This window comes from uncultured Sphingomonas sp. (genome assembly GCF_913062585.1).
GTDB lineage: Bacteria > Pseudomonadota > Alphaproteobacteria > Sphingomonadales > Sphingomonadaceae > Sphingomonas.
The window spans coordinates 1-57,671 of record NZ_CAJXWX010000007.1; the positions used below are offsets into that span (position 1 = coordinate 1).

44 protein-coding genes (1 of these 44 running past the window's edge) are annotated in these 57,671 nt (G+C 67.7%); 14 read left to right on the forward strand and 30 right to left on the reverse strand.

Annotation, left to right across the window (positions count from 1 at the left end):
* Positions 1-124: 124 nt before the first annotated feature.
* The 3 genes from QZ546_RS06665 to QZ546_RS06675 form a co-directional block, all read right to left on the reverse strand.
* Positions 125-661: a cytochrome b gene (locus QZ546_RS06665; RefSeq protein ID WP_294235806.1), complete on the reverse strand. Its 537-nt coding sequence runs from the start codon at positions 659-661 to the stop codon at positions 125-127.
* Between the two features lie 4 nt (positions 662-665).
* Positions 666-1,439: a SapC family protein gene (locus tag QZ546_RS06670; RefSeq protein ID WP_294235807.1), complete on the reverse strand. Its 774-nt coding sequence runs from the start codon at positions 1,437-1,439 to the stop codon at positions 666-668.
* Positions 1,440-1,514: 75 nt separating this feature from the next.
* On the reverse strand, positions 1,515-2,939 hold the full coding sequence (locus QZ546_RS06675; protein WP_294235808.1) for an FAD-binding oxidoreductase: 1,425 nt from the start codon (positions 2,937-2,939) through the stop codon (positions 1,515-1,517).
* A 67-nt stretch (positions 2,940-3,006) separates the two neighbouring features.
* Here QZ546_RS06675 and QZ546_RS06680 point away from each other — a divergent pair, with 67 nt between their 5' ends.
* From QZ546_RS06680 to QZ546_RS06690, 3 genes are all read left to right on the forward strand, one after another.
* Positions 3,007-3,453 (forward strand): hypothetical protein, encoded by a 447-nt coding sequence (locus tag QZ546_RS06680; protein WP_294235809.1) that lies wholly within the window; start codon positions 3,007-3,009, stop codon positions 3,451-3,453.
* A gap of 178 nt (positions 3,454-3,631) precedes the next feature.
* Positions 3,632-5,074 (forward strand): DEAD/DEAH box helicase, encoded by a 1,443-nt coding sequence (locus QZ546_RS06685; RefSeq protein WP_294235810.1) that lies wholly within the window; start codon positions 3,632-3,634, stop codon positions 5,072-5,074.
* Positions 5,075-5,082: 8 nt separating this feature from the next.
* Positions 5,083-5,304 carry a DUF1289 domain-containing protein gene (locus QZ546_RS06690; protein ID WP_058716795.1) on the forward strand — a complete coding sequence of 74 codons (222 nt, stop codon included), beginning with the start codon at positions 5,083-5,085 and terminating at the stop codon, positions 5,302-5,304.
* Positions 5,305-5,449: 145 nt separating this feature from the next.
* On the opposite strand, the gene QZ546_RS06695 is transcribed toward QZ546_RS06690, so the two are convergent.
* Positions 5,450-6,217: an enoyl-CoA hydratase/isomerase family protein gene (locus QZ546_RS06695; RefSeq protein WP_294235811.1), complete on the reverse strand. Its 768-nt coding sequence runs from the start codon at positions 6,215-6,217 to the stop codon at positions 5,450-5,452.
* Between the two features lie 524 nt (positions 6,218-6,741).
* Between QZ546_RS06695 and QZ546_RS06700 the strand changes: the two genes are divergently transcribed.
* Both QZ546_RS06700 and QZ546_RS06705 read left to right on the forward strand, forming a co-directional pair.
* On the forward strand, positions 6,742-8,166 hold the full coding sequence (locus QZ546_RS06700; RefSeq protein WP_294235812.1) for a glucoamylase family protein: 1,425 nt from the start codon (positions 6,742-6,744) through the stop codon (positions 8,164-8,166).
* A gap of 24 nt (positions 8,167-8,190) precedes the next feature.
* The gene (locus tag QZ546_RS06705; RefSeq protein ID WP_294235813.1) at positions 8,191-8,976 is read left to right on the forward strand and encodes an SDR family oxidoreductase; all 786 of its coding nucleotides are present in this window, start codon (positions 8,191-8,193) and stop codon (positions 8,974-8,976) included.
* Here the strand turns inward: QZ546_RS06705 and rarD are convergent.
* From rarD to QZ546_RS06740, 7 genes are all read right to left on the reverse strand, one after another.
* Positions 8,970-9,854, reverse strand: coding sequence for an EamA family transporter RarD (rarD, locus tag QZ546_RS06710; RefSeq protein ID WP_294235814.1), 885 nt, complete (start codon positions 9,852-9,854; stop codon positions 8,970-8,972). The genes QZ546_RS06705 and rarD overlap by 7 nt on opposite strands.
* 43 nt (positions 9,855-9,897) lie before the next feature.
* Entirely contained in the window at positions 9,898-10,128 is a 231-nt protein-coding gene (locus QZ546_RS06715; RefSeq protein ID WP_294235815.1) for a hypothetical protein, read from the reverse strand.
* Between the two features lie 162 nt (positions 10,129-10,290).
* Entirely contained in the window at positions 10,291-11,598 is a 1,308-nt protein-coding gene (locus tag QZ546_RS06720) for a dihydrolipoamide acetyltransferase family protein (RefSeq protein ID WP_294235816.1), read from the reverse strand.
* A 1-nt stretch (position 11,599) separates the two neighbouring features.
* The gene (locus QZ546_RS06725; protein ID WP_294235924.1) at positions 11,600-12,607 is read right to left on the reverse strand and encodes an alpha-ketoacid dehydrogenase subunit beta; all 1,008 of its coding nucleotides are present in this window, start codon (positions 12,605-12,607) and stop codon (positions 11,600-11,602) included.
* A gap of 211 nt (positions 12,608-12,818) precedes the next feature.
* On the reverse strand, positions 12,819-14,114 hold the full coding sequence (locus QZ546_RS06730; RefSeq protein ID WP_294235817.1) for a 3-methyl-2-oxobutanoate dehydrogenase (2-methylpropanoyl-transferring) subunit alpha: 1,296 nt from the start codon (positions 14,112-14,114) through the stop codon (positions 12,819-12,821).
* A gap of 256 nt (positions 14,115-14,370) precedes the next feature.
* Positions 14,371-16,338, reverse strand: a complete 1,968-nt coding sequence (locus QZ546_RS06735) for a sialate O-acetylesterase (protein ID WP_294235818.1) — start codon at positions 16,336-16,338, stop codon at positions 14,371-14,373.
* Positions 16,339-16,635: 297 nt separating this feature from the next.
* Entirely contained in the window at positions 16,636-17,496 is an 861-nt protein-coding gene (locus QZ546_RS06740; protein WP_294235819.1) for an endonuclease/exonuclease/phosphatase family protein, read from the reverse strand.
* A 187-nt stretch (positions 17,497-17,683) separates the two neighbouring features.
* Here QZ546_RS06740 and QZ546_RS06745 point away from each other — a divergent pair, with 187 nt between their 5' ends.
* The gene (locus QZ546_RS06745; protein WP_294235820.1) at positions 17,684-19,780 is read left to right on the forward strand and encodes a TonB-dependent siderophore receptor; all 2,097 of its coding nucleotides are present in this window, start codon (positions 17,684-17,686) and stop codon (positions 19,778-19,780) included.
* Positions 19,781-19,929: 149 nt separating this feature from the next.
* Here the strand turns inward: QZ546_RS06745 and QZ546_RS06750 are convergent, their stop codons facing one another.
* Genes QZ546_RS06750 through QZ546_RS06775 form a run of 6 tightly spaced genes read right to left on the reverse strand, consistent with a single transcriptional unit; the run spans position 19,930 to position 26,003 of the window.
* Positions 19,930-20,892, reverse strand: coding sequence for an FAD:protein FMN transferase (locus QZ546_RS06750; RefSeq protein WP_294235821.1), 963 nt, complete (start codon positions 20,890-20,892; stop codon positions 19,930-19,932).
* A complete protein-coding gene (locus QZ546_RS06755) occupies positions 20,889-21,734 on the reverse strand; it encodes a DUF4198 domain-containing protein (protein WP_294235822.1) in 846 nt (281 codons plus the stop codon). Before QZ546_RS06755 ends, QZ546_RS06750 begins: the two co-directional genes overlap by 4 nt.
* 17 nt (positions 21,735-21,751) lie before the next feature.
* A complete protein-coding gene (locus QZ546_RS06760; protein ID WP_294235823.1) occupies positions 21,752-22,234 on the reverse strand; it encodes a DUF2271 domain-containing protein in 483 nt (160 codons plus the stop codon).
* Between the two features lie 14 nt (positions 22,235-22,248).
* A complete protein-coding gene (locus QZ546_RS06765; protein ID WP_294235824.1) occupies positions 22,249-22,887 on the reverse strand; it encodes a PepSY-associated TM helix domain-containing protein in 639 nt (212 codons plus the stop codon).
* Positions 22,884-23,567: a Fe2+-dependent dioxygenase gene (locus QZ546_RS06770; RefSeq protein WP_294235825.1), complete on the reverse strand. Its 684-nt coding sequence runs from the start codon at positions 23,565-23,567 to the stop codon at positions 22,884-22,886. The genes QZ546_RS06765 and QZ546_RS06770 overlap by 4 nt, the downstream gene beginning before the upstream one ends.
* 18 nt (positions 23,568-23,585) lie before the next feature.
* Positions 23,586-26,003, reverse strand: a complete 2,418-nt coding sequence (locus tag QZ546_RS06775; protein ID WP_294235826.1) for a TonB-dependent siderophore receptor — start codon at positions 26,001-26,003, stop codon at positions 23,586-23,588.
* Between the two features lie 284 nt (positions 26,004-26,287).
* Here QZ546_RS06775 and QZ546_RS06780 point away from each other — a divergent pair, with 284 nt between their 5' ends.
* The 4 genes from QZ546_RS06780 (at position 26,288) to QZ546_RS06795 (ending at position 30,115) form a co-directional block, all read left to right on the forward strand.
* Positions 26,288-27,553 carry an HD-GYP domain-containing protein gene (locus tag QZ546_RS06780; RefSeq protein WP_294235827.1) on the forward strand — a complete coding sequence of 422 codons (1,266 nt, stop codon included), beginning with the start codon at positions 26,288-26,290 and terminating at the stop codon, positions 27,551-27,553.
* Between the two features lie 71 nt (positions 27,554-27,624).
* Entirely contained in the window at positions 27,625-28,095 is a 471-nt protein-coding gene (locus tag QZ546_RS06785; protein ID WP_294235828.1) for a GNAT family N-acetyltransferase, read from the forward strand.
* A 47-nt stretch (positions 28,096-28,142) separates the two neighbouring features.
* A complete protein-coding gene (locus QZ546_RS06790) occupies positions 28,143-29,759 on the forward strand; it encodes an NAD(P)/FAD-dependent oxidoreductase (RefSeq protein WP_294235829.1) in 1,617 nt (538 codons plus the stop codon).
* The gene (locus QZ546_RS06795) at positions 29,756-30,115 is read left to right on the forward strand and encodes a reverse transcriptase-like protein (RefSeq protein ID WP_294235830.1); all 360 of its coding nucleotides are present in this window, start codon (positions 29,756-29,758) and stop codon (positions 30,113-30,115) included. Before QZ546_RS06790 ends, QZ546_RS06795 begins: the two co-directional genes overlap by 4 nt.
* A 412-nt stretch (positions 30,116-30,527) precedes the next feature.
* Here the strand turns inward: QZ546_RS06795 and QZ546_RS06800 are convergent, their stop codons facing one another.
* Entirely contained in the window at positions 30,528-31,868 is a 1,341-nt protein-coding gene (locus QZ546_RS06800; protein WP_294235831.1) for a chloride channel protein, read from the reverse strand.
* Between the two features lie 180 nt (positions 31,869-32,048).
* Between QZ546_RS06800 and QZ546_RS06805 the strand changes: the two genes are divergently transcribed.
* Positions 32,049-34,538: a hypothetical protein gene (locus QZ546_RS06805; RefSeq protein WP_294235832.1), complete on the forward strand. Its 2,490-nt coding sequence runs from the start codon at positions 32,049-32,051 to the stop codon at positions 34,536-34,538.
* Between the two features lie 3 nt (positions 34,539-34,541).
* Here the strand turns inward: QZ546_RS06805 and QZ546_RS06810 are convergent, their stop codons facing one another.
* Positions 34,542-35,789, reverse strand: a complete 1,248-nt coding sequence (locus tag QZ546_RS06810) for an MFS transporter (protein WP_294235833.1) — start codon at positions 35,787-35,789, stop codon at positions 34,542-34,544.
* Between the two features lie 116 nt (positions 35,790-35,905).
* Between QZ546_RS06810 and QZ546_RS06815 the strand changes: the two genes are divergently transcribed.
* The gene (locus QZ546_RS06815) at positions 35,906-37,006 is read left to right on the forward strand and encodes a DNA alkylation repair protein (RefSeq protein WP_294235834.1); all 1,101 of its coding nucleotides are present in this window, start codon (positions 35,906-35,908) and stop codon (positions 37,004-37,006) included.
* A gap of 314 nt (positions 37,007-37,320) precedes the next feature.
* Here the strand turns inward: QZ546_RS06815 and QZ546_RS06820 are convergent, their stop codons facing one another.
* From QZ546_RS06820 to QZ546_RS06835, 4 genes are all read right to left on the reverse strand, one after another.
* On the reverse strand, positions 37,321-39,765 hold the full coding sequence (locus QZ546_RS06820; RefSeq protein ID WP_294235835.1) for a TonB-dependent receptor: 2,445 nt from the start codon (positions 39,763-39,765) through the stop codon (positions 37,321-37,323).
* A gap of 166 nt (positions 39,766-39,931) precedes the next feature.
* Positions 39,932-40,981, reverse strand: a complete 1,050-nt coding sequence (locus QZ546_RS06825; protein WP_294235836.1) for a sulfite exporter TauE/SafE family protein — start codon at positions 40,979-40,981, stop codon at positions 39,932-39,934.
* A 10-nt stretch (positions 40,982-40,991) separates the two neighbouring features.
* Complete coding sequence (locus QZ546_RS06830; protein WP_294235837.1) at positions 40,992-43,505, reverse strand: TonB-dependent receptor; 2,514 nt, start codon at positions 43,503-43,505, stop codon at positions 40,992-40,994.
* A gap of 27 nt (positions 43,506-43,532) precedes the next feature.
* Positions 43,533-44,231: a phosphatase PAP2 family protein gene (locus tag QZ546_RS06835; RefSeq protein WP_294235838.1), complete on the reverse strand. Its 699-nt coding sequence runs from the start codon at positions 44,229-44,231 to the stop codon at positions 43,533-43,535.
* Positions 44,232-44,442: 211 nt separating this feature from the next.
* Between QZ546_RS06835 and QZ546_RS06840 the strand changes: the two genes are divergently transcribed.
* Entirely contained in the window at positions 44,443-44,772 is a 330-nt protein-coding gene (locus tag QZ546_RS06840) for a hypothetical protein (protein ID WP_294235839.1), read from the forward strand.
* Here QZ546_RS06840 and QZ546_RS06845 read toward each other — a convergent pair.
* From QZ546_RS06845 to QZ546_RS06855, 3 genes are all read right to left on the reverse strand, one after another.
* The gene (locus QZ546_RS06845) at positions 44,732-46,117 is read right to left on the reverse strand and encodes a HAMP domain-containing sensor histidine kinase (protein ID WP_294235840.1); all 1,386 of its coding nucleotides are present in this window, start codon (positions 46,115-46,117) and stop codon (positions 44,732-44,734) included. The genes QZ546_RS06840 and QZ546_RS06845 overlap by 41 nt on opposite strands.
* Positions 46,108-46,788 (reverse strand): response regulator transcription factor, encoded by a 681-nt coding sequence (locus QZ546_RS06850; protein WP_294235841.1) that lies wholly within the window; start codon positions 46,786-46,788, stop codon positions 46,108-46,110. The genes QZ546_RS06845 and QZ546_RS06850 overlap by 10 nt, the downstream gene beginning before the upstream one ends.
* Before the next feature lie 78 nt (positions 46,789-46,866).
* A complete protein-coding gene (locus QZ546_RS06855) occupies positions 46,867-49,971 on the reverse strand; it encodes an autotransporter domain-containing protein (protein WP_294235842.1) in 3,105 nt (1,034 codons plus the stop codon).
* Positions 49,972-50,297: 326 nt separating this feature from the next.
* Between QZ546_RS06855 and QZ546_RS06860 the strand changes: the two genes are divergently transcribed.
* Positions 50,298-52,739 carry a prolyl oligopeptidase family serine peptidase gene (locus QZ546_RS06860; protein ID WP_294235843.1) on the forward strand — a complete coding sequence of 814 codons (2,442 nt, stop codon included), beginning with the start codon at positions 50,298-50,300 and terminating at the stop codon, positions 52,737-52,739.
* A 156-nt stretch (positions 52,740-52,895) separates the two neighbouring features.
* Here the strand turns inward: QZ546_RS06860 and QZ546_RS06865 are convergent, their stop codons facing one another.
* From QZ546_RS06865 to QZ546_RS06880, 4 genes are all read right to left on the reverse strand, one after another.
* Positions 52,896-54,119 (reverse strand): CPBP family intramembrane glutamic endopeptidase, encoded by a 1,224-nt coding sequence (locus QZ546_RS06865; RefSeq protein ID WP_294235844.1) that lies wholly within the window; start codon positions 54,117-54,119, stop codon positions 52,896-52,898.
* On the reverse strand, positions 54,047-55,435 hold the full coding sequence (locus tag QZ546_RS06870) for a hypothetical protein (protein WP_294235845.1): 1,389 nt from the start codon (positions 55,433-55,435) through the stop codon (positions 54,047-54,049). Before QZ546_RS06870 ends, QZ546_RS06865 begins: the two co-directional genes overlap by 73 nt.
* Positions 55,432-56,241 carry an ABC transporter ATP-binding protein gene (locus QZ546_RS06875; protein ID WP_294235846.1) on the reverse strand — a complete coding sequence of 270 codons (810 nt, stop codon included), beginning with the start codon at positions 56,239-56,241 and terminating at the stop codon, positions 55,432-55,434. Before QZ546_RS06875 ends, QZ546_RS06870 begins: the two co-directional genes overlap by 4 nt.
* 91 nt (positions 56,242-56,332) lie before the next feature.
* On the reverse strand, positions 56,333-57,671 hold the 3' portion of the coding sequence (locus QZ546_RS06880; RefSeq protein WP_294235847.1) for an SPFH domain-containing protein. It continues 599 nt past the right edge of the window; 1,339 of the gene's 1,938 nt are visible here — the last part of the coding sequence; its start codon lies off the right edge, out of view — the gene reads right to left on this strand; it ends in the stop codon at positions 56,333-56,335.

Sequence of the window (57,671 nt, forward strand, 5' to 3'; positions counted from 1 at the left end):
AAACAGGTCGCTCATTCCAGTCTCCTCTCGGAGCCTGAATCAGATCGCGCGCCTCATATCAATGGGTCCTGACCCTAGCAGAACATCAGTCGAAGCGCCCCTTCACGAACGCCCGCGAAGCCGCTCAGCCCCGCCGGAAACCCATCCGCGCCAGTACGCCGTCGCGCAGCAGGAAATGGTGGCGCAGCGCCGCCGCGACATGGATCGTAACCAGCACCAGCATCGCCCAGCCGAGAATTTCATGCGCTTCGTGGCCGAAACCGGCGGCCTTGCCGATCGGCAGGGGCGGCACGTCGAACAGGCCGAACCAGCTGACCGGGCGCGGCACGTCGCGGCCCGATCCCATCGCCCAGCCGGTCAGCGGCATGGCGATCATCAGGAAATAGAGCGTGGCGTGGAGCGCATGGGCGCTGCCACGGGCCCAGACCGGGATCTCGGCGGGCAAGGGTGGCGGGCGATGGCCCAGCCGCCATAGGATCCGCCCCGCGGTCAGCGCGAGCACGGTCAGGCCGATCGCCTTATGCAGTGGGATGGTGCCGGGCAGCAGGCTCTCATGGAGCAGCCCGATGGCCAGGTTCACCACCACCAGGGCCGCGATCGTCCAGTGAAAGACGATCGCGACCTGGCTGTAGCGCGGACCGGAGAATGCCTGCCCGCGCATCACATCAGCCCAGCGGCTGGAGCTGGGGCTGCGGCATCTTGCCCTGCTGTGCCTGGCGCGCGAAGATGTCGCGCATCAGCGAAAGCGAGAAGAGATGCGCATAGAGCAGCGGCAACATGCCCGACTGGCTCATCTTGCGCAGCTGGTCGCCGCGCATGTCGACCAGCTTTTCCTCGTTGATCATCTGGAAGCCGCGATAGACGAAGGGCTGCTCGGCGCCGTCCGGCTGGATCGAGACTTCGCCGTCCATCAGCAGGCCCATCTCGGCCAGCTCGGTCATGAAGTTCTGGGTGCGCGCGCCGGCCTGCTCGAACGATTCGTTGAACGACAGGATGTTCTTGGTCAGCTCGCTGGGCTGGTTGCCGTCGAACAGCGCCTCGCCCTCGTCGAACGCGCCGATGGTCGGCGAGGTCGGGTCGAAGCACAGCGACAGCTCTTCCGACTCCGGCCGCAGGCGGGCCAGCATGTACGGATAGCGGCGGATATAGGCGGGGACGTAGAAGTTCGTCTCGGTCAGACGGCCCTCGTCATCGACGAAGACGTTCACGCCCTCGTTCAGGCCCATCAGCGCCAGCGGGATCGGCTGGTCGCCGACCGAGAAGACGATCGGCATGAAACGCTGGACCAGCGGGAATTCGTCGACGGTGACGGGGATGGCGTGCTGGCCGACCAGAAAGGGTGCCGTCTCCTGCGGGCGAACCTTGAAATTCGCATGAGCCTCGCTCGAAAGCGGCTCCAGGCCATTGTAGAAAAGCGGAAGGGACGGCGCGCTGGCCATGATAATCTCCAAAAACTCTATCCACGCGAGCCCCCCGGCCGCGTGTCGTGGCCCCGTGTCTATGGGGCTCGCGCCTCATGCGCAAGCGACGAGCTTTCCCGGATTGAACAGACCGTGTGGATCCAGCGCCGTCTTGATGGCGCGGATCGCCGCGACCCGCTCGGGCGACAGGCGGGCGAGTTCGTCGCGCTTCATCTGGCCGATGCCATGTTCGGCCGAGATGGTGCCGCCCGCCGCCATCACCAGATCATGGACGAAACGGGTGATGGTCTCGGCCTGTTCGGCATAGAATCGGTCGCGGTCGGTGCCGGGGGCGGCACGGACGTGGAAATGGATATTGCCGTCGCCCAGATGCCCGAAGCCCGAGGCATGGGTGCCGGGAAAGCGCGCGTCGCAGGCCGCCGCCGCCTCGACCATGAAGCGCGGCATCCCCTCGACCGGCACCGCGATGTCGTGCTGCACCGCCGGGCCCAGCGCCCGCTCGGCATCGGACAGCGAGTGGCGGAGCAGCCAGAAGGCCTCCGCTTGCGAATCCGACGCCGCGATCACGGCGTCCGCGATCACGCCATCCTCCAGCGCGCGGGCGAGTTCGCGCTCCAGCGTCGCCGCCGGATCGACGCGACGGTCGCCCGTCACCGCCTCGATAAGGACGTGCCAGGGATGCGCGCCCTCCAGCGGCGCGCGCGCGCCAGGCAGATGGGCGACGGCGGCGGCCAGGCTTTCGGCGGGCAGGATCTCGAAACTCTCGATCATGTCGCTCGCCGCCTGCAACCGGCGCAGCAGCGCCAGCCCCGCCTCGGGATCGGACAGCCCGACCCAGGCGGTCGCATGAGCCGCGATCGCCGGGGCCAGGCGCAGCGCGGCGGCGGTGACGATCCCCAGCGTGCCCTCCGCGCCGATCAGCAGCTGCCCCAGGTCATAGCCGCGATTGTCCTTCTTCAACGCGGACAGCCCGTCATAGAGCGTCCCGTCGGGCAGCACCGCTTCCACCCCCAGCGTCAGCCCGCGCATCGTCCCGAAGCGCAGCACCTGCGTGCCCCCCGCATTGGTCGAGACGAGCCCGCCCACCGTCGCATTGCCCTTTGCCCCCAGGGTCAGCGGGAAGCGCGCGCCCTCTCCTTCCGCAGCGGCGTGCAGGTCGGCCAGTATCACCCCCGCCTCGGCCACCGCCATGTGCGCGCCCGGGTCGATCCGGCGGATGCGGTTCATTCGCCGGGTGGACAGGATCAGCGCCGAGCCATCGGCGGGCGGCGTCGCCCCGCCGACCATCGAGCTGTTGCCCCCCTGCGGCACCAGCTTCACCCGGTGCGCGGCCGCCGCGCGCAGCACCGCCTGCACCTGGGCGATATCGGCCGGGGCGAGGATCGCAGGCGCATGGCCCGAAAAGCGGCGGCGCCAGTCGATCTCCCACGGCGCGATCAGCGCGGGATCGGTGACGATGCCCTTCTCTCCCAAAATGGGACGAAGGGTCTGGAGCAGCGCGGTCTGGGCGGGGGTCATGGCGGTGTCGCGTAGGACAGGTTCATAAAGCGTTCAACGATGCCGCTTATGGTGCATTGCGACAGACATGCCGCGCCGCCACCGAAACCTTGCCGCCATCGCCCTGATGACGCTGACGACGCCCGCCCTTTTGGGGGCGACCGATCCGATTCCGACGATTCGCTATGCGCAGTTCACCTATCGCGAGCATATCGTGATCCGTGTGCCCCGCGCGGCACCGACGCCGACGGCACCGATTCGCTGGAAGGAGCGCAAGGGCCCCCGCTGCATCCCCGCCCAGCAGCTCGCGGGTGCGCTGCCGGCCGAGCAGGGCGCGGTCGATATCGTCCTGAACGGCGGCAAGCGGGTTCGCGCGCGGCTGTCACGCGACTGCCGACAGATCGATTATTATTCCAGCTTCTATATCCGCCCCGGCCCGGACGGGCAGATCTGCGCCGACCGCGACCCGATCCGCACGCGGGCGGGCCGGACCTGCGAGATCGAGCGGTTCAGGACATTGGTCCCGGTCCGCTGAACCTGTCCTCCCGCCTGTCGAAGGGGCACTGAAAGGGAGCGTCAGACGGGAACGCCCGACCGCCGCGCCCTTTGCGAAGTGTGGAAAACTTGACATTCATCGCCAAATCCGCAAGCGCCGTAAGCTGCTGGGCGAGTGCGGGGCGATTCCCATCCCGCGCCAAATTCCGGAAAACTGCATGAGCTTTGCCGATCTCGGCCTCTCCGACGAACTTCTGAAGGCGGTCACCGACGCCGGCTATACCGAGCCGACGCCGATTCAGGCCTCCGCCATCCCGTCCGTGCTGATGATGCGCGACATTATCGGCATCGCCCAGACGGGCACCGGCAAGACCGCCGCCTTCGTGCTGCCGATGATCGACATCCTGGCGCATGGCCGCAGCCGCGCGCGGATGCCGCGCAGCCTGATCCTGGAACCGACGCGCGAACTCGCCGCGCAGGTCGCCGAGAATTTCGAAAAATACGGCGCCGGTCAAAAGCTCTCGATGGCGCTGCTGATCGGCGGTGTGTCGATGGGCGACCAGATCAAGGCGCTGGAGAAGGGCGTCGACGTGCTGATCGCGACGCCGGGCCGGTTGATGGACCTGTTCCAGCGCGGCAACATCCTGCTGACCGGCTGTTCGCTGCTCGTCATCGACGAGGCGGACCGGATGCTCGACATGGGGTTCATCCCCGATATCGAGGAAATCTGCACCAAGCTGCCCGCGCAGCGCCAGACCCTGCTCTTCTCCGCGACCATGCCGCCGCCGATCAAGAAGCTGGCCGACAAGTTCCTGGAAAACCCCAAGACGATCGAGGTCGCCCGCCCCGCCTCGACCAACATCAACATCGCCCAGTTCGTCGTGCCGGTCGCGCCCCAGTCGTTCGAGAAGCGCAAGCGCCTGCGCCAGCTGCTGGGTCAGGAAGAGGTGCGCAACGCGATCATCTTCTGCAACCGCAAGACGACGGTGCGCGAGCTGAACAAGTCGCTGAAGCAGCACGGCTTCCGCTCGGGCGAGATCCACGGCGACATGGAACAGCCGCAGCGCCTGGCCGAGCTCGAGCTGTTCAAGCGCGGCGACATCAACATTCTGGTCGCCTCCGACGTCGCGGCACGCGGGCTGGACATCAAGGGCGTCAGCCACGTCTTCAACTTCGACGCGCCCTGGCACCCGGACGATTATGTCCACCGCATCGGCCGCACCGGCCGTGGTGGTGCGACGGGCATCGCCTATACCTTCGTCGCGCCCGATGATGCCGAGAATCTTGAGAATATCGAGAAGCTGACCGGCCAGAAGATCGACCGGCTCGAGCTGCCCGCTCCGACCGAGGAGGAGCGCCCCGCCCGCCGTTCGCGGCGCGATCGCGCTGCCCGCCCGGCGGAGGTCGAGGCGGAGGTCGAAACGACCGCACCCGAGGCCGAAACGATCGTGGAAGCCCCCCGTGCCCGCACCCCCCGTGCGCGTCGCGAGGAACCCCGGCGCGAACAGCCCCGCAACGAGACGCCGCGCGCGCCGCGTGGTGACGAACCGCGCCGGGATCAGGGCCGCGACCGTCGCCGCTCGAATGCCGACGAAGCGCCCGACGACGGTGGCTGGAACGGCCCGATCCCGGACTTCCTGAAAGTCTCGTTCGGGATCTGAGCCACCCCATGTCGCTCGACATCATCAGCTTCGTCGAACCGCAACCGGCGAGCCTGGCCAGCCCGTGCGTCCTGGTCTGCACGATGGACAAGGCGACCGGCTGGTGCCTGGGCTGCGCGCGGACGATCCGCGAAATCTCCAACTGGAGCGCCAAGCCCGCCGAGGAACGCCGCGCGATCCTGGCGGCGCTGCCCGCGCGCCAGGCCGAACTGGCGGCGCGCAAGGGATAAGTTCCCCGCTCCGTTCGGCCTGAGCGAAGTCGAAGGCCAAGGGGAAACTTTGCCTCCGGGCATTTTCGCCTGACCGCAAAGGAACGGCGCGGCCTTCGACTTCGCTCAGGCTGAACGGGCGCGGGGTTGTGGTCGGCAAGCGGAATCACCGCCCCACGAAGCGCCCCGGTCGTCGCTCGGTGACCGCCTTCACCCCTTCGGCGAAATCCTCGGTCCGCATCAGGATCGCCTGTTCGGCCAGTTCATGGTCGGTCGCCGCCTCGACCAGCACGCGCAGGTCGCCGCGCAGGGTGCGACGGGTAGAGGCCACCGCCAGCGGTGCCGCCGCCGCAATCTCCTGCGCCAGGGCCATCGCGGTCGTCTCCAGTGCATCCGCCGGGACCAGCTGATCGACCAGCCCCCAGCGCTCGGCCTCTTCGCCGCGGATGCGTCGTCCGGTCAGCAACATCATCGCCGCGCGCTGGCGACCGATCACCCGCTCCAGCACCGCCGAGATGCCGAAGCCCGGATGCAGCCCCAATTGCACGAAATTGGCGACGAACCGCGCCTCTGGCGTGGCGATGCGGAAGTCGGCGACCAGTGCCAGACCCAGGCCGGCCCCCACCGCCGCGCCCTGTATCGCCGCGACGACTGGCGTCCGCACGCCGAACAGCCGCGCCGCCGCCATATAAAAGGGGCTGCGCTCGCCCGGCGGCAGGGGATCGGCCACCGGATTGGCGTTGACCAGATCCGCCCCCGCGCAGAATACCCGTCCTTCGGACCGCAGCAGGATCGCGCGTACCGCAGGATCGGCGTCGGCCGAATCGAATGCATTCGCCAAGTCCGAAATGGTTCCCAGGCCTAGATGATTATTCGGCGGATTCCGTAGCGTCAGGATCGCCACCGGGCCGTCTTGTCGGATTTCCACAGTCATGCCGCTCTCTTAGCCTTGCCGGGAACAGCATGGCCAGCGCCATACCCGTTGCTCGAAAGACACAAGGGATGAGGAAGCGTCGATGCGCATGACGGAAGGCTTGAGTGGTTCGGACATGTCGCGCTAGGCGCTTTTCTCGTCATGGCGACCGGTCGATCACGGACTGGCGCCGGGCAACGGAGCGGAAGCTTTCCGATTCGGAGAGGATGCCGGGCGGCCCCGATGTGGGCCGCCCCTTCCCGGCCTTTCGCTGATAGACGCATTGCCTTCGCATAGGACGGGCCGCGACACCTGGCCGGAACGCGCAGCCATGGCGATGAAATATTCTTCACGCCAAGCGCCGCCGCCGACCCAAGCGACCGAAATAAAGGCATATTCCATGCCCTGCCGCGCGGATCGCCCCCTCGCCGCCCAAGCGGCTCTTCCCCGACACGGTCCGCTGTGCCTAGTCTGTCCGGAATGAAGGATCGGGCGAGCACGAATACGCCGCCGTCCGGTCCGGCGAGACAATATCAGGAGAGAGCATGTACGATCGCCGCCATGTCCTGCATCTGGGCGGATTCGGCCTGGCCGCATGGTTGACGGGCTGTGCGGGCCCCGGCGCCCATGTGGCGCCACCGCGCATCATCCAGGCCCAGCCCGACCTGATCCGCGACCTGCAGGAACGCAGCTTCCGCTATTTCTGGGAAACGACCGACGCCGATACCGGCCTTGCACCCGATCGCTGGCCGACGCCGTCCTTCTCCTCGATCGCGGCGGTGGGCTTTGCGCTGACCGCCTATCCGGTGGGCGTCGTCAATGGCTGGATCACGCGCGAAGAGGCGCGGGCGCGGACGCTGACCACGCTGAAATTCTTCGCCGATGCGCCGCAAGGGCCGGACGCGACCGGGTTCAGCGGCTATAAGGGGTTCTTCTACCATTTCCTGGGCGTCACCAAGGGCCTGCGCTTCGCCAAGTGCGAGCTGTCGACGATCGACACCGCACTGCTCCTGGGCGGGATGCTCTTCGCCCAGAGCTGGTTCGATGGCGATCATCCGGACGAGGTGCGCATCCGTGCTTTGGCGGACCAAATCTACGGCGCGGTCGACTGGACCTGGATCCGGCCGCGTATGCCCTTCGTCGCGATGGGCTGGCTGCCCGAGACCGGCTTCATCAACGCCGACTGGAACGCCTATAACGAATCGATGCTGCTCTATCTGCTGGCGCTGGGTTCCCCCACCCATCCGCTGCCCGACGGTACGTGGCAGGCCTGGACCCAGCGGTTCGAGCCAAGCTGGGGCAATCGCTGGGGCGAGCCCCATCTGCAATTCTCGCCGTTGTTCGGGCACCAGTACAGCCATGTCTGGGTCGATTTCAAAGGCATCCGCGACGGCTATATGGCCGCCAAGGGCATCGACTATTTCGAGAATAGCCGCCGCGCGACCCATGCCCAGCGCCTTTACGCCATCGACAATCCGGGGCGTTGGACGGGGTACGGCCCGGACGTCTGGGGCCTGACCGCCTGTGACGGGCCGGGTGATTTCACCCAGACCATCGACGGGGTGAAACGCGAATTCTTCAGCTATTCGGCGCGGGGGCCCGGGGAGCGCGACGACGGCACGCTCGCCCCAACTGCGGCGGCCTCCTCCATCGCGTTCGCACCCGACATCGCGATCCCGGCCGTCAAGGCGATGCACGATCGCTATGGTGCCGGCATCTACGGCAAATACGGCTTTCTCGACGCCTTCAACCCGACGCTGACCAAGCCCGCCGAGCCGCTGAAGCATGGCGAGATCGTCCCCGGCGTCGGCTGGGTGGACAAGGATTATCTGGGTATCGACCAGGGACCGATCGTCGCGATGATCGAGAATCACCGCACCGGGCTGATCTGGAATACGATGAAGCGGAACCCGCATCTGCGACGCGGATTGCTAAGGGCAGGATTCACCGGCGGCTGGCTGAACGGATAACAACCGCCCGCGAAGGAGACGGCGATGCCCGACACCATCCTGATTACCGGCGCCTCGGCCGGGCTGGGCGCCGATTTCGCGCGTGCACTGGCGAAGAAGCCGGTGACCCTGGTGCTGACCGCCCGGCGTACCGAGCGGCTGGCCGCGCTGGCCCGCGAACTAGGGCAGCGGCCGGGGGTGGAGGTGCACGTCGTCTCCGCCGATCTGGGCAGGGCGGAGGGCGTGAAGGCGCTGCTCGACGGGATCGCCGATCGCGGGCTGTCGATCGACACGCTTATCAACAATGCCGGCTATGGCACGCTGGGCGATTTCGCCGAGAGCGATCTGGCGACGCAGACCGGCATGATCGACCTGAACATCCGCGCGCTGGTGACGCTGACCCATGCCCTGTTGCCGCCGATGCTGGCGCGCGGGCGTGGGCATGTGCTGAACGTCGCGTCCACCGCCGCCTTTCAGCCGGGGCCCTATATGGCGGTCTATTATGCCAGCAAGGCGTTCGTGCTGCACTTTTCCGAGGCGCTGCACGAGGAGGTGCGCGCACGCGGCGTGACGGTCACGGCGCTGTGTCCTGGGCCGACGAAAACCGAGTTCGCCGATGTCGCGGGGATGGCCGAGACGCCGCTGTTTGAGCGTTTCGCCGGGACCTCCGAACAGGTGGTGCGCGACGGTTTGGCGGCGCTGGAGCGGGGCCAGGCGGTGATGGTGTCGGGGCTGCTCAACCGCCTGACTGCCGCCAGCACGCGGATCGCGCCGCGCGGGGTGCTGCGCCGCGCGGTGGCGAAGTTACAGAGCGGGCGGAAGACCTATTGAGCGCGGCGACTCGCCCGCACACTGTCAAAGGCATAGAGCCCGCACCCCATCCAGATCAGCACGAACGTCACGATGTGGAGGGGTTTCAGCGGCTCGCCGAACAGCAGCACGGCCTGGGCGAATTGCAGGGTCGGCGCGATATATTGCAGGAGCCCCAGCGTCGCGTACCGCATCCGCCGGGCGGCCGCCGCGAACATCAGCAGCGGCGCCGCCGTCACCGCGCCCGCCAGGATCAGCAGCATGTCGAGATGCCGGTCCACGCCGAACGCCGCCGTGCCGTTCGCCTGCGCCTGGAACAGCACCGCCAGCGCGGGCCCGGCGAGCAGCAGCGTCTCGACGGTCAGGCCGCCCAGCGCGTCGATCGCCGCGATCTTGCGGACAAAACCATAAAAGCCGAACGACAGCGCCAGCGCGAGCGAGATCCAGATGGCCCCGCCCCCGCTGATCGCCAATATCACCACGCCGATGGCGGCGATCCCCACCGCCACGGCCTGCCCGCGCCGGATCCGTTCGCCGAGCAGCGCGACGCCGAGCCCGACATTGACCAGCGGATTGATGAAATAGCCGAGGCTCGCCTCCAGCACATGGTCGTTCTGCACCGACCAGATATAGATCAGCCAGTTCAGCGCGATCAGCACGGCGCTGGTACACAGCAGCAGCAAGGTCCGCCCCCGCGCCGCCGCCCGGATCGCCCGGCCCCGCCGGGCGACCAGCACCACGACCGCGAGCAGCAACAGCGACCAGAGGATGCGATGCGCCAGCACCTGGAGCGCGGGCACGCCCTTCAACAGCTTGAGATACAGGGGCAACAGGCCCCAGCTGATATAGGCGCCGATGCCGAGCAACAGGCCGGAGCGTGCGGGTTGGGCGGTCGTCATGCCGCCCCTGTCGACGCTAGACGGGCGGATGGCAAGCCGGGGCTTACCCCGCGACCATGCCCCGCACCTCGACCGCGCCGCCCAGATTGACGACCCGGCCTGACACCATGCCGGTGATCCGCACCGACGCACCGCGCTCGACGACGACGTCGCCCCCCACCATGGCCTTTATGGTTGCGTGGACGCCGGGTGCGACGATCACGTCGCCGCCGATCATGCCGCGAAGCGTTCCGTCCGATATCATCTCGACCGACCCTGCCGTCATTCCGCGCATGGCATCCTCCTGTCCCGGGAGCAGGACGCGGGGGAAGGGATTTGGTTCATGGCCGGGTCCCGGCGTGGCCTTCGACTTCGCTCAGGCTGAACGGAGGTCGGGGATGAATACCAACAGCCGTTCACGCTGAGCGAAGTCGAAGCGCACGTCCCGACCTCACCATCAATCCGCGAACAGCATCACCGGCGTTTCCAGCAACCGCTTCAACGCCTGCACATAGCTCGCCGCGTCATAGCCATCGACGACCCGGTGGTCGCAGCTGATCGACAGGTTCATCAGCTTGGCCCGCGCGATGGTCTCGCCACCGCGCCCGTCCGAACGGAAGACCGGCCGCTCGACGATACGGTTGGGGCCGATGATCGCCACCTCCGGCCGATTGATGACCGGCGTCGTGGCGATCCCGCCCAGCGGCCCCAGCGAGGTGAGCGTGATCGTGCCGCCACCCATATCGCCGCTGGCGATGCTCCCGGCGCGCGCGGCCTCGGCGAGGCGGGCGATCTCGGTCGCCAGCTGCCAGACATTGCGGCTCTCGGCATGGCGGATGACGGGGACCATCAGCCCGGCCGGGGTCTGCGTCGCCATACCCATATGCACCGCGCCCGAACGGTGCACCACGCCCGCCTCGTCATCATAGCGCGCGTTGAGCATCGGGAAGTCGGGCAGTGTCTTGCAGATCGCGACGATCAGGAGGGGAAGCATCGTCAGCTTGGGCCGGTTACCGCGCCCGGCGTTCAACTGCGCGCGCGTCTCCTCCAGCGCGGTGACGTCGATTTCCTCGACATAGGTGAAATGCGGGATGGCGCGCTTGGAGGCGGCCATGTTCTCGGCGATGCGGCGGCGCATGCCGATGATGCGCACGGTTTCATCGGCACGGGGCGCACGAGCGGGGGTGTAGCCCTGGCCCGAACCATAACGCAGGAAGGCATCGAGGTCCGAATGACGCACACGGTCGCCTTCGGCAGGCTTCACGCTGCCAAGATCGACGCCCAGATCGTGCGCCCGCGCCCGAACGGCGGGTGAGGCCAGAACCTTTTTCTCCTGCTCCCTCTCCCCTCTGGGGAGAGGGTCGGGGTGAGGGGCGGCCACGGGCGATTCAGCGGGCGGGGTCGCTTGCGGCGGCCCCTCACCCCGGCCCTCTCCCCAGAGGGGAGAGGGAGTTTGCGCTTCTTCGACGCCGGGGTTTTCCGCCTCCAGCACCGCCTCTTCCGTCGCGGGCGACGCCTCCACCACGTCCGTCTCGATGACCATCAGCGCCGATCCGATCGGCACCTGATCGCCGACCTCGCCCGCCAGTTCGACGACCGTACCCGACACGGGCGATTCCATCTCGACCGTGGCCTTGTCGGTCATCATGTCAGCGACCGACTGGTCCTCCTCGACCCGGTCGCCCAGCTTCACATGCCAAGCGACGATCTCGGCCTCGGAGATGCCTTCGCCGATGTCGGGCAGGCGGAAGGTGAAACGGGCCATGTCAGGCGTCCTTCAGCAAAGTCTTGAGCGCCTGGCCGATGCGGACCGGGCCGGGGAAATAGGCCCATTCCAGGCTGTGCGGATAGGGCGTGTCGAAGCCGGTCACACGCGCGATCGGCGCTTCGAGGTGATAGAAGCAGCGTTCCTGGACCAGCGCAGACAGCTCCGCACCGTAGCCGCCGGTCCGCGTCGCCTCATGCACGATCATGCAGCGGCCGGTCTTCTTCACCGACTCCTCGATCGCCGCGATGTCGAGCGGCACCAGCGTGCGCAGGTCGAGAATCTCGGCATCCACCCCCATCTCGGCGACGACGGCGGCGCAGACATGGACCATCGTGCCGTAACACAGGATGGTCACCGCCTCGCCCGCGCGCACGGTCGCCGCCTTACCGAGCGGAATCTTGTAATAGCCGGTCGGGACTTCGCCGCCGGGATGCTTGGACCAATTCTCCGCCGGCCGATCCCAATGGCCGTTGAACGGGCCGTTATAGATACGCTTGGGCTCGAAGAAGAGGACGGGGTCATTGTCCTCGATCGCGGCAATCAGCAGGCCCTTGGCGTCATAAGGCGTCGCCGGGATCACCGTCTTAATGCCGGAGACATGGGTAAAGATGCCCTCGGGCGACTGGCTATGCGTCTGCCCGCCGAAGATGCCGCCGCCGAATGGCGATCGCACGGTGATGGGTGCTGTAAACTCGCCCGCCGAGCGATAGCGCAGACGCGCCGCCTCCGACACGAGCTGGTCGAGCGCGGGGTAGATATAGTCGGCGAACTGAATCTCCGGCACCGGGCGCAGGCCGTATGCCCCCATGCCGACCGCGACGCCGATGATGCCGCATTCGGTGATCGGCGTGTCGAACACGCGGGTCTTGCCATATTTCTTCTGGAGGCCCGCGGTCGCGCGGAAGACGCCGCCGAAATAGCCGACATCCTCGCCCATCACGACCACGTCCGGGTCGCGCGCCATGACCACGTCCATGGCGGAGTTGATCGCCTGGATCATGTTCATGCGGGTGGTTTCGCCCGTTTCGGGGGCGGTTTCGGTGACTTCGTTCACAGGACAGAACCCTTACCAGCCCCGTTCTCCGGCGAAGGCCGGGGTCCAGTTGCGGTGTCATCGCGGCGGCGCGGGGCGGTTCGCCTCCCACGCGGCGTCATGGCGCGCCACAGGCTGCGTGGAGACTGGGCCCCGGCCTTCGCCGGGGAACAGGTGGCGGCCGTCACTTGCGTGCCCATGGCCGTCCGCTCGCCTGTTCCTCGTCGAGCATCTGCTGGCGCTGCTCGCGTAAGTGCCAGGGCATGTCCTCGAACACGCCGTCGAACAGGCTGTCGAGCGGCTGGTGAAGACCGTGGCCGAGAATCCCGTTAGCCTCGGCCGCCTTTTGCGCGGTGCGGACTTCCTCGGCGACCTCGCGGTCCTGGGCGGCGTGGCGTTCCTCGTCCCACTCGCCCAGCGCGATCAGGTGATCCTTCAACCGCCGGATCGGATCGCCTAGCGGCCAAGCGGTCGGCTCGCCCGCCGAGCGGTACTGAGTCGGGTCGTCCGAGGTCGAATGCCCCTCGGTGCGATAGGTGAAATGCTCGATCAGCGTCGCGCCCTGGTTGGTCCGCGCGCGCTCGGCCGCCCATTGCGTGGCGGCATAGACCGCCAGCGCGTCATTACCGTCGACCCTGAGGCCTGCAATGCCATAGCCGATCGCCCGCGCGGCAAAGGTCGTCGCCTCAGCCCCCGCAAAGCCGGAGAAGCTGGAGATCGCCCACTGGTTGTTGACGACGTTCATGACGACCGGCGCGCGATAGACGGCGGCGAAGGTGCAGGCCGAGTGGAAATCGCCCTCCGCCGTCGAGCCCTCGCCGCACCACACGGCGGCGATCCGGGTGTCGCCCTTGGCGGCCGAGGCCATCGCCCAGCCCACGGCTTGCGGATATTGCGTCGTCAGATTGCCCGAGATCGAGAAAAAGCCCGCTTCCTTGGCCGAATACATGATGGGAAGCTGCTTGCCGCCCAGCCGGTCCGCGCTGTTGGAATAGATCTGGTTCATCATGTCGACCAGCGGCCAGTCGCGCGCGATCAACAGCCCCTGCTGGCGATAGGAGGGGAAGCACATATCCTCATAGTCCAGCGCATGGGCAGCGGCGACGGCGACCGCCTCCTCGCCCAGCGCCTTCATGTAGAAGCTGGTCTTGCCCTGGCGCTGCGCCCGGAACATGCGCTCGTCGAAGGCGCGGAGCAGGACCATGTGGCGCAGCATCCGGCGCAGGCCATCGGGCGAAAGCTTGGGGTCCCAGGGACCGACCGCACGCCCCTCGTCATCCAGCACGCGGATCAGCGTGTAGCTGAGTTCGTGGAAGCTGTCGGCGGGCGCGGCGGTGTCCGGGCGGCGCTGCGCGCCGGCGGGGGGAACCTCGACACCGGCGAAGTCGACCGCATCGCCCGGCCGGAATTTCGGCTCGGGCACGTGCAGCTGCAACGGGGCCAGGTTGGCGCGCGAAATGCCTTCTGGCGGCACGGCCATGCTCTCTCCTCAACGCTTCGCCCGATTCCGCTCGGGTCGTTGCTATCTTTCAACCCGATGGAATTTTATTTCAAGCGCCTTTTGGGGGCGTTGGTCGGATGGACACGTCGAGTGGCGGTATTTTGCCCTTCCTCCCCTGCAAGGGGAGGTGGCAGGCCGAAGGCCTGACGGAGGGGTGTCACCCTCTCGAGAGCGGGACACCCCTCCACCATGCTGCGCATGCTCCCCCTCCCCTTGCAGGGGAGGAATTTTGGGATCACTCTCCCGCGATAACCGCCTCGAACGGCACCACCGGATGCGGCGCCTCGTCATAGAAATTGATGACCGGCGCATCGGCCCAGGCATAGCGCACCCGCACATCGCCGGGCCTCGCGTCCGCCAGCCGCACTTCCGACCCGTTCACCGTCGCATTCGCATAGCGGCAGGCCGACGCATCGCACAGCTCGAACCCGATCGGCGCGGCCGCGCTCCACGCATGGAGCCCCCCCTGCACGCCGTTGAAGCGCAGCACCACCTCGCCCCCCGCCCGCGTGGCCGAGGCGATCATCGGCCCGGACGCATTGGCGCGGTCGCCCACCTCCAGATGCGCCTGCGCAAAGACCAGACGCTTGGCCAGTTCGTTCTTGTCGGCCGGATGGATGTCGTTGCGCACGCCGATGTCGACCGCCGTCGCCAGCGCGCTATAGGAATCGCGCAGGACCACCAGACGCTGCGTTTCGCGAAGCGCCGCCCAGCCACTGTCGGCGACCTTGACCGGCGGCGCGCCGAAATTGGAGAGCTGCACGATCAGGAAGGGCAGGTTCGGGTCGCCGAACTGCCGCCGCCAGCCCGCCATCAACGCGGCAAGACGGTCGCCATAGCTGGCCAGCCCGACATCGGATTCGCCCTGATACCAGGCGACGCCCTTCAGCCCGATCGGCCCCAGCGGCGCGATCATGCCGTTATAGAGCGTGCCCAGACCCGCATGGCTTTCCCACGGGCTGCGCGGATAGCTCTGGTCGTCGCGCTTGTAGACGGAATAGCGCCAGCCGGTGCCGAGCGGGATGGGCTGGCCGCCCGCGGGGGTGAACCGGATATGGTCGGCCGGGCCGAACATGCCGCCCGGCCCATAGGTGTCGCCGAGCGCCACGACGATCTCGTTCCGCCCCTTTCTCAGCGCCGAGCGCGGCACGGTGTAGCGCCGCCAGTCGCCCCAGCCGAAAGTCGCGCCGACGGGCACGCCGTTGACCCAGACGGTGTCCAGCTCGTCGATCCCCGCCAGTTCGATCAGCCCGTCGCCGCTCGGTGCGGTCGGCAGGTCGAAGCTCTGCCGGAACCATACGAGGCCGTTATAGTCGGCCAGCGCGGGCACGCCCCATTCCTCCCAGGGGCCGAACTTGGGCACCGGGGTCCAGCTCAGCCGGTCGGGCGCGTTCCATGGTTCCGCCCCGCGCTTCGTTCCGCTCGCCTTGCGCCACCAGTCGCCCCAGCGATCGCCGAACGCGCGCAGGCCCGCGGCATGATCGCGGGCATAAAGCGCCAGCAGGTCGGCATCCGCGGCCAGGCCGGGCAGCTTGCGCGCATCGGTGGCGTCGATCCAGGGCAGGATCTTGGTCCCGCCCCAGCTCGAGTCGATCGCGCCCATCGGCACGTTCGATTTGGCCGCCATATCCTTGACCATCAGATAGCAGGCGGCGGAGAAATCGGCGACGCTGACGGGCGAAGCGGCGGCCCAGACCGGACGCGTCTCCAGCGGCTCGTCGGCGGACAGGCCGACATGATGTGCCACGTCGAGCAGGCGGATACGGTCATCGGCCGCACCCTTGACCAGCCCCTCGCCGTTCAGCGCCTGCTTGGTCGGATATTCCATGTTGGACTGGCCGGAACACAGCCAGACATCGCCGACCAGCAGATCCTCCATCGTGTCGGCCGTGCCGTCCCGGCCGGTCGCGGTCAGGGTCAGCGGGGTGGCGGTCGCCGCCATGGCGGGCAGGGTCGCGCGCCAGCGGCCCTTGCCGTCGGCCGTCGCGGTGGCGCTACCGCTGCCCAATGTCACGGTGATCGCTTCGCCCGCATCGGCCGAACCCTCGACGATGATCGGGCGATCGCGCTGGAGGACGGCATGGGCGCTGATCGGGGTCAGGATGCGCGGTCGTGCCTCCGCCATGGCCGGCCATGCCGCCGCCGTGCCTAGCAGCAGCGCCAATCCCAGGCGCCGCCCGGCGCCGGACCGTGAATGCCCCATCCGCATCTCATCCCTCTCCTATGCCCGGCAGACGCATGATTTCTGCGCCGCCGTGGCTCATGCCGCGATCATAGGAGGGAGCAAATGATAACGCTATCGGGAAACAACCCCAGCCTTCCTCCCCTGCAAGGGGAGGTGGCAGGCCGTCAGGCCTGACGGAGGGGTGTGCTGCTATCGAGAGCGAGTGGCAGGTCGGATTGCCCCCGGCAATCCTCGAACCCGCGGGGCGGGTTCGACCTGCCACTCCCCTCCGACGCGCTGCGCGCGCCACCTCCCCTTACAGGGGAGGAATAAGATTCACTTGGCGGCGCGTCCGTCGTCAAAGGACAGCACCGCCTCGACCGGGAAATGATCCGACGGATAGACCTTCCCCCGCTGGTACGTATCGGTGGCGACCGCCTCGGCGCGGAAACCGCGCAGGAAGAGATAGTCGATCCGACGGTCGGGGGTGCCGGTAAAGTCGTGGAAGGTCATCTCCGGCCCCTCGCGCCGCGTCGCGCTGTCGCGGGCATCGGTCAGCGCGGCCGCGAAGCGGCGATAGGCGGCGGTATCCGGCCGCGCATTCATGTCGCCCGCCAGCACGATCGGAAGCCCCTTCGCCAGGGCGGACAGCCGCGACAGGATCAGCTGCGCCGCCTTCTCCCGCGCCGCGGCATCCTCGTCACGGTGCGCCAGATGGGTATCGACGAACAGGAAGCGGCGCGGACGGTCCCCCTTCGTCTCGAACACCGCCCAGTTCACCATGCGCGGCAGGTCGGTGCCCCAGCTCTGGCTGCCCACGACATCCGGCGTATCCGACAGCCAGAAGTCGCCATGGTCGATCAGGGTCAGCCGGTCGGTGCGGTAGAGGATACCCATATGCTCGTCGCCATGACCGCCGCGCCGATCGCGGCCGAACCAGCGATAGCCGGGCAGCGCGGCGACGAGATCGTCGCCCTGCCGCTGCAGCAGTTCCTGCGTGCCGATCACATCCGGGGCGGCGCGGCGGATCAGTTCGGCCATCACCGGCCGCCGCACCGACCAGCGCTCCGCCCCGTCATCCGAGGCATAGCGGACATTGAAGGTCATGACCTTCAGCGCCTGGGCCGTCGCCGCCAGTGGCATGGTCGCCGCCGCCATTGCCGCCATGATCCGCAGAGCCTGCCAGAATCCGGTCATTCCATCACCCATTACTACCAAAGCTGCCCGGAACCTGCCCGAGTCACGCCCCCGTCTGGCAGAAACGCATGGCAAAGGCGTGACAGGCCCCGCCGCTTATCCGCTCAATATATGATTGCGAGTTATTAGCATTATCGATATTGGCGCCCGCGAAATCGATTGAAGCGGGGCAGGGATGAAGTCGAAGGTGATACTGCGTACCGTGATGCTGGCGGGAGCGATGATGGCGCACGGGGCCCATGCCCAGACCGCGCCCGCCCCAAAGGCCGAGGATAAGGCCCAGGATGCCGGCCCGGCCGATGTCGTCGTCACCGGCCTGCGCGACGCCAATGCCAGCATCACCGGCACCGACACGCCCCCCAACCGCTATCCGCAGAGCCTGCGCATCATCGACCAGCGAATGATCGACCGGCGGGGCGCGACGCGACTGGACGATATGATCGCGCTGGCGGGGGGCGTGTCGCGGCAGAACGACTTTGGCGGCCTGTGGGACAAATATGCGATCCGCGGTTTCGCGGGCAACGAGAATAGCGGCCCCGACATCCTCATCAATCGGTTCAGCAGCAATCTGGGCTTCAACGCGCCGGTCGATGTCGCCACGGTCGAACGCTTCGAATTCCTGAAGGGCGCCGCCGCCGCGCTGTCGGGGCTGGGTGAACCCGGCGGGTCGCTCAACATCGTCACCAAGGAACCCACCGCCACGCCCCAAGGCGAAGCGACGCTCAGCTATGGCAGCTGGAACCGGGTGCGCGCCACCGGCGATGTCAGCGGCCCGGTATCGCGCACCCTATCGGCCCGGCTGATCGGCGTGATGGAGGAAGGCGACAGCTTTCGCCGCTATGTCCACACCGACCGTCTGCTGATCGCGCCGTCACTGTCCTTCACCCCGAGCCAGGACCTGCGGTTCCTCTACCAGGCCGAGTTCATGCGCAACCGCGCGCCGATGGATCGCGGCGTGGCGGCGATCCGGGGCGAGCCCCGCGCGATGGACCGCGACACCTTTCTGGGCGAGCCCGCCGATGGCCGGATCACCCAGCGGATGCTGTGGCAGCAGGGCAGCGTCTTCGCCGCGTTGACCGACCGGATCGCGCTGGAGGCCGGGCTGTCGAGCCGCGACGGCTTTCTCACCGGCTATGCCACCCAGCCCGACTTCGGCGCGCGCGGGGTGCAGGCCGATGGCCGGACGATCGGCCGGGCGCGGCGCTTCCACGATTTCCGCTGGCAGGACCTGACCGCACGGGCGGAACTGACCGGCAAGTTCGACTGGCTGGGCCTGTCGCACGACATTCGCATCGGCGTCGACCGGGTGCGGCATGGCCTGGACTTCCGCATGGACCAGGCGCGCGGACGACCGGGCGCGCCGATCCTGACCATCGACGCCTTCGACCCCGTCTATGGCCAGCCCCTGCCGGTGCCGCCGCGCTTTACGCATCGTTATTCCTCCTATCGCAGCGAGAGCGTCTATGCGCAGGACCTGATCCGCATCGGCGATGTCACCGCGCTGATCGGCGCGCGCTGGAACAGTTTCCGCGAGACGATGACCAACTATCTGCGCGGCGACCTGCGGCTGGATACGGTCGATCGCGGTGTCACGCCGCGTGCGGCGCTGACCTGGGCGGCCAGCCCGCAATTCTCGCTGTTCACCAGCTGGGGCCAGTCGCTGCGGCTCAACCCGTCGGACGGGGTCAGCAGCTTCGACGCCGAGCGCAGCGAGTCGACCGAGGTGGGCGCCAAATATACGCTCTTCGGCGGCGCGCTGACCGGCCAGACCGCGTTCTTCACCATGACCAAGCGCAACGTGCTGAACCCCAACGCCGTCGACGTCTTCGTCAAGACCCAGATCGGTCGCCAGCGTTCGCGCGGGGTGGAGACGGTGGCCGACTGGCATCTGGCCGGCGGACTGACCGGCACCGCGACCTACACCTATACCGATGCGACGGTGCGCAACGACAAGAACACCGCGCTGATCGGCACGATGCTGTCCAATGTCCCCAAGCACCTCGCCGCGCTCGACCTGCATCAGCGGCTGGGGATGGTGACGCTGGGCGCCGGCGTGACGCATGTCGGTGCGCGCAACGGCGATCCGTTCGCCAGCGGCTATCGCCTGCCCGCCTATACCACCGTGCGGCTGGATGCGAGCTGGGCGGTCAACCCGCGCTTCGACGTGCGCGTCGACATCGAGAACCTGTTCGACACCTATTATATCGCCAGCAGCTATGCCGATGTGTGGACGATGCCGGGCGCGCCGCGCAATGTGCGGGTAACGCTCCGGGGGCGGTTCTGACCTGATCCTATTCCTCCCTTGTAAGGGGAGGTGGCAGGGCGTAGCCCTGACGGAGGGGTGTCAACATTAGCGAATTTTGGACGTCTTCACCGCCGGTTATACCCCTCCACCAGCTTCGCTGGTCCCCCTCCCCTTGCAGGGGAGGAAAGTTAGCCGAGCAGCCTTTGTAAGGGCTCGGTCAGGACCTCTTCCACCATATCACCCTGCCGGACCAAAATACGCGCCGCCACCTCCATCGGCGCCAGCGCCGACAGGTCGGGAAACAGCACCGCCACCGCCGTCGCCAGCGCATCGGCCAGCATCGCGGTCTGCGCGATGACGTGCACGCTCACCACGCCGTTGATGGGTGGATGGCCGGTGCGCGGGTCGAGGCCGTGCTCGCCTTTGCGATAGGTGCCGCTGCCCGCGACCGCCATCTGGTGCAGCGCCACGCGCATCGGCGATACCTGCGCGCCCGGCGGGGTTTCGAGATCGACCCACCAGGGTTCGCCATCGGGCCGCGTGCCACGCCCGACCAGTTCGCCGCCGACCTCGACCAGACAATGTCGAAAGCCCCGAGCCGCCAGCATGTCGGCAACCGCATCGGCGGCATAACCCTTGGCGATGCCCGACAGGTCGAGCGCGACGCCACCCGGCTGCCACAGCCGTGCGGCCTGCGCGTCCCAGCGCAGCTGTCGCCAGCCACCCGCTGCATGGGCCTGCGCGATCGCCGCGGCATCCGGCGCGGGCTGGAGGCCCTTCGGACCATGGCCCCAGAGATCGACCAGATGCCCGATGGCCGGATCGAACGCGCCATCACTCTGCGCCGCGATGCGAAGGCCGGTGTCGATCACGCGGGCGAAATCGGGCGGCAGCGCGCTCCAGCTACCCGCCGCCGAGCGGTTGAACCGCGCCAGGGCCGAATCCGCCGCCCAGTGGCTCATCTGCGCGACCAGATCGTCCAGCCGCGCCTGTACCGCCGCGCCGACGCCTTGCGCGCCGGTCACGTCGCGGGTGGCATAGAGCACCCGCCACATCGTCCCCATCGTCTCGCCGCCCAGCGTGACGACCGCCGCCGGATCGCCGTTCGCCACGGCGTCCGGTTCGATCCGGGGCGGCAGGACGATCCTCACGGGGTCATGACTTCCAGCGTGGTGGCATAGCTCATCCGCCGCTGCGTCGCGCGCGGGGCGCTGGGCTTGTCGTCGGTCAGCGTCGCGTTCAGCCAGTACATGCCCGCCGCCGGCCAGGTATAGCTGAGCAGCCCTTGCGCATCGGTCGTCACCTCTTTCGCCCCCTCGGCATCGCGGTAGCGCTTGCCGCCGGGGACGATCGTGACCTTCAGATTCGGCGCGGGCTTGCCGTCGACCAGGAAGCGGAACTTCGCCGTCTCGCCCGCGACCAGCTCGTCCGGATGGGTGATCGGGTCCAGCTCCAGGCCCTTACCGGTGGGTTTCAACACGATGCGGGTCGGCTCGCCCGCCGTCACGAAAATCTCGTTGCGGCCGAGCGTCTCGGTCAGCGTCACATCGGTCGCGTTGGCGGGAATGTCCGCCACGGTCAGCGACGGCTGGCGCACCCCGTTCGGCCCCGGCGGACCGCCACGTCCGCCGACGCGCTTCTCGACGCCGTCGACCTTGAAGCTGCCCATCACGCCCGACATCTCGGTCCCGATCTTCCAGGTGCCGGGCTTGTCGAGCTGCACATCGAAGACCGAGCGATAGCGCCCCGTCGCGCCGTTCTGGATGCGGCCGGGCGTGCCGTCGGGCTGCCAGACCTTCACCATCTCGATCCGGCCGGGCTGGTGATCGGCATAGAACAGGTCGTTCGACACGGCGCTGTCGACCGTCACCCAGCTATCGGTGCCCGAGAAGATCGTACCCGAGGGGAGTAGCCACATGCGATGCGCCGAGGCCAGACCCGGAATCGCCAGCAGCGCGGCGGCGGCCCATAATTTGACGCGATGGTTCTTCATGATGATCCTCCCCTGTGTCAGCGCGCCGAGACGGTCACGGCGCCCAGTTCATGGCTGCCCGCGCCGCGCGCCTGCGGGTTGGGCACGGTCAGCGGCACCTGCACCAGTTCGCGCCCGCCCGTCTCGCGCGCGGCTTCGACGTTCAGGACATATTGGCCGGGCTTCAGGTCGGCGGGCAGCGGGATGGCATGGGTGCCGGGCGCACGGGTCGCGCCGCTGATGCCGTTGGCAGGCATCGCCATGCTCCGCCCGCCCTTGCGCCACCAAGCCCGCAGATCGGCGAGCCATTTGGTGCCGGGCTCGCCGCCCATCTTCTTGACGTCGTACCAGACGGCCAGCGTGCGCGCCGGGCCGCCGGTCGCGGGCTCCAGCCAGACCGCGACATAGGGCTTGTGATATTCGGCGACGTTCAGCTTCGGAATGGTGACGTTGACCGTCGCGGCGCTCGCCGCCCCTGGCAATGCCACCACGCCCAGCGCGAAAACAGCGGTCGATCGCATCGTGAGTTTCTCCATCAGTGCAGGAAGAAGACGGCGATCGCCGCCGGGATCAGCAACCCCGCCGCCACCAGCGGCCAGGTCGAGGGACGATGCCGGGCATGCATCTGAAGCAGCAGCAGCCCGGTCAGGGTGAAGATGATGCACGCGACCGCAAACACGTCGATGAACCAGAACCAGGCGGTCCCGGCATTGCGCCCCTTGTGCAGGTCGTTGAGGTAGGAGATCCAGCCGCGATCGGTCCGCTCCGATGTGATCGCGCCGCTTGTCCGGTCGATGCTGACCCAGGCGTCGCCGCCGGGACGCGGCATGGCGACATAGACGTCCGCATCCGACCATTCGCCCGGTCGCCCGGCCGGGTCCAAATCGACCGCGCGCGCCACTGCCTCCGCGACGCGAGGCGGCAGGGGCGCGTCGGTGGATTTCGGATTTGCCAGCAACGGGCGCAGGCCGGGCGCGAGCAGCCCGCTCTTCTGCACTGTCTTGGGATTGGCCGAGATGCTGGCCGCGTGGTTCAGCGTCAGGCCGGTGATCGCGAACAGCATCATGCCGATCAGCGACACCGCCGCGCTGATCCAGTGCCAGGTGTGGAACTGCTTCAACCACCAGCTACGCCACTTGCGCTTCTTCGGCTTGGGAAGCGTGGAAGCGGTCATGCGTCGGCCCAGCGTCTAAGCAGATTGTGATAGACGCCGGTCAGCTCGACGACCGATCGGTCCCCCTGCCCCCGGTCCGCGCCCACCCGCTGCACCGCGCGGTCCAGGTCGAACAGGATGCGCCGCTCGCCATCGTCGCGGACCATCGACTGGATCCACAGGAAGGAGGCGACACGGCACCCCCGCGTGACCGGCTCCACGCGGTGCAGGCTGGAGGCCGGATAGAGGACCGCGCTTCCGGCGGACAGCTTCACCCGCTGTTCGCCATAGAGATCCTCGACCACCAGCTCGCCGCCGTCATAGGCTTGCGGGTCTTCGAGGAAGAGGGTCAGCGACAGGTCGGAGCGCATCCGGAAATCGCTGCCCCGCTTCAGCCGCACGGCATTGTCGACATGCACGTCGAAGGCCTGGCCGCCCGCATAGCGATTGAACAGCGGCGGATAGACCTTCAGCGGCAGAGCGGCGGCCACGAACAGCGGCGACCGGCCCAGGGCATCGAGGACCATCCGTCCCGCCTCGACCGCCGCCCCCGAATCCTCCGGCAATTGCTCGTTGCGCTTGGCGAGCGCCGCCTGCGGGCCGGAGGTGGCATTGCCGTCCGCCCAGGCGCCTGCGTCGATGACGCGGCGGACCTGGGCGACCCCGGCGGGATCGAGGATATCGGGAAGGACGATCAGCATCGACGAAGGCTAGCCCGTTCAGAAATTGTAGAACAGGCTCAGCGTCGCCTGGCGCCGGTCGCCGGGGATCGCCCAGCCGCCGGTGACGGTGCCCGCCGGCAATGTGATGCCATTGGTCACGCTCGTCGCCGTGGAGACGTTATTGCGGACGCCCGTCGCATATTTCTCGTCGGTGAAGTTCTGGATGTTCAGCTGCATCGTCCAGCGCTTGGCGATCGTATAGGCCAGGTACGCACGGTGGATCAGGTAATCGTCCACCCGGTACTGGGTCCGATTGGCCAGCACCGGCGCATTGGTCGCGAACGATCCCTGATAGGTCAGGCCGTACCCGACCTCCAGGCCGAAGGGCAGCTTATAGGTGGTGAACAGGCTGCCCGAATGCTTGGGCGTCTGGATCAGCTGGCTGCCCGCCTGCGGATCGGTGACGCCCGCCGCCTTGTCGCGGTTGGAGATGCTCTGCAGCACCTTGCCGTCGAGATAAGTGTAGTTGGCGAAGATCGTCCAGGCCGGGGTGATCGCCCCCGACAGGCCCAGTGCGATACCGTCCACCCGGCTGCGTCCGTCCAGCACCTGAAGATTGGCGGGCAGCGCGGGGTCGTTGGAGGGGACGCGGTAATTGGTCCGTTCGTTGCGGAAGATGGCGGCGGTCAGCTCCAGCTTGCGGCCGAACAGCCCGGCCTTCACGCCCGCCTCGTAATTCTTGGCGGTTTCGGGCGCGACGGCGCAGGGGTTCGCGGCGGTCGCGGTCGACGGCACGCCACAGCCCAGCCGGACGGTCGAGGACGACGGCGTCTTGGCATTGCCATAGCTGGCATAGAGGCTGACATCCTCGACCGGATGGAACACGCCGCCCGCGCGCCAGGAGAAGAGCTTCTCGCGGCTGATCTGCGGTGCGGCCTGGAGCGCGGTCAGCTGGGTCGAGCCGGGCGGAACGATGACGAGCGGCAGGGCACGGAAATTCGCCTCCTGATACTCCCAGCGTACGCCGCCGTTCAGCTCGAAGAAGCGGTTCAGCGCCAGCGTGTCGAAAGCATAGACGGCCAGGTTGCGCGTCTCGCTGCGCGACTGGGCGGTCGTGGTGAAGTTGATCGGGCCGGTATAGTTGGTGTTGGGCGCCGCGATGTTGATCAGCGGCAGCGGCGACACCGCGCTGCCATTGGCGTTGCGCAGCAGCGAGCCTTGGGTGATCCGGTAATCCTCGATCATGCCCGACATGCCGATGTTCAGGACATTGTGGAACCCGCCCTTCGCGCCCGCTTCATGGCGCAGGTCTATCTGGTCGGTCAGCATCTGGTTCTGCTGATCGCGCACCAGTCCGCGCGGGCCGGAGGGCAGATAGAAGCCCGGCGGCACATTGGCCGGGCAGGCCGCGCCGACGCTCCCCCCCGGCGTCGCTGTGACCGGCTGCAGCCCCGTGGAGGCGAGGCAGAAGGTCCCCTGCGGCGCGGAGGTCACGCTATATTGCGTCACCTGCTGCCAACGCGTCAGGTTGCGCACGCTCCAATGCTCGTCGATCTGGTGGCGGAAGGTCGCGGTCAGGCGGTCGACCGTGCTGTCCTGCCGGTCGAGATTGGCGATGCCGAAATAGGCGTCGCGCTTGGCACCCGGCACAAAGCCGTCGACGATGCCATTGTCGAACCAGGGAATGCCGTAGACCGGGGTGTTGCGATCCTCCTGATGGACATAAGCGAGCGTCAGGCTGGTCGGCCCGTCGATACCGATCGTGACCGAAGGCGCGATGCCCCAGCGCTGCATCTTCTCGACATCGCGGCCGGGCACGTCGTTATGGTGATAGGCACCGTTCAGGCGGACGGCGACCAGGTCGGACACGCGGACATTGCTGTCGATCGCGCCGCGATAATAATTGTCGGTGCCGCCCGAGCCCTGCAAGATGGTCAGCGTCTCGGGGGTCGGCACCTTGGAGACGAGGTTGATCGTGCCGCCGACCGACCCCGATCCGTTGAAGACGCTGTTCGCCCCGTTATAGACCTCGACCTGTTGCAGGTTGAACGGGTCGGTTCGGCTGTACTGCGCGCTGTCGCGAATGCCGTCGATGGTGACGTCGTTGCTCGCCGAATAGCCGCGCAGGTTGATCGAGTCGCCATAACCGCCGCCGCCTTCGCCCGCGCCGAACGTGATGCCCGGAATCGTCTGCAGCACGTCGCGCAGGGTCTGGAGATTCTGCTTGCGGATGGTCTGTTCGTTGACGACGGTGATCGTCTGCGGCGTGTCGAGCAGGGCGGCGGTCGCCTTCGGGCTTTCCAGCGTCGCGCCAGTGGCGCGCTGGCCGGTCACGACGACCGTGTCGCGCTGGCCGGTCGAATCCTGTGCGCGCGGCGCGGTGCTGTCGGCGCGGGGCGCGGGCTCGGCGGCGGCGACGCCCGGGGCAGTCGCCAGGAAGCCGACGCAGGACAGGGCGATGAACGAATGTGACATGATGGTTCCCCTTTGCGACAGGCGGCTATTGCGAGACAGTCGCAATGTCAATGCGAATGATAATGACTCTCATGCTGAAGTGGGAAAGAGGAGGCTGGAAAAACCCGGCAAACCGCCATTGAGGGCGATTTGTGAAATTATTTTCACGAACGAGACCAGCCGATGCAGCACCTGACTGAAATGGTCATTGGCGCGGTGGCCCACCGCCTGCGTCGAGGGGTCGGGAATGGCCCGCCTTGCCCTCCGAAACCGAAATTTTACCGTATCTAACCTATGTTTCAGGTATGAACGAAAGGTCGGACCCGAATCGCCACCTCCGCATCCCCGGCCACCAGGTCGAATTGGGCATGTACGTCCATGCCCTGCATTGCGGATGGCTTCAGAGCCCATTTTGGCGAAAGTCCTTCCTGCTCGTCGCGCAAGAAGATCGGGACAAGATCCGCAAATCCGTCCCGCAGGTCACGATCGACCTGTCCAAGGGACGCGGCCTGACGCTGGTCGCTGCCTCTCCGTCACGGGATCAGGCCGTATCCGCGCCGCCCCCCGCTACCATCGCCACTATCAAGCCCCGGCGCAGCAAGCCGCCGACCGAATTCGAGCGGGCAGGCCTGATCGCGCAGCGTGCGACGGCGGCCGTCACCAAGCTGTTCGCCGAGTCCCGGCTGGGTCGGGCGATCCAAACATCCGACCTCATCCCGATGGTCGAGGACATCGCCCAGGCCACCTCGCAGGGCCTGGCCGCCATGGTCGCGGTCACCCGGCTGAGGGACAGGGACCAATATACCTATATCCATTCGGTCGCGGTCGGCACCTTGATGATGGGCCTGTCGCGTCAGCTCGGGCTGAGCGACGAGGATATCCGCGTGGCGGGCATGGCCGGGCTGCTCCACGACATCGGCAAGATGCGGGTCTCGCCCGAAATCGTCGAAAAGCCCGGCCGCCTCACCCCCGACGAACTGATCGAGATGCGTCGGCATCCTGCGCTGGGCTATAGCACGCTGCTGGACCTGGACGATCTCGACCCGCGCATCCTGGACGTGTGCCGCCACCATCACGAGAAGATGGACGGCACCGGCTATCCCGACGGGTTGAAGGGCGAGCAGCTGAGCCTGTTCGTCCGCATCTCGGCGGTGTGCGACGTGTATGACGCGGTCACCTCGATCCGTTCCTACAAACGCGCCTGGTCGCCGCACGAGGCGCTGGCCCAGATGATCGAGTGGGAGGGGCATTTCGACGCGGACATCCTGCGCGCCTTCATCACCAGCCTGGGCATCCAGCCCTTTGGCGAGCTGGTCCGCCTCCATTCCAATCGCTTGGGCATCGTGGTGCGCGAGGGGGAGAGCCCGACGACGCCGATCGTCCGCGCGTTTTTCGACGTGCCCGAACAGCAGACCATTCCCAGCGAAGATGTTCTCACGACACAAGACCCCGTTCTACGGGTCGAGCGCGGCGATTATTGGTTTGGCGACCGCTGGCCCTCGCTCCAGGCCGAAATCATGGCTGACATTCCGATTCCCGATACGCCGCTGCGTCGCGCGTCAAGCCTGTGATCGCGGCCGCTGGCGATCGCGCCGCCACCTGATAGGATCGGCGCCTCCGAACGCCAGCGCCCGGGAAGCCGATGATCATCCGTACCGCCACCCCGGACGACGCCCTGCCGATGAGCGGCGTCCTGCTCGACATCATCGCCCTGACCGGCCGGACCCGTCCGCATGATCCGGCCTTCACCCTGTCGCACTATATCGCCGCGCCCGACGGGATCCGGTGCAGCGTGGCGGTCGACGAGGACGGCGCGGTCCTGGGCTTTCAATCGCTGAAACGGGCGGTGGCGGGCAATCGCTACGACGTGCCCGAGGGCTGGGGCATCATCGGCACCCATATCGGCCCGCGCGCGCATCGACGCGGCGTCGGTCGCGCGCTGTTCGCCGTCAGCCGACAGGCCGCGATCGACGCCGGACTCAGCCGGATCGACGCCTCGATCGGCGCCGACAACCCGATGGGCCTTCGCTATTACGAAGCCATGGGGTTTCGCACCTGGCGCGAGGGGGGCGCCATCGTCCAGAAGATGCTGGTCCTCGACCCAGCCCCCTGACATGCGGGTGATGGCGGGCCATCACGTAATTCTGTATGGCGCGGCGGATGATCCGCCTCAGTGAACTGAAACTGCCTCTCCACCATGCGGACGAGGCCCTGCCCGCCGCCATCTGTCGCCGATTGCGGGTGACGCCGCGCGAACTGGTGCGCTTCGTCGTCGCCCGGCGCGGGCATGATGCGCGCGACAAGGCCAATATCCAGCTCGTCTACTCGGTCGACGTCAACCTGAAGAACGAGGCCGCCGTGCTAGAGCGGTTCCGCCGCGACTGCGATGTGCAGCGCGCGCCCGACACCCGCTATCACCTGCCCAGCGCGCCGCCTGCCGTGGCGAAGCGCCCGGTCGTGATCGGCGCGGGCCCTTGCGGCCTGTTCGCCGCGCTGGTGCTGGCGCAGGCGGGATACCGCCCGATCATCCTGGAGCGCGGCAAGGTGGTGCGCGAGCGGACGCAGGACACCTGGGGCCTGTGGCGGCGCAGCGTGCTGAACCCCGAATCCAACGTCCAATATGGCGAAGGCGGCGCCGGCACCTTTTCCGACGGCAAGCTCTACAGCCGGATCAAGGATCCGCGCCACCTGAACCGCAAGGTGCTGACCGAGTTCGTCAAGGCGGGCGCCCCGCCCGAGATCCTGACCGAGGCGCATCCGCATATCGGCACCTTCCGCCTGGTCACCATGGTCGAGAGCATCCGCGCGACCATCGAGGAACTCGGCGGCGAGTATCGTTTCTCCACCCGCGTCGACGGGCTGGACGTCGAGACGGACGGATCGGGAGAGCGCCGGGTGCGCGGGCTGCACCTGAACGGCGGCGGCTATCTGGAGGCCGATCATGTCGTCCTGGCGATCGGACACAGCGCGCGGGACAGCTTCGCGATGCTCCAGGCGGCGGGTGTCTATGTCGAGGCTAAGCCCTTTTCGATCGGGGTGCGGATCGAGCATCCACAGGGCTGGATCGACCGCGCGCGCTTCGGGCACCAGGCGGGCAACCCCATCCTGGGCGCGGCCGAGTATCACATCTCGCACCACTGCAAGAATGGGCGCACCGTCTACAGCTTCTGCATGTGCCCCGGCGGCACGGTGGTCGCCGCGACCAGCGAAGAGGGCCGCGTCGCGACCAACGGCATGAGCCAATATTCGCGCAACGAGCGTAACGCCAATTCGGGCTTCGTCGTCGCGATCGACCCGGAACGCGACTTTCCCGGCGATCCGCTGGCGGGCCTGGCGCTGCAACGCCATTGGGAAGCGCGCGCCTATGTCGCGGGCGGATCGAACTACAAGGCGCCGGCGCAGCGGGTCGGCGATTTCCTGGCCGGACGCCCCTCGACCAGCCTGGGGTCGGTCACACCCTCCTATCGCCCCGGCGTGACCCCGACCGACCTGGCCGAGTGCCTGCCCGACTTCGTCATCGAGGCGATGCGCGAGGCGATCCCGGTCTTCGGTCGCCAGATCGCCGGGTACGACCATCCGGACGTGGTGATGACCGGCGTCGAGACGCGGACCTCCTCGCCGGTCCGCTTCACGCGCGGCGAGGACGGGCATAGCCTGAACACGCGCGGGCTGTTCCCGGCGGGCGAGGGCGCGGGCTATGCGGGCGGCATCCTGTCGGCGGCGGTCGACGGCATCAAGACGGCCGAGGCGGTCGCGGCCAGCATCGGCAGGCTGTGAAGATCTTCTTCGACGGCGGCCTGCGCCCCGGCGGAATGGAATATGCCGTGGTCATCGGGGGCCACGCCCGGATCGTCCGCGATCTGGGCCCCGGCACCAGCATGACCGCCGAGTGGCTGGCGCTGATCGCCGCGACGCAAGCGGCGCATGAGGCAGGGCTGACCGATGCGCTGCTGCTGGGCGATGCGGCGGCGGTGGTGGCGCAGGCGACGGGTAAGGTCCGGGTGCCGCCTGCGCATCTTTCGCACTTCATGGAATGGTCGACCCTCCCGCGCCCTACTGGACTCCGGTTGCGCTACATCAAGCGGACGCAGAATCTGGCGGGCATCGCATTGGAGCGATCACGAAAAAAATGAGGAAGGCTTAGGGTGTACGATAATTGCGGCGCTCGGGACGAAGATGGTGAGCGGATCTTGGTCTACCTTTTACGTCGCGTGAGTCTGAAAAACGTCACTACTGCGCATATAGCAAAAACAGGTGCGATCATGATGGCGAATACAAGCGCATCTAGTCCCGCCTGGCCGTCATAGGGCGATGCATTCATGTCCTGTTGCAATCGCAAATAGACTGCCAATTCCCATGCAATATATAAGGTAATGCCGCCAATTATCGTGGCTAAGGCAGTCTTCGCCCAGCCAATACCACCCAGTTTGCAAAATAGCGCAACGACAGCGCAAAAACATAATATCGCTTTAGCGCCTAAATCCATGCGGTGACGCTCTCACAAAGCGTCAATGTCCGCAACCAGGCGTTCCCCGCCCCGCGACGCTATCGGCGCGCGCTCTTATCCACCGGCCCCATCATGAAGGTGCGCGACAGGCCGTGGTACAGTTTCTCGCGGCACACCAGCTGGCTGACCCCATCGGCGATGAAGGCGGTGGCGAACATAGGCAGCATCAGGCCGCGGCTGGCGGTCGTCTCGGACAGGATGATGACGGCGGTCAGCGGCGCGCGGACCACACCCGCGAAATAGCCGACCATGCCCAGGATCACGATCGCCGAGGCGGGCGAGTCCGGAAATACCGAGCGCAGCAGATTGCCCAGCCCCGCCCCGACCGACAGCGACGGCGCGAAGATACCGCCGGGAAGGCCCGCGACGGCGGTGGCGAGCGTCGCCAGGAACTTGGCCGGGCCGTACCAGAGCGGCGCGTCGACGCCGACGATCATCGCCCGCGCCGCCCCGTAGCCGGTGCCCCAGGTCAGCCCCGTGCCGACCCCCAGCCCGGCGACCACGACACCGCACAAAGCGGCGAACAGGACCGGGCGCTGCTTGCTCCACAGGGTCACGCGGTTGCCGCCCGTCGCCATCATCAGCATCAGCCGGGCAAAGCCGCCGCCCGCCAGCCCGCCGACGATCCCGGCCACCGGCGCGGCGATCAGCGCGGTGACGATCGGCATATGCGCGCCGATCAGCCCGAAATAGACATAATCGCCCTGCACCGACTGGGCGACCATGCCTGCGATCGCGATGGCGGCGATGACCAGCAGCGTGACCTTCTGCTCATAGGCCGAGGCAAGTTCCTCGATCGCGAAGAGCAGCCCGGCCAGCGGCGTGTTGAACGCCGCCGCGACACCCGCCGCGCCGCCCGCGATCAGCACGGCCCCTCGCAGCGGCACGCCCAGGATACGGTGGGTCAGGCCCATGACGGCTGCGGCGATCTGCACCGTCGGCCCCTCGCGCCCGACCGACGCGCCGCCCAGCACCGCCGCCAGCGTCAGCCCGGCCTTGGCGACGACGGTGCGGATCGACACCAGCCCATGCGTCGCCTGATCCGGATCGGCCTGTGCCGCCATGACCTGCGGAATGCCCGACCCGCGCGCCAGCGGCGCGAAGCGGCGGGTGATCCAGACCAGCGCGGCGAACAGCAGCGGTGTGACCACAAGCGGCGCCCAGTGATAGCGCCTGGCGAAATGGCCGAATATCTCACCCGCCACATCGGCGGCCTGGGCAAAGACGGTCGCCGCCAGCCCGATCGCCACCGCGCCGATCAGGACCGCCAGTCGCGTGCGGAACTTGATCGAGCCGGGCCCGGCGGTGCGCAACAGCGCCCGGTAGCGGGCGGGCGTCCATTTGCGGATGGTCGGGTGGGAGGCGCGCGGATCTGCCATGGCCGACCTCTACACCCGGCGGTCGACCAAAAACAGCCGAAGCCGGACTCAAATTTGCGCAGCAGCTCGCGGAAGGTACGGCATGGGCGTCCACCTCTGGAACCGATGGAGGGATTTGCCCCTCTGGTCACGACCATCGTCTCCCCCTAGGTTCCCGGCCGGGCAGGGGGAGGATGACGGATGCTCCGTGGTATAGCGGTTTCGATACTCGCGTTGGCGATCGGCAGCGCGGCTAGCGCACAGCTTCGCCCGACGCCCGAGGATATCGAGAGCTATCGCGGCAATTCGACCCTGCATTCCTATCCTGAGGCACCGGTCGTCGCCTGGGAACGCGACCTTCGCGAGCAGTTGAAGCGGAATAAGCCGATCGCCGCCGCCGATGCGCTGGCGCCGCGCTATGGCCTGCCGCCCGCCACGATGCGGCGGCTGGTCGCGGCGTGGATCGTCACCCAGGCCAAGCGCTTCGCACCCGACAAAAACTGGCAGGCCGGGGCGCGGGTCGAATGGCTGGCCCTGGCGCCGATGGTCCGACAGGCACCGATCGGCCTGCCGCTGGCGGCGGCGGCCCTCGACAGCATCGACGAATGTTCCGCCACCCCGTTCGCGGCCCTGCTTAGGGGGGCCGAGGACCGGGCGACCGACGCCTATCGGATCGCCCTGGCGGCGCCGTGCGGCGACAATTTCGCGCGGGCGGCCGAGGCGGCACCGGACCGGGCGATGCCGTCGCTGATCCGCCTCGCCGACTATGGCGACCTGCCGCTGCGCGATACGCTGCCGCTCTATGCCTGGCTGACCAGTCCGCAGGCACTGTCGCGGGTGGCGGAGCCCGACCGGGCCGCGATCACCACGATGCTGTGGCAACGCTATTTCACCGCCTTGTTCCAGGCGGGGCTCGAAACGCGAGCGCTGGCCTTGCTTGACGCGCTGGCGCCGGAGGTGCGCGCCGAGGTGCTCTCGCCCGCCTATCGACCGCCGCGCAGGGCGGTGGTGGACGGCATCGCCATGACGTTCGACCGGGATGGCGACGACATGGCGACAGTCGAGATGGCCGACGAAATGGAGGCGATGGCCGACGCGCTGGGAAAAGACGCTGACCCGCAGCCTGCGACCACGAAACTCGTCCCCGCCGAACCGACCCCGCAGGCCGCCGAAACGGCCGAAGCCGAACGCTCCACGGCGCCGATCCTGTCCTTCGTCGAAGCGCTGGCCATTGCGGGACGCGACGCCGAGGCCCGCGCGCTGTTGGCCACCCTGCCCGGCCTCGCCCAGGCCAGGGCCGCCGCCGCGACGATCTACATGCGGCGCGACGACGATCGCACCAACACTCCCCCGATCGACGCTCTGCCGATGGATGCGCTGGTCGTCGATCATCTGCTCAACCAGCCCGACGCAGACCCTTATCCGATCGCCGAAATCCTCTTTGGGGGGATCGGTCATGGGGAAAATACGGTCGGGGCCAAGGTCCGGTGCCGCGTCTTCCCCGAGGATGCATTTCCCGGTTTGTGCCAAGAAGGGCGCCGCCAGGCCGCACCCGATCTGGACCGGTCCTCGACCTTCGACCGGGAAACCCCCACGACCGAAGCCGTGCTGCGCCGGATCGTCCCCGATTTTACCGCTCGGCAGGCCGCGATGCGGGCTGAGGCGGGACCGGTATCCGCCACGGCCTCACATGCCGACCGCGCCAGCCGACCCGCGCCCGCCGCGCCCTTTGCCGAGCGGCCCATCCCCGCCGACCGGCGCGGCTCCGCGACGGCTTCGATGCCGCCGGGTCTGGCGCCCCTGCCGAGCGGCTATGCGCTTGTCCGCGCCGAGCGCAGCGGCCAGCGCGCCGTCGCGATCAGCCTGTCCCAAGGGCTCGACCCGACCGGCGAAGTATCGCGCGGCGGCTATTGGGTCCATGTGTCGGACGATGGCGGCCAGCATTGGCAGGCGCCGCTTTATACCGGCCTGGCCGACCGCTTCCCCTATGTCGTGCCGGAAGCGGCACGCCTGCCGCTGATCGACGGCGATACGCTGAACCTGGCGGTCGAGGTGGCGGAACTGGATACCGCGAGCATCACCTATCCGCCGGTCGCGCTGCGCACCCGGCGTCGGGCGAAGGACCTGTATCTCACCATCCCGCTGGCCGATCTGCGTCGGGACAGCGACGGGGACGGCTGGACCGATATCACCGCACGACATCTGTTGCTCGACCGCCCCCGGGCAGCGGGGCAGACGCCTTTCCTGGTCGGCAGCGACAGTGGTGCGGCCTGCCCGGCGCCCTCACGCGAACGACTGGCACGCATCGGCCTGCTGAGCCGGTTGTTCTCGCCCAGCGGCGCGGCGATCGTCGAGCCGATGGATCGCCCGCCGGGCGAGATCGGCCTTGGCGGCCAAGGCGGCGTGGCCAGCCCGTCGCCGCGCCAGCCGCTGTTCCTGCTCGGCCAGGCGGAGGATTATCGCTGCCTGCGCGCCGCCCGGCCGATCATCGTCTATGGCGCGGGAGAAATCCCCGCACTGGAGGCGCGGGATCCCGATTTCCACGCGATCGCAGTGCCGCCGATCCTGTTCGACCGGGCCCGCAACCGGGGTTTCGTGCGCTGGTCGACCGGCTGGTCGGGCGGCACCTTCCGCCTGCGCTGGGTCGACGGACGCTGGACCTATGACGTCATCAGCAGCTGGATCAGCTGAGGCTCAGCCGGGCGTCGGCGGGCCCGCCGGTCGCGCCTGTTCGGTCTCGGCAAGCGGGCGGACACGGAACAGCAGCGCACTGCCGATCAACGCGACCAGGCCCAGCGCGATGCAGAAGACAACGACGCCGTGCCAATCGCCATGCGTCCACGCGATGCCGCCCGCCGAGCCCAACACGCTCGACCCCATATAGTAGAAGAACAGATACCAGGCGGCCGCCTGCCCCCGCGCGGCACCGCCCCGCCGCCCGACCCAGGCGCTGGCGATCGAATGCGCGCCGAAAAAGCCGATGGTGACGACCGCGATGCCTGCAACCACCATCCATAGCGGCGCGGCGGCGGTCAGCGCGACGCCCAGGATCAGGAGGACGGTCGGCACCCAGAAGACCCGCCGCCGCCCCATCCGCCCCGCCAGCCCGCCGAACAGGCTCGAGCTGATCGACCCCAGGATATAGAGCAGGAACACCGCCCCCACCGCCGCCTGCCCCAGGCCATAGGGCGGCGCGAGCAGATGGAATCCGGCATAATTATAGATGGTGACGAAGACGCCCATCAGCAGGAAGCTCTCCAGATAGAGCAGCCGCAATCCGGGATCGCGGAACAGCACCGCCGCCCCGCGCGGCAGGGCGAGCCAGTCCGCCTCGCTCGCCACGAACCGACGCGATGCTGGGGCGAGCCGCCGGAACGCCTCCGCCATGGCCAGCCCCGCCAGCCCGACCGCCGCCAGCGCCCAGCGCCAGTCGGCGACCGCCGCGACCCAGCTGGCGACCAGCCGCCCGCCCATGCCGCCCAGCGCGCTGCCCGCGATATAGAGGCCCATCGCCGATCCGATCGAGGCCGCATCCACCTCTTCGGCGACATAGGCCATGGCCACCGCCGGCACCCCCGCCAGCGCAAGGCCCGCCAGGAAACGCAGGGCCAGCAGCCCGTACCAGCCCGGCACGACCGCCGCCGCGAGCGTCAGCAGCGCCGCCGCCATCATCGCCGCGACCATCAGCGACCGCCGCCCCAGCCGGTCCGACAGCGCCCCCGCCACCAATATGCCGAAGGCCAGCGGCCCGGTCGCCAGCGACACCGCCAGCGACGCCGCCTCCGCGCTCAACCGGTAATGCGCCGCCAGCAGGGGCAGCAGCGGCTGCACGGCGTAGAGCGTCGAAAAGGTCGCGAAGCCGGCGAACAGCATCGCCCAGGTCAGGCGACGATAGCCGGGCGTTCCGGCGACCAGAGCGGGGGAGAGGTCGGTCACGGGCATTCCTTGGTTCGCACATGCAACGGATCAGCCGCCCGGGGGCTCCCCCCGCAAGATGCGCCATTGCCTCTTCCATAATTTGTCCCGATGACGAAACCCGACACAGCCAGGATATGGATATGAGCGAACCCGCCGCGCAGCCGCTGATGAAGGACCTGCTCGGCCCGGCCGCCCTGCGCGCGATCGCCGATGCCGGGGTCGCCGCATCGCCCGATTTCGATCGCTCCGCCTTTCTCGACGCGGCGTCGACCGGACTGGAGGCGCTGTCGGTCATGGAGCGGGTGCGGCATATCGCCGATGCGCTGCATGTCGCCCTGCCCCGTGACTATCCGCAGGCGGTCGCGATCCTGCGCGCCATGGGCCCGCGCCTGACCCACGCGTTCCAGGCCTTTGCGATCACCGAATATGTCGCACGCCACGGCCTGCACGATGTCGAGCGGTCGATGGCGGCGCTGGCCGACCTGACCCGGTTCGGTTCGGCGGAGTTCGCCATCCGGCCCTTTCTGGCGCAGGATCCGGACGCGATCCTGGCGCGCATGACCGACTGGGCGATGCATCCCGACGCGCATGTCCGCCGCCTGGCCAGCGAAGGCAGCCGCCCCCGCCTGCCCTGGGCGGCGCGCGTCCCTGCGCTGAAGGACGACCCGACACGCGCCGCGCCGATCCTGGAGCGGTTGAAAGCCGATCCCAGCCTCTATGTCCGCAAATCGGTGGCCAATCACCTGAACGACATCGGCAAGGATCGCCCGGACTGGCTGGTCGAGCGGCTGTCGGATTGGCCGCAGGACGATCCGCGTACCGCCTGGATCGTCCGCCACGCGTTGCGCACGCGGATCAAACAGGGCGACGCCGCCGCGCTGGCGCTGGTCGGCGCAAGCCTGGAGGTAGCCGTCGAGGTGCGTGATTTCGCGGTCGCCCCAGCCGTCGTCCATCTGGGCGAGAGCATCGCGATCACGGCCGACCTCCACTCGCGCGCGGCGACGCGCCAGCGCCTCGTCGTCGATTACCGGCTGCATTACGCCCGCGCCGCGGGCAGGACGGCGGCCAAGGTGTTCAAGCTGAAGACCTTCGATCTGGGCGCGGGCGAGACGACGCGTATCGCCCGCGCCCAGGTCATCCGCGACTTCAGCACCCGCCGGCACCATGGCGGCCGCCACCGGGTCGAACTGCTGGTCAACGGCCGTACCCTGGCGGAGGCCGTGTTCGATCTGGCGGTCTGATACTCTCCAAGCGGGGCGGATCGGCATTCACGTTCTTCCCTCTCCCCTGGTCAGGGGGGGACGGTTAGCGGAGCTTGGGTGAGGGGTTGAGCGAGCCTGAAGGCTCGCGCGCTGCTGGAGGAGGATGCGGGGCCGGTCGGCGGCTATGTCCTCGCCGACCTGGCCGACGATCCCTATCGCAGCCCGGTCGGCGCGCTGATCCGGCGCGGCGGTGGAGCCGGCGCTGGTCCTCGCACGTGGCGAGGGCGCCCGCTACCTGCCCGGCTGGTGCGGGGTGGGGCCCGACGGACTATAACCGCCGGGCCTCAGGCCGTTCACCAGTTCAGGCCCGCTCGCGCATAGACGTAACGCCCGTTGAAGCCGAAGGGCGAGAAATACGGGAAGCCCAGCACGCCGGTCGAGTTGTTGGCGAGCGCCGTCGCGCGCGGATAGACGTCGAACAGGTTGCTGACGCCGATGCCGATCTGCGCGCCCTTGGGGGCCGAGTAGCGGATCTCCAGATCGGTGATCGCCCGGTTGCCGGTCAGCACGTCGGCGGCGGGCGTCGTGCCCGGCTGGTTGACATTGCCATAATAGGTCACGCGGGCCAGCGCGCCGAGCCGGTCCAGCGACCAGTCGATCGTGCCCGTCACCTTCTCGCCCGGCGTGCCCTCTTCCAGCGTCAGAATGCGGCTGCGCGCGAACAGCGTCGGCGCGGGGTTCAGCGTCGCGGTCGAGGTCGGCACCCGCGTCACGTCGATGGTGTTGATGTTGCCCGCCACCGTGAAGTCGAAGGTCCCGGCGCTCTCGGTGCGCGCGCGGTAATGGCCGACCACGTCGATGCCCTTGGCGGTGCTCGCCAGCCCGTTGATGAAGAAGCGCGCCGCCGAGACGTCCAGCGGGAGGAGCAGGCTGGCGACCTGGGGGTTGTTGGCCGCCTGGATATTCTCCGACAGGCCGATCTGGTCGCGGATATGGATGCGATAGGCATCCACCGTCAGGTCGAAGCCCCCGGCGCGGATCACCGTGCCGATCGACAGGTTGGTCGACTTTTCGGGCCGCAGCGGCAGGCCGCCGAGCGCCACACCCACCGGGTCGGTCGAGGGGAAGGTGCCGGTCTGGATCGGCACGCCATTGGTCACGACCGAAGCCGTCTGGGTGAAATATTGCTGTTGCAGCGACGGCGCGCGGAAGCCGGTCGAGGCGGTGCCGCGCAGCGCGAACCAGTCGGTCACGTCGTAGCGCGCCGACACCTTGCCGGTCGCGGTCGAGCCGAAGTCCGAATAATCCTCGCCACGCCCTGCAATGCCGAGCAGCAGCTTGTCGGTGACCTGCGCCTCGACATCGAGATAGATGCTGCCGCTGCGGCGGCCACGCTTGATGGCGTTCTTGGGCTGGAACCCGCCAAAGCCCTGCGCGCCGCGCGAAACGCCGGGCACGAACCCGGTTTCCGGCGCGCCGTAGGACGCCAGTTCGCCCGGCGAGATCTTGTAACCCTCGCGCCGCCCCTCGATGCCGAAGGCGACGTTCAGCGACTGGAACACGTCGAACTTGCGCGTCACGTCCAGCCCGGCGACATACTGGTCATAGGCGACCTGGCCGTCATAGAAATTCTTCGGCGTCGCCGCCCCATACGCATAGTTGGCCGAGTTCAGCGTGCGGAAGTCGACGATGTTGCGACCATAGCTGAGCGACAGGTCGACATTGTATCCGCCGACATCGCCGCGCAGGCCGACCGCCGAATTGATGTCCTTCGACTTGGTGTTGATGATCGGCAGGAAGCCGTTGGGATAACCGGCCGTGATCGTCGCCGTGCTGGGGTTGCGCGGGAAGGCCGCGCCGCGCGTGTCGCGATCCTGATAGCCGCCAAAGGCATAGAGGCTGAGATTGTCGGTCAGCGAGGCGCCCGCATTGACGAAGCCGGTGAACTGCTCGACCTCCGGATCGCCATAGCGGCCGGTGATGCGGTTGGGCGTCACGCGCCGGTCGATATCGGCGCGGTTGGTCGGCTCGCGCTTGGTATATTCGCCCGACACGGTCACGAAACCGTCGCTGCCGAAGCCAAAGCCCTGCCAGGCCGAGGCGGTGACGACCGGCTCGCCATTGACGCGGCGGCTGTTCGCGGCGGTATCGACTTGCGTGTTGTAGAAGCCGTAGGTCACCGAGGCGCCGCCGCCCGAGCGCGCCTCGCGCAGCCGCAGGTTGACGACACCGGCGATCGCGTCCGAGCCATATTGCGCCGAGGCACCGTCGCGCAGCACCTCGATCCGGTCGAGCGCGACCGTGGGGATGGTGTTGAGGTCGACCGCCGCCGAACCACGCCCCACCGTGCCGTTGGTGTTGAGGTTCGCCGAGGTGTGGCCACGAATGCCGTTGATCAGGACCAAAGTCTGGTCGGGCGACAGGCCGCGCAGCGTCGCGGGGCGGATCGCGTCGGTCGCGTCATTCGCCGAGGGGCGCGGGAAGTCGATCGAAGGAGCGATGGTCGCCAGCGCGGCGGCCAGTTCGGTCGTCCCCTGCCGCTGCAGGCTGGCGCCGCTCAGCACGTCGACCGGCGATACGCTGTCCAGGCGCGTGCGCCCTTCCGCGCGGGTGCCGGTGACGATGATCTCGTCACCCGCGCCCGCCGCCGTGGCGGGGGCCTGCGCGGCCTGATCGTCCGGCTGAGCCTGGGGCTGGGCCTGTGTCGGCGACGGTGCGACCGTCTGCGCGGCGACGCACTGCGCGCCAAGTGCCAGCAACGAAACCCCGATAAGGGCGATGGTGCGACCCTGTGTCATTCCCTGAATCCTTGTTCTGCTCCCGGCTGTCGCGCGTGGCGCGGCACCGGGGCGTGCGTCTGTAACGCCCGAGCGAACGGAAACAGGCCAAAGAATTTCTATTGGGCCGGTAGGAATTCGGTTTTTTCCGTGTCCTATGATGATGTTGGCGAGACGTCGGCCCTGGTCAGGCGGTCGGCGCGCCGTCGTCGGGGGGCAGGTCGATCTCCACGATCCGATGCCCGCGGCGCAGGCGAATCTCGTAATGATGCTGCCCGGCAAAGACCTCTTCGATACCGATGATCGTCGCCGATCCGACGATACCGGGCAGCGCGGCGCGCAATCGGTGCGGCAGGTCGGCGGCGCTGACCGGCCGCTCGAAGGACAGGCCGCCTTCGGCCTCATGCTCGACGGCGGCGCGCGGGCGCCCTTGCCAATAGAGCTGCAATTCCTGCTCGTCGCCCGGCGCGACAAAGGCGATCCAGGCGCGCTGCGCGGCCATGATATGGCCGGTCGACAGCGTCACCAGCGCGATTCCCGACGCGACCATGGCGGCGAGACCCGCCCGCCGGAACAGGCTTTCGCGCATCCGCCCCAGGATCGACGGCGCGGCGACCGAGGCGAGCATGGCGGCGCCCGCGACCACGGCCCCGGCCACCAGCGCGGGCCGGGTCAACAGGCCGAACCAGGCATAGATGGCGAGCTTCAACAGGTGCAGCAGCACCTCGTTGGTGGCACGGGTCGCGACGATCTCGTCCTTGGACAGGCCCATCCGGTAATAAGCCCGGTTGAACACCACCCCGACCGCCCCGGTGAACCCCGACAACAGGCCCGCCGCCGCTCCCAGCCATGGCAGGCGGCCGAGCGGCAGCAGCGGCTCGGCGCCGGGTACGGGCATCCGCCGGAACAGCGCGGGCAGGTTGAACAGCAGAAAGCCGCCCAGCATCAGCTCGACATAGACCGCATCGAACCGCGTCAGCAGCCACGCGCCCAGCGCCGCCGCCGGCAGCGCGGTCGGCACGAAGCGGCGCACCACGTCCCAGCGGACATGCCGCCGGAACACGCCCAGCCGCGACAGTGAACTGGCCGCCGTCCCGATCGACAGCGCCGCCGGGACCGAGGCGACCGGCACGACCAGCCGCAGCAGCGGGATGAGGACGAGCCCCGCTCCGCCGCCCGCCACCGCGCTGACGACGAAGGCCAGGAACGCGGTGACGAAGAGCAGCAGGACGATCATCGGCGTGACATCATCGGAACGAAATGCCCGCCGTCAACAGGAAGGAGCGCGGCGGCAGATAGTTGAACTGGTCGAGCTGGCCATAGCCCGACTGATAGGCCTTTCCGTTGATCGTGGTCGTCGGCGCGCCCGAACTGCTGGTCGCGATCTGCGTCACCGCCCGGCTGTTGAAGACGTTGTTGACCGTCACGCCCAGCTTCAGCCCGCCCTGGATCTGCTGGCTGATCGCGAACTGCCCGATGCTGTAGGGGCGGATGCGGTACAGGCGGAAGCCGGGGCTGCCATTATAGTCGTTGGCATATTGCGGGCCGGTATATTTCTGGTCGAACGACAGGCGGAACCCGTCCCGGCGGAAGATGAAGCCCGCCGCCGCCGTGGTGAAGGGCGCCTTGCCGATCTGCGCGTCGGTCTGGACGCTGCGCGCCTGGTTGTACGAGCCGTTGCCGAAGATGGTCAGGCCCCGGATCGGCATGACGCTGAGCTGGCCCTCGACGCCCTTGTAGCGGACCTGGCCCTGGTTCACGAGCAGCGTCTGGTCGCAGCCGGTGGTCGTGCAGGTGCCGATCTTGTTTTCGACATTGATGATATAGCCATCGACGTCGAGCGAGACGCTGTGCCCGTGCCAGACGGTGCCGATCTGATAGTTGGTCGTCGTCTGCGGCTTCAGCTGGTCGAGCGCGGTGACGAGCTGGCCCGAGGCGGAATAGAAGCTCGACAGGTCGGGCACGTACATGCCCTGGGCATATTGACCATAGAAAGACCAGTTGTTCCGCACCTGCCAATTGGCGGTCAGGAAGGGCAGCGTCTTGGTCCAGGTTGCGCTCAGGTCCATCGGCACGCGGGTCTTCTGCTGCAGGACGGCGTCGACGCCGCGCGTGAAATGGACATATTTGACGCCCGGCGTGATGGTCACGCCGTCGACCGGGCGGATCTCCATCTCGCCGAACAGCTGATATTGGTGCCAGGTCGAATGCTGCGCGAAGTTGATGTTCGCCTGGGCGATCGACGGCAGGGTGCTGGTCGCCGCGGTGCCGCTCGCGAACTTCTCGTTATAGCTGGGCAGGCCGGTGGTGCGGTCCAGGTCGAAATTGTGGCGGTCGGTGACGGCATATTCATACCATCCGCCCAGCCGCAGCTTGCCGAAGCCGAAGTCGTAATCCGCCTGGCCGATATAGCCGAAGACGCGGTACTTGTTCAGCTTGTCATAGCCCAGCACGTCGTTGCCGCCCGATACCGCGACATAGGGCGAGGCGGCGGTGCCCGCCCCGGTGAAGCCGGTGACGACGCCGGTCGACTTGACCTGGAACACCGGCAAGGTGCCGCCCTTGGGCACGCCGAAGGACGAGCTGCCGTTCCCCGACAGGGTGTTGTTGGTATAACCGTACATATAGGCGCGGTTGTCGAGGGTCAGGCCGCCGCCCAGATTGCTCTGTAGCCGCAGATACGAGAAATCGGTCGTCTTGTCGGTGCGGTTATAATCCCAATAGTCATGCTGGGTCGGATCATTGCCCAGGCCGTAATTGGCGCCGAACTTGCCGACCTGCGAGGTGGCCGAGCAATTCTGTCCGCTCAGCTGGGTCAGCGGCTGGCCGTCGGGGCCCAGCGCGGTCGTGGTCAGCGCCTTGGGATTGGCGGCGTTATAGGCGTCGGTCGCCGCACTGCCGCAGGTCGCGCCCTTCAGCACGTCCGATTGGTAATAGAAATTGCGGTTCCAGCTGCCCATCACGGTCAGCGTGTTGGCCGCGCCGATCGGCACCACCGCCTTGCCGAACAGATTCTTCGACCCGACCCGCGAATAGGTCAACGCGCCGTCCGAGGTGAGATACTGGCCGGTCAGCACGATGCGCGTGCCGCCCAGCTTGTCGATGCTGCCGCTCTGGATCAGCGCACGGCCCAGGAAGGTGTTCCAGTTGCCCAGGATCGCCTCGCCGCGCACCTCGGAGCGGTCCGATGCGGCGCGCGAATACATGTTGATATTGCCGCCATAGCTGGCCTGGCCCAGCTGGCTGGCATTGCCGGGACCGCGATCGACGACAATCGTCTCGATCGTGTTGGACGGGAAGAAGGCCGTCGAATGGTGCGTCGGATTGTTGGTGTCGGCAAAGGGGATGGAGTCGTAGGTGACGTTGTACTCGCCGTCCTGGAACCCGCGGATCGTCGCCTTGGTCTCGCTGAGGCCATAGCCATTGCCCGCGCCCGAGATCGACACGCCGGGGGTCAGCGCGATCAGTTCGTTGACGTCGGCCGTCGCGGCGGTGTTCTCGATAAAGTCGCGGCTGACCGCCGATTGCGGCTGGGTGGTGGTCAGCGAGGCGGTGAAGGGCGCGGCCTCGGCGGTGCGCGATCCGGTGACGATGACGTCGGAGGTGGTCAGCGACTGTTTGTCATTGGCCTGCCCCTTCTGGTCGGCGCTGGTCGACTGGTCGGCGGCGGGATCGGTCGTCACCGGATCGGCCTGGGCGATGGCGGGCAGGACGAGGGCGGAAGCGGCCAGCAGGGCGGCGCGGAAAGGCGTGCGGATCATCGTCGTTCCTTGATGGAAAAGGGTGGTTCAGCGGCGGGCGAGTTCGGCGCGGGCGGCCGCGACCTGATCGGCCAGGCGCGGATCATGGAGCAGACGGTCGGCGACCAGCTGGCCCAGCGCATGGCCCGCCTCGATATCGGAGGGGTAATGGACGGCGCAGATGGCGCGCCCCTCGGCATAGTCGCGCGCACGGTCCAGGATGGCGGGCGCGCGGTCCGGCATCAGCTGCGCCAGCGTCCAGCCGGTCGACCAGGCAAAGGCCGAATGGCCGCTGGGATAGCTGTCGTCGACGCCCTTGCCCTTGCCGCAATGGGGCAGGGTCGGGTCGGTGCGATAGGGACGCGCGCGGCGGAAATGATCCTTGGCCGCATCGACGATGGCGCTCGTCTCGGCATCCACCCGCGCCAGCAGCGCGGCGGTGGCGGGCAGTGCGGTCAGGTCGACGCCGGTGACGGCGTTGAAGGCGTGCGGACCCTTGTCATGGCCATCGGCATCGGCACGCGCGATCCGCTCGGCCGACGCCGCGCGGTGCAGGGCGCGCAGATAGGCCAGTTCCTGCCGCGCGACGACCGAATCCGGCGCGGGCGGCGGCGCGACGATCGACGCGGGCGCATAGCCCTGCGGATCGAGCAATGTGGCAGCCGGGCGGTCATGATCCTTGGCGACCGCATCGCCCCCCAAAAGGCCGACCGCCAGCGCGACCGCCATCCCATAACGCAAATGCATGTCTTTTCCCCGAGCGGTCGGCGGCCCCCTCCCGCCGGGGCACGACCGTGTCGAGCGGGCCGCTAGGGCGGCGAGATGACCGATCCGTGACAATCGGCGGCACGAACGCGAGATCGCGGCGAACATTGCAAACTTAGAATGTAGGCATCGCCGCTTTGTCACATTGCGGGTGTCAGGACGGCGCGCTCACCGATTTCTGGACCCTTGCCCCATGCGCCGTTGGCACCGAATGCTCGCCCCGTGGTTCGCGCTGCTGCTCCTGATCCTGGCCGCCACCGGCCTGGCGACACAGGCGACCGATCTGCTCGACAGCCCCCCGCCCCGCAGCGCGTCCGCCACGCAAAGCGAGCCCAGCGCGATGAAGCGCTGGAACCACTGGCTGAAGCATATCCATTCGGGCGAGGCGCTGGGGCCGGTCGGAATCGCGCTGAATGTCGGCGGCGGGGTCGCCTTGCTGTTCTTCGCGGGCTCGGGTCTCTGGATGTACCTGTCGATGTGGCTCAATCGGCGGCGCAATCGGCAGCGGCGCCGGGTGGGCTGAGCGGCAGGCGGATCTGGACCGCCAGCCCGGGCCGCGCATCGTCCAGCGCCAGCGTACCGCCGTGGAAGCGGACGATAGCCTGGGCGATCGCCAGGCCCAGCCCGCTGCCGCGCGCCGCCGGCAGGGCGGCCCGCTCGAAGGCGTGCAGGACGCGGGCGCGGTCGACCTCGGCCAGGCCCGGACCGTTGTCCGACAGGGTGATCCGCGCCACGCCGCCCTCGCGGACCAGCGACAGCCGCGCCGAGGTGCCCGGCGGCGTATGCGTCACCACATTGTCGAGCAGATTGACCAGCATCTGCCCCAGCAGATCGGCATCGCCCGACACCATCAGCGGCGCGACCGGCCCGGTCGCCAGCGCGCCGCCATGATCGGCCAGCACCGGCTCCATCGTCTCGGCCACATCCTCGATCAGCGCGCCCAGGTGCAGCGGCGCGGGCGCGGCGGGATGTCGCCCGCTCTCGATCTCGGCGAGCCGCAGCAGGGCGTCGAAGATGCGGATGATCGCGGCGCATTCGCGCTCGGCCCGCTCCAGTATCGCGGGGTCGTCTGCCCCGTTGCGCAATATGCCGCGCAGCCGGGTCAGCGGCGTGCGCAGGTCGTGCGCCAGGTTGCTGGCGAACAGCCGCTGCGTGCGGACCAGATCGTCCATCCTGTCGAGCATCCGGTTCAGGCTCTCCGCCTGATCCGCGAACAGGCCGTCCAGCCCCCGGGTCGGCACGCGGCGGCTGAGGTCGCCGCCGGCGATGGCGTCCGCCGTCTCCTGCGCGGCGGCCAGGCGGATGGCGATCAGCCGCGCGAAGACCAACGTCACCGCCACCCCCATCACCGCCGCCGCCAGCGATAGCGCCAGCACGACCCAAGGCAGCAGCGCGTGCAGCGCCTCCCCCGCCTCGCTATGCTGGACGATGACCAGCAGGCTACCGCTGGGCAGGCGGGTCGCCAGCGCCCGGCCCTGTTGCGTGGCGCGGCCCCCGGCATGGAAGCGGACATTGGAATAGCCCAGCGGCGGCGGCACGATGTCCAGCCGCCCCGCGATCCGCCGCCCATCGGCGCCGAACAGGACATAGGTGCGCTGGCTGAGGATCTTGCGCTGTTGCCAGTCCAGGATGCGCGCCGCGACCACTGCATCGGTCACGGGGCGCCCCTTGCCCAGCGCCAGATATTTGGCGGCATGGTTGCGAAGCGAATGGTCGACTCGCCGCGCGACCCAGGTGTCGGCGAAGCTGAAGCCGATCAGCCCGACCAGCGCCATCATCACGGTAAAGGTCAATCCGACCTGGATCGGCAAACGGCCCAGGCCGCGCCCCGCCCCTCGTCCCAGCGCGCGGCGCATCGTCAGGCGCATCGGTCGGACCGCAGGATATAGCCCGCGCCCCGCTGCGTCTCGATCGGATCGCACGCGATGCCGATCAGCGCGGTGCGCAAGCGGCTGAGATTGCTTTCGACGATATTGGCGGTGGGCGCGAAGGCATAGCCCCACACCCCCTCCAATAACATCGAGCGGGTGACGAGCCGGTCGGCATGGCGCATCAGATGCGCGAGCAGCGAATATTGCCGCCGGTTGAGCGTCACCGCCCTGCCCCGGAACCGCGCCTGATGGCCGCTGGGGTCGAGCTGCAGCCGCCCGACCTCCAGCCGCACGCCCTCGACCGGCGCCACGCCGCGTCTGGCGATGGCGGCGATGCGCGCGGCCAGTTCGTCCATATCGAACGGCTTGGCCAGATAATCGTCGGCGCCGCTCGCCAGCCCCTCGATCCGGTCCTTCACCGATCCCAGCGCGCTCAGCATCAGGATCGGCGTCGCCTGGCCGTCGCGCCGGATCTGGTCGATGACCGACAGGCCGTTCAGGTCGGGCAGCATCCGGTCGAGCACCACCGCGTCCAGATCGCCCTGACGCAGCATCAGGATCGCCTCCGCCCCCGTGCCCGCCAGGCGCACCTCATGGCCCAGCGCGCCCAGGCCCCGGCCAATCTGATCGGCGATGACGGGATCGTCCTCGACGATCAGCAGGCGCATGGCATGTCTTCGGTGTCCGCCCCCGTCCCTGCCAGCGCGATGTGACAATCGCGTGGCACGGGCCATGGGGCGTCACCGTCAGAAGGCGAGGGTCAGGCCCATCTTGCCTGCGATGGCGGTGTGGTCCTGCTGCCGCTCCTCGCCGACATCGACATTGACCGAGACGTAATTGCTGCCGCCCTTCAGCCGGACATTGCCCAGCCAGCCCGCCTGGCGCGCCTCGGGCGTCAGGATGAAGGGCGTGCCGCCAGCGAAGCTGGCGGTGGTGGCGTCCAGATGGCTGTTCAGGATCGCGCGGTTGCCGCCCTCGACCTCCAGGCGCAGATAGGTGCCGTCGTCATTGTTGGGCTTGCGGAAGTTATAGCCCAGCGCCAGCGTCGTGTTGACGCCCGTCTCCTGCGCATTGCGCCCGGCGAGCGTCAGGTCGAAGCCGGTGCCGCCGCCGGTTTCCGAAAAGCCGTTCTCGGTCAGGCGGACATAGTCGATCGACGCCTGGGGCCGCAGATAGAAGCGCCCCATGTCCAGCTGATAGGACAGGCCGCCCGCCGCGTCATAGGTGCGGCCGTGCCAGCGCCCGTCGGCGGTGCGGCTGAAGGCGACGCCGCCGCTCGTCCCGTTGAAGGTGCGGTTGCCGTCGAAGCTGATCGTGCCGACCATGCCGGTGGCAAAGGCGTGCAGCCCGCCCCACTGGCCCCGCCAATAGAGCCCGGCCTTATATTCCTGGCTGGTCATCGCGTTGGAATTGCCGACCATGTCGTTGATGCCGATCAGATAGGCCAGCGACACGCCCACCCGGCCGAAGCCGCCCAGCCCGCGCTCGAACCCGCCGGTCAGGCCCCAGCCGCTGACGTCGTAACCCGCGGTCGATCCGGTGCCCTTGCGATCGGCCCAGGCGACCTGCTGCAACCAGCCCGCATAGCCGTTATGGTGCAAAGGCGGCATTTCGGGATCGGCCAGGATACGGTTCAGCGCGCGTGACGACAGGCTGACCGAGTCGAAATTGCCGCCCGCAAAGTCGGGGAGCAGCTGGCGCAGCCCGGCGCTCACCTGCGACCCGTTGCTCCAGGAAAGGAGGGTATCGCCGACCCCGGCATCGCCCAGCGCGGCGGCATAGGCCGGGTCGTATACGGCGGCGAGCGGACCGCTCAGCCCGAGTTGCGCGGCGCTCTTGCGCGCGACCGAGACGATGACGCCGTTGCCGGTCGCATCGGTGCCGATCGTGCCGTTGAACAAATAGGGCAGACTGAGATCGGCCAGCCCCAGATTGGACGCGCCGTTCAGCGTGCCCGCGCGCAGCACGGTGTAATTGCCCACCGCATTGTTTAGCGAGGTCGCCAGCACGGCGATCTGCGCATTGGCGCCGATGGTGGCGGTGCCGGTGACATTGAGCAGCGTCGAGGTGCCCGCCGACCCGTTCACCGTCACGCCCAACGTACCGCCGTTCAGCGTCAGCGAATTGATGGTCGTGGTGCCGGTCGCGGTCAGCGCCAGCGTGCCGCCATTGACCGTCACCGCGCTGTTGCCCGCATTGGCCAGCCCACCGGTAAAGACCGAGGTGCCCGACACGTTCAGGGTGGAGGTGCCGCCGCCGAAATCGGCCGTGCCGGTATAGCTACCCGCCCCGGCCAGCGTCATGGTGTTGGTGCCGCCGCCGAAGGTGACGTTGCCGGTCACCTTGCCCGCATTGATCGTCAGTGTGTCGGGGCCGCCGCCCAGCAGGATCGCTCCCGAGATGGACGGCGCGATGCTGCCCGTCGTCGGGAAATTCTGGGTGATCGTCGTGCCGCCACTATTGGCCGACAGGTCGATCGCGACATCGGTCCCGGCGCCGTTCGCCGCGATCGTCCCGCTGTTGGTGATGCTGTTCAGCGTGCCCGACAGGTCGCGCACCGCATAGCTGGTCGCGCCGGTCGCCGAAAGGCCGGCGATCGTGCCGCTATTGGTCATCGAACCGACCGAGGCGCCGGTGTCGATCAGCACGCCCGTGGCGACCTGCCCCGCGCTGCCCGCGCCGCTGGCATTGATCGCGCCGCTATTGTCGAGGGCAGGCGTGGTCGTGCCGCTGCCGATCCAGACGCCCGTCACGCTCGCAGCGTTGCTGATCGCGGTCACGCTGCCGCGCACCACCATGCCGCCGGAGAGCGTGGTGGCACCGCCCAGCCCGCCGACCCGCACCGCATTGGCGGTGTTGCCCGCATAGACGCCGTTGCCGCTCGCGGAGCCGTTGATCGCGACGCTATAGCCACCGGTATCGCCCGAGATCGCGCCGATCGTCGTCGCGCTGCTGGCCGACCCGATCTGCAAGGCGGGGGCGGAGCCGTAATTGGTCAGCGTGCCCGCCGTCGTCGTCGTGGTCGTGCCGTTCGTCGTGGTGCTGGTCGCCGCCGCGATCGTCACGCCGCCACCGACATTGCCCGCCACCCACAGGGTCGGGCCGCCGAGCGCCAGATTCTGGGCGGTCAGCTTGGTCACATCGGCCGGTGCCGCCACCGAGCTATAGCCGCTGGTGATCATGGTCGCGGTCACGTTCACCGCGCCCGACACCGGGCCGTTCAGCACCGCCGCGCTGCTGCCCGTGCCATAGGCAGACACCGTACCGCCCAGCGCGACGTCGCCGTTCACCGCGCCGGTGGAAATGCCATAGCTGTTATCGCCAAAGACGCTGATCGTGCCGCTTTGCGTCAGCGTCCCGTTCAGTGGGCCGCCCAGCGCGATCCCGGCGCTGTTATTGCCGTTGACGGTGATCGAGCCGCTATTGGCGATCGCACCGTTGAACGTGCCCAGCGTCTGGATGCCATAGCGGTTCGATCCTTGCGCATAGGGGCCGTCCAGCACCGTGTCGCCATTGGTGTCGGTGCGGGTATAGCTTTCGCTGAGCGTGATCGAGCCGGTATTGGTGATGCTGCCGGTCACGCCGTCATTGGCCTGGATGCCGGTGCTGCCGTTGATGTCCTTCGACGTGATCGACCCCGCATTGGATACGGTGGAATTATTGTCGATCGTGACGGCCGCGCCCGGATTGCTCAGGGCGATAGAGCCGCCGCTGCCGATCGTGACGTTCCCGGCGGCCGAGGTGTTGAGCGGCGTCGTGGTCGAACCGCCGACATTGGTGTCGGCTAGCGCGGGCGTGGCGATCAGACCGAAGGCGACGGTCGAGAGATAGCGGATCGTCCTGTTTGCCACAAAAACCCCGGCACTGCGGCGGATATTCCCGCCTGGGAAAGACCATGCGGCTTGCCGTTCAGGCCAGCCCATTTCCCGCCCCTAGGAATGACGGCCATTTATCGTCAAATTAAAAGGACGATATATTCAGGCTACATGCATGACATCTTTGTCAGGAACAGTATTTTGCGGAATAACCTTCAACATTCCTATTCTACAACTTGTAACAATTTGTCGCAAATCCGTCGCAAATCTTGCGAGACCTGAATTGCCATACTTGCCCTGGCTTCTGGTGCCCGGCGGCCGGACATGCCACACCGGGCGTAAATCATAATAAGGGGTTGAGAATGCGCGTCGGAATTCGCCTGGTCACCATGCTGCTCGCCACCACGGCCGCCATCGCCTCGCCTTCGCTGGCCGGCGCGCAAGGGGCAACCGGCTATCACCGCGCACCCGATGCCATCGCCCGCGCGCTGGAGGCCCCGCCGACCCCGGCGGTCGCGCTCAGCCCCGATCATCGCACCATGGCGATACTGGGCCGCGAGAACCTGCCCTCCATCGCCAATCTGTCCAAGCCGATCCTGCGGCTGGGCGGCTATCGCATCGACCCGGCGACCAACGGCCTGGCCGAGGTGCGGGTCCAGTGGCTCAATGCGCTGAGTTTCCAGGATATGGCGACCGGCAAGACGATCACGGTCAATCTGCCCAAGGGCACGCGCTTCGCCGCACCGGACTGGTCGCCGGACGGGGCGCATCTGGCCTTTTACGTGCAGGAGCCGGACGGCCTGTCGCTCTGGATCGCGAACCGCGACGGGACGGCACGGGCGGTGGCCAAGGGGCTGAACGGCACCTTCGGCACGCCCTTTGCCTGGACACCCGACAGCCATGCGCTGATCACCTATATGGTCGTGCCGAACAGGGGCGCGCCGCCCGCCGCCGATCCGACCCCGAGCGGGCCCATCGTGCAGGAAAGCAGCGGCCGGACCTCGGCCGCGCGCACCTATGAGGATCTGCTGAGCGATGCGCATGACGAGGCGCTGTTCGATTATTACTTCACCGGCCAGCTCATGCGGATCGACCTGTCGGGCACCGCACAGGCCATCGGCGCGCCGGGGCTGATCGCCGATTTCAGCGTCTCGCCCGATGGCCGCTATCTGCTGACCGAGCGGTTGAAGCGCCCCTATTCCTATCTGCTGCCTGCCCGCTTCTTCCCCACCGAAATCGCCGTGTCGACGGTCGACGGGCAGCCGGTGAAGACGCTGGTCGACCGGCCGCTGGCCGACGACCTGCCGGTCGATTTCGACGCGACCGTAAAGGGCCCGCGCGACGCCGAATGGCGCGCCGACGCACCCGCCACCCTGGTCTGGGCCGAGGCGCTCGACGGCGGCAATCCGCGCGCGAAAATCGCCTTTCACGACAAGGTGATGATGCAGGCCGCGCCCTTTGACCGGCCTGCGGTCGAACTGGCCAAGACGCCCGCCCGCTATGCCACGACGATGTGGGGCGATGACGGCTTCGCGATGGTCGTCGACCGCGAATGGCGCTCGCGCACCGAACATCGCCTGGCGGTCTCGCCGGGTCGTCCGGGCGAGGCGCGGATGCTACTGACCCGCAATTATCAGGATCAATATGGCGATCCCGGCCGCCCGGTCATCGAGGAGAATGCGGCGGGCAAGCCGGTGATGCGTTTCACCCCGGCGCATGACGCGGTCTATGTCACCGGCGAGGGCGCGACCAAGGCGGGGGCCTTCCCCTTCCTGGCGACGATGAAACTAACCGGCGGCGAGCAGACACGGCTGTGGACCGCCAAGCCCCCCTATTACGAGACCATCGTCGCCATGCTGGACGACAGGGCCGACCGCGTCCTGACCCGGCGGGAAAGCGCGACGCTCGTCCCCAATTACATGATCCGGTCGGTGAAGGGCGGCGGCCTGAAGCCCGTCACTCGCTTCACCGATCCCGCGCCGGTCTTTGCGGGCGTGACCCAGCGGACCATCACCTATAGCCGCGCCGATGGCCTGCCGCTGTCGGGTTCACTCTATCTGCCCGCCGGTTACGACGCCAAGCGCGACGGGCCGCTGCCGACCCTGCTCTGGGCCTATCCGGCCGAATATACCGATGCGAAGGTCGCCGGGCAGACGGTCGACCAGGGCAACCGCTTCGTGCGGCCGCGCGGGATCAGCCATTTGTTCCTGCTGACCCAGGGCTATGCGATCCTCGACAACCCCGCCATGCCGATCATCGGCGAGGGCGGCGCGGAGGCCAACGACACCTATGTCCAGCAGCTTCAGGCCGACGCGCAGGCGGCGGTCGATGCCGTCGTGAAGCTGGGCGTCGCCGACCGCACCCGCATGGCGGTGGGCGGGCACAGTTACGGCGCGTTCATGACCGCCAATCTGCTGGCGCATACCGACCTCTTCCGCGTCGGGATCGCGCGGTCGGGGGCGTATAACCGCACCCTCACCCCGTTCGGCTTCCAGGCCGAGCAGCGCACCTATTGGCAGGCGACCGACACCTATACGAAGATGAGCCCCTTCACCTTCGCCGACCGGATCAAGGCGCCGATCCTGCTGATCCATGGCGGCGCGGACGACAATAGCGGCACCTTCCCCATCCAGTCGGAGCGGATGTACGCCGCGCTCAAGGGCAATGGCGCGACGGTCCGCTATGTCGTCCTGCCCAACGAGCCGCACGGCTATCGCGCGCTGGAGTCGACCGAGGAGACGCTGTGGCAGATGACCGACTGGCTGGACCGCTACGTCAAGCCCAAGCTGCCCGCCGCCCGGTAAGCTAGAGTCTGATCCACTGACGTGGATGCGGCACCGGCCCACTCCCCCACCCGACCGCCCACAGCGTATCCTGAATGGGCGGTCGGGTGGGGGAGTGGGCTGGTGCCGCCCCGATCCAGCTTTGCCGGATCAGACTCTAAGCCTCGCCCCGGCGCGTCACGTCCACAGGATCACGACCGCATTATAGGTCATGTGGAGCAGGATCGCCGGGGCCAGCCGCCCCGACCGCTTGAAGATCACGCAATTGGCCGCCCCCAGCAGCGCGACCGGCAGCCAGGACAGAAAGGGGTGGTAGATGGCAAAGAACGCCGCCGACCCCGCCACCGCCGCCCAGCCGCCCCAGGCTTTCCATTGCCGGTCGAGCGTCCGGAACAACAGGCCCCGGAACAGATATTCCTCGGCAAAGGGCGCCATCAGGATCGCCATCACCGCATAGGCCGTCGCCATGCCGGGAATGGGGTCCATCCGGCTGCGCGCCGCCTGGATCGCCTCCGCCGCCCAAGGCATGGTCGATATCGCCATCAAATAGACATGCGCGACCGCCGCCAGCACTAGGCCGCCGCCGACCGCCCCCGCCAACCATAGCAGGTCGCGGCCATTGCCCGCGATGTAACGCCGGACCCAGGACTCCTCCGCCCCGTCCCCGTGCCGCCAGCACCAGATCGCCGCCGGTTCGACCCCGCGCTTGATCAGGAACGAGGCCATGCCGATCGACACGCCGATCGCGCAGACGGCATAGCCCAGGCTCTGCGCCACCGCGATGCTGCCCTTGTCGAACGCGAAGGTCGCGGCGGTGATGACCGCATTGCATTCGATCAGGATGCTGATCGCGACCATCGCGTGCATCAGGGTCGGCGGCGGCGGCAGATGCTCCGACCAGGGATCGTAGAGATAGGGCAGCCGCGCGCGCAGATTCTCCCACATCGCCGCCGCCGTGATCCAGGAATAGACGATGCCGACGATCACCAGATTCCATTGCTGCGTCATGACGCCGATCGCGAAGGTCAACATGCCGAGCTGCGCCGCCCAGAGGCGACCGCGCGGGACCTTCTGCGGCTCGCCCGATTCCGACACGATGGTGACGAGCGTCACCGCCTTTTCGGCCATGCTGCGCGCGAACAGGAACCAGGCGACGCCCAGCAGCGCGATCTTCCACGCGTCGCCCGGAAACATCCAGCCGGCGAACAGCAGGACCAGGCCGACCAGGATGCTCGCGATCATCGACCACAGCCACGCCTTGGCCTTCAGCATCGCCTCCAGCCCGCGCGGCCAGGTCATCGCGATCCACAGCGCCGACCCTTCCGAGGTCAGCGATTTCGGCCCCAATATCCACAGGAAATAGGTGCCGAAGAAGATGCCCGCCGCGCACAGAAATTCCACGAATCCGCCGCATGGGCCATCACATCGCGGAAATTGATCAGCTGGATGCCCGCCACCGTGACCGGGATCAGGAAGACCTGGACCAAGGCGCTGCGGTCGCGGACGAACCACAGATATTCCTTGCGGAACAGCGGATCGCGGCCGAAGCGCATCGCCTTGCCCGGCCGGACGGGGGCGCTGTCCGAAGAAAAGGCGCCGCTCAGCCCCTGGCCCACCGACCGTGCGCTGAACGCGACCGCCGCGGCGATCAGGACCGCGCTGACCGCGCCGCATAGCGCCACTCCGCGCCAGAGCGACACCTCGCCCGCCGCGTCCATGCCCAGGAACAGCCGTAGCACGGGCCAGCTTCGGTCGCCGTCATCGACCCAGCCGGCCAGGCCATGCGCGATACCGGGCATCAGCCGCAGGACGAAGAACATCAGGATCATCGAGGCATAGCCGAACCAGCCGATGATCCCGATCGCCGCGCCGCGACTGCGCAGCGGCAGGCGCAGCATCGCACCGATCTCCAGCGCCTTGCCGACGCACGCCGCCGCCACGGTCAGCGGGATGCCGATCAGGATGGCGGCCGCCACCCCCATTTCGGGACCTCCGGTCACGCCGTACAGGATGCCCGGAAAGGCCGGGGCGGCCCAATAGGTCGGATTGGCGGCCAGCGGGGCCAGCATCTCGGCCAGGAACACCGCGCCTGCACCGATCGGATGGCTGAGCAGCCATTCCCACATCGGATGCCGTCGCCGCTGGAGATCGAGGTCGAGCCCCTCGCCCTGGCACACGACCATGGCGAACCACCAGATCAGGATGATCGAGCCGAGCATCGACGCCAGCGCCCCCGAGCGGGGAAGCGCGGACAGGCCCGGCGCCGCATCGTCGCGGGGCACCAGATGCCGGTTGCCCGATCGGGCGACCAAAGTGCGCAGCTGCGCCTCGATCGCGTCCTCGTCGCCGCCATCCTCATGCGCGATATGCTCCGCCTCCGACCGGAAGCTCTGGTCGCTGACGATATATTGGCGCGCGGTGCCTGCGTCGTTGTAGAACCATTGCCGCACCGGGATCAGCCCATGCTGGCGGGCGCGGGCGACCTGCCCCGCCTCGACCGCCGTCATGACAGAAAAGGCGGCGAGCCCGTGGAGCAGCAGCATGAAGAGCAGCGACAGGATCGCGCCGATCGACCCCAGATTCGCCGCCCAGTTCACGCGCCGGTTGTTGAGCAACTGCCGCTGTCGCGACTGGCGCCCGCCCGCGCGCCGCCGCGACACCTTCAGCAGCAACCAGACCGTCCGCCAGAAACCTGGCGCCGCGTCCCCCGTCATCATGCGGCGTGCGGCCGCGCGGTGAGCTTCAGGAACAGCGCCTCCAGATCATCCTCGCCATATCGCGCCTTCAGCGCGCCCAGCGATCCGCTGGCGATCAGTGCGCCTTCGCCCATGATGACGGCATGGCTGCACAGCCGGGCGACATGGTCCATCAAATGGGTCGAAAAGACGATGGTCGTGCCCGCCGCCGCCGTCTCGGTGATCAGGTCGTAGAAAAGGTGCGTCGACTCGACGTCCAGCCCGTTGGTCGGTTCGTCCAGGACCAGCAGGCGGGGGGCGTGCAGCATGGCGAGCAGCAGCCCCAGCTTCTTCTTCATGCCGCGCGAATAATCCTCGGCATAATTGTCGAGCTCGCCCGCCAGCCGCAGCCGCTGCGCGACCGGCATGATCGCCGCCATCGCCGCCTCCACATCCAGGCCGTGCATCCCGGCACTGAGTTCCAGCAATTCGCGCGCGGACAGATAGGAATAGAAGACCGGCTCGTCGGGCAGGAAGCCGATCAGCCGCTTGACCGCCACCCGATCCTCAAAGGCGTCGAGCCCGGCGACATGCAGGCTGCCCGAACTCGCCTTCAATATCCCCATGAGCAACCGGAACAACGTCGTCTTGCCTGCGCCATTGGGACCCAGCAAGCCGCATATCTGGCCCTCGGGGATCACAAAGGAAATATCGTTCAGCGCGATCTTGTCGCCGAAACTCTTGGAGACATGGTCGATCGTGACAATATTTTCACGATCCCGCAGCTGATCCGTCGGCATCTCCGCCATCACTTCCCCCTCAGCGACCATTTCCCCGGCGATCGTCATCCGCCATATCTTAGGCGAGCGTTGTCACTATTGAAAAGATGCCTCGAAAAACGAATGGGGCCGATGCGCAAACTGCACCGGTCCCGTTTCGTCACTCCGCCGCGACCGGGCGGCTGGGGTCGCGGTCGTTGGCGACCGCCGGGCCCGCCAGGATCGCGGTGCCCTTTTCGGACAGCATCATCCCGATCAGCGCCTGAAGGCTGCTGGCCCCTTCGCCGCCACCGGCACCGCCGGTGTTGATCTGCACCCGCGGCACGATGTCGACGCCCGACTTCTCCAGTGCTTCGGCCAGCCGTTCGATCACCTGACGGGTCAGCTGGTACTGCGCACCGCCCGAGGCGGCCGCCTGTTTCTCGATCGTCTCGGCGGTGGCGAGGCCGGTCTTGGTGATCCGGTCCGCTTCCGCCGCCGCCAGCGCCACGACCTTCGCCGCCTCGCCCTCGCCGGTGATGCGGATGCGGTCGGCCTCGGCGCGGGCGATGGTGCGGGTCTGCTCGGCCTCCTGCATCGCGCGCTTCAGTGCGGCCTTGCCCTGGTTTTCCTGCACCAGGATCTGGAGTTCGGAGCCGGTGATCGCGGTCTGCTGCTCGGCGCGAGCCTGCGCCTCGCGCAGCGCCTTTTCGCCCTCGGCCGCGATACGCTGCTTCTCATAGGTCGCGACGCGTTCCTCGGCGACCTGACGCTCGCGCAGCTGTTGCAGCACCTTTTCGATCTGGTCGTTGCCCGCCGCCGCGCGCGGCGTGCCGATCAGCACCTCCTGCAGTTCCAGATTATAGGCGCCGAACTTGGCGCGCATCTCCGCCCCTGCCAGTTCCTGGATGTCGGACCGGTCCTGGAGCAGTTCGATCAGCGTCTTCTTCTGCGCGACATTCTTGAAATAGGCCGACACCATCGGGTCGAGCGTCTGTTCGACCAGCTTCTTGATGTCGCCGAAGCGCTGGATGACGAGCGGCGCCTTGCGATAGTCGATATGCACGACGACCGAGAGCGGCAGCGTCGGCTCGAACGCGTCGCGGGTGATCAGCGACACCTGGGACAGGTTCTCGTCCAGCTTGTGCTGGCCGGTCACATCCTCATCCCATTTCAGGATGAAGTTGGTCGTCGGCACGATCAGGATCTTGCCCGCATAGGTGTTGAAGGCATATTTGCCCGGCAGCAAAGGTTCCGACCAGACGCCGCGCGACCCGCGCGGGACCAGCTCGCCGTGGCGATAATCGTCGCCCGAGGTGTCCGCATTGTCGGTGCCGGTATAGCTGATGACGACGCCGACATGGCCGATCTCGATCACCGTCTTGGCGACCATCTCGACGGTCGCGAACAGGCGGTTGATGAAATAGCTGCCCTCGACCAGCACCTGCAGCTGTCGCCCGCGACGACCGCCCGCCGCGATGAACTTCTCCGGGTCCTGGAAGCTGTTGTGGAAGGTCGCC

What these genes read in the sequence shown, in the direction of transcription:
- QZ546_RS06665 (WP_294235806.1), bottom strand. Translation starts at nt 661, where the DNA reads ATGCGCGGGCAGGCATTCTCCGGTCCGCGCTACAGCCAGGTCGCGATC.
- QZ546_RS06670 (WP_294235807.1), bottom strand. Translation starts at nt 1,439, where the DNA reads ATGGCCAGCGCGCCGTCCCTTCCGCTTTTCTACAATGGCCTGGAGCCG.
- QZ546_RS06675 (WP_294235808.1), bottom strand. Translation starts at nt 2,939, where the DNA reads ATGACCCCCGCCCAGACCGCGCTGCTCCAGACCCTTCGTCCCATTTTG.
- QZ546_RS06680 (WP_294235809.1), top strand. Translation starts at nt 3,007, where the DNA reads ATGCCGCGCCGCCACCGAAACCTTGCCGCCATCGCCCTGATGACGCTG.
- QZ546_RS06685 (WP_294235810.1), top strand. Translation starts at nt 3,632, where the DNA reads ATGAGCTTTGCCGATCTCGGCCTCTCCGACGAACTTCTGAAGGCGGTC.
- QZ546_RS06690 (WP_058716795.1), top strand. Translation starts at nt 5,083, where the DNA reads ATGTCGCTCGACATCATCAGCTTCGTCGAACCGCAACCGGCGAGCCTG.
- QZ546_RS06695 (WP_294235811.1), bottom strand. Translation starts at nt 6,217, where the DNA reads ATGACTGTGGAAATCCGACAAGACGGCCCGGTGGCGATCCTGACGCTA.
- QZ546_RS06700 (WP_294235812.1), top strand. Translation starts at nt 6,742, where the DNA reads ATGTACGATCGCCGCCATGTCCTGCATCTGGGCGGATTCGGCCTGGCC.
- QZ546_RS06705 (WP_294235813.1), top strand. Translation starts at nt 8,191, where the DNA reads ATGCCCGACACCATCCTGATTACCGGCGCCTCGGCCGGGCTGGGCGCC.
- rarD (WP_294235814.1), bottom strand. Translation starts at nt 9,854, where the DNA reads ATGACGACCGCCCAACCCGCACGCTCCGGCCTGTTGCTCGGCATCGGC.
- QZ546_RS06715 (WP_294235815.1), bottom strand. Translation starts at nt 10,128, where the DNA reads ATGCGCGGAATGACGGCAGGGTCGGTCGAGATGATATCGGACGGAACG.
- QZ546_RS06720 (WP_294235816.1), bottom strand. Translation starts at nt 11,598, where the DNA reads ATGGCCCGTTTCACCTTCCGCCTGCCCGACATCGGCGAAGGCATCTCC.
- QZ546_RS06725 (WP_294235924.1), bottom strand. Translation starts at nt 12,607, where the DNA reads ATGAACATGATCCAGGCGATCAACTCCGCCATGGACGTGGTCATGGCG.
- QZ546_RS06730 (WP_294235817.1), bottom strand. Translation starts at nt 14,114, where the DNA reads ATGGCCGTGCCGCCAGAAGGCATTTCGCGCGCCAACCTGGCCCCGTTG.
- QZ546_RS06735 (WP_294235818.1), bottom strand. Translation starts at nt 16,338, where the DNA reads ATGGGGCATTCACGGTCCGGCGCCGGGCGGCGCCTGGGATTGGCGCTG.
- QZ546_RS06740 (WP_294235819.1), bottom strand. Translation starts at nt 17,496, where the DNA reads ATGACCGGATTCTGGCAGGCTCTGCGGATCATGGCGGCAATGGCGGCG.
- QZ546_RS06755 (WP_294235822.1), bottom strand. Translation starts at nt 21,734, where the DNA reads ATGAAGAACCATCGCGTCAAATTATGGGCCGCCGCCGCGCTGCTGGCG.
- QZ546_RS06760 (WP_294235823.1), bottom strand. Translation starts at nt 22,234, where the DNA reads ATGCGATCGACCGCTGTTTTCGCGCTGGGCGTGGTGGCATTGCCAGGG.
- QZ546_RS06765 (WP_294235824.1), bottom strand. Translation starts at nt 22,887, where the DNA reads ATGACCGCTTCCACGCTTCCCAAGCCGAAGAAGCGCAAGTGGCGTAGC.
- QZ546_RS06770 (WP_294235825.1), bottom strand. Translation starts at nt 23,567, where the DNA reads ATGCTGATCGTCCTTCCCGATATCCTCGATCCCGCCGGGGTCGCCCAG.
- QZ546_RS06775 (WP_294235826.1), bottom strand. Translation starts at nt 26,003, where the DNA reads ATGTCACATTCGTTCATCGCCCTGTCCTGCGTCGGCTTCCTGGCGACT.
- QZ546_RS06780 (WP_294235827.1), top strand. Translation starts at nt 26,288, where the DNA reads ATGAACGAAAGGTCGGACCCGAATCGCCACCTCCGCATCCCCGGCCAC.
- QZ546_RS06785 (WP_294235828.1), top strand. Translation starts at nt 27,625, where the DNA reads ATGATCATCCGTACCGCCACCCCGGACGACGCCCTGCCGATGAGCGGC.
- QZ546_RS06790 (WP_294235829.1), top strand. Translation starts at nt 28,143, where the DNA reads ATGATCCGCCTCAGTGAACTGAAACTGCCTCTCCACCATGCGGACGAG.
- QZ546_RS06800 (WP_294235831.1), bottom strand. Translation starts at nt 31,868, where the DNA reads ATGGCAGATCCGCGCGCCTCCCACCCGACCATCCGCAAATGGACGCCC.
- QZ546_RS06805 (WP_294235832.1), top strand. Translation starts at nt 32,049, where the DNA reads ATGCTCCGTGGTATAGCGGTTTCGATACTCGCGTTGGCGATCGGCAGC.
- QZ546_RS06810 (WP_294235833.1), bottom strand. Translation starts at nt 35,789, where the DNA reads ATGCCCGTGACCGACCTCTCCCCCGCTCTGGTCGCCGGAACGCCCGGC.
- QZ546_RS06815 (WP_294235834.1), top strand. Translation starts at nt 35,906, where the DNA reads ATGAGCGAACCCGCCGCGCAGCCGCTGATGAAGGACCTGCTCGGCCCG.
- QZ546_RS06820 (WP_294235835.1), bottom strand. Translation starts at nt 39,765, where the DNA reads ATGACACAGGGTCGCACCATCGCCCTTATCGGGGTTTCGTTGCTGGCA.
- QZ546_RS06825 (WP_294235836.1), bottom strand. Translation starts at nt 40,981, where the DNA reads ATGATCGTCCTGCTGCTCTTCGTCACCGCGTTCCTGGCCTTCGTCGTC.
- QZ546_RS06830 (WP_294235837.1), bottom strand. Translation starts at nt 43,505, where the DNA reads ATGATCCGCACGCCTTTCCGCGCCGCCCTGCTGGCCGCTTCCGCCCTC.
- QZ546_RS06835 (WP_294235838.1), bottom strand. Translation starts at nt 44,231, where the DNA reads ATGCATTTGCGTTATGGGATGGCGGTCGCGCTGGCGGTCGGCCTTTTG.
- QZ546_RS06840 (WP_294235839.1), top strand. Translation starts at nt 44,443, where the DNA reads ATGCGCCGTTGGCACCGAATGCTCGCCCCGTGGTTCGCGCTGCTGCTC.
- QZ546_RS06845 (WP_294235840.1), bottom strand. Translation starts at nt 46,117, where the DNA reads ATGCGCCTGACGATGCGCCGCGCGCTGGGACGAGGGGCGGGGCGCGGC.
- QZ546_RS06850 (WP_294235841.1), bottom strand. Translation starts at nt 46,788, where the DNA reads ATGCGCCTGCTGATCGTCGAGGACGATCCCGTCATCGCCGATCAGATT.
- QZ546_RS06860 (WP_294235843.1), top strand. Translation starts at nt 50,298, where the DNA reads ATGCGCGTCGGAATTCGCCTGGTCACCATGCTGCTCGCCACCACGGCC.
- QZ546_RS06870 (WP_294235845.1), bottom strand. Translation starts at nt 55,435, where the DNA reads ATGATGACGGGGGACGCGGCGCCAGGTTTCTGGCGGACGGTCTGGTTG.
- QZ546_RS06875 (WP_294235846.1), bottom strand. Translation starts at nt 56,241, where the DNA reads ATGACGATCGCCGGGGAAATGGTCGCTGAGGGGGAAGTGATGGCGGAG.